Below are 57,671 nucleotides of genomic sequence, written 5' to 3' on the forward strand. Positions count from 1 at the left end.
ACCGCGCCTTCCCCTTCATGTTCTCCGCAAAACTTATATAGATCAGGAACAACAGGATGTTTATAGCCCATATCCAGATGGTGCCGCCATAAACGCCAGTGTATTCATACCACTGTATCCAGCTGTGCGATACGGCAAAACCGTTGCCCAGTGTCATCCAGGGAAAATTCAAATCCCAGTTTTGGTGCAGGTATTCATAGCCTATCCAAAAAATCACCAAACCGATCAATGCTTTACCTCGCGAAATTTTAAGGCGTAGCCGGTAATACATCCAACATGCCAGCGACATAAGCAGCGGTCCTAATGAGTAAGGCACCAGGCTAATGAATATAGCGGCCACCGTACCGGCATCCTTTAATGAATTGTAAACCCAATATATCGATAGGGTGTTCCATATGAAGAAACCCAAAAAGGTTGTCCAATACAGCTTTTTGCCTTTATTAACTGTTGCTGATTGAATGATATTCTCCATAGCCAGCAGCATAGGTACTAAGCCTGCAAATAACAGTAAGGTAGTGTAAGGTGTAGGGGGCCAGGCAATCCAGAGTAACAGGCCTGATAATATGGATAGAAGTATGTTTTTTTTCATTGGGATGCTACGCGTAGGTTAGCTATATTATTGATGTTTCGTTATTGCGAGGTACGAAGAAATCTCTTTAGAATATTTTGTAAGACAAATCGCTAGAGGATTGCTTCGTGCCTCGCAATGCAGTGTATATATGTTCTTATTTCCTTCTTTTCACTTCGAACTATGGCGAGAAATTCGCCCGCATTCATAGCAAAGCGACAGACATCTCCCCTACGTCGTCGATATGACAAAGAATTTCAAGTCTTCCCCATTGGGGAGGATTTAGGAGGGTATTATTCCTTCCCCTTAACACATATTACAAACTCTCCCTTTACCGGGTGCGTTTCAAAATACGTTTTTACTTCCGTTACCGTGCCTCGTACGGTTTCTTCAAACATCTTGGTCAGCTCGCGTGATACGGAGATCAGCCTGTCCTCGCCAAAATGCAGCGCCATCTCGTCAAGCGTTTTTATTAAACGATGCGGCGATTCATACAGTATAATGGTGCGCTCCTCATCCGCTAAAAATTTATAACGGGTTTGGCGGCCTTTTTTTAATGGTAAAAACCCTTCAAAGCAAAACCTGTCTGTAGGGAAGCCTGAGTTTACCAGGGCGGGCACAAAAGCCGTAGCGCCGGGCAGGCATTCAATTTCAATATCATGCTTTAAAGCCTCGCGTACCAGGTAAAACCCGGGATCAGATATAGCAGGTGTACCGGCATCCGATATGAGGGCGATGTTTTTACCCTCCTTTAAAAAACGGATGATCTCGTTTGATGACTGGTGCTCGTTATGCTGATGATGGGCGAAAACCTTTTGATGGATATCAAAATGCTTCAGCATGGGTGCCGAGGTACGGGTATCTTCGGCAAGCAGCAGGTCGGCTTCCTTTAGCACACGTAAAGCCCGGAGTGTAATATCCTCCAGGTTACCTATAGGTGTGGGCACTAAAAAAAGCTTACCTGCCATGTTTAATACGGCTTAGCCGGCTATGTTGTGGTATACGGCCTGTACGTCGTCGTCCTCTTCCAGTTTATCTACTATCTTAAGCGCATCGGCAGCTTGTTCCTCGGTTACATCAACGGTGGTAACCGGTATACGTTCCAGCTTGGCTGATTTTGTTTCGATGCCCAGCTCTTCAAGGGCTTTCTGCATCTTGCCAAAATCCTCAAAAGCAGTGTGTATAACGGCGATGTCTTTACCTTCTTCGTCAGCCTCAACAAATAAATCTTCCAGGCCGGCATCGATCAGTTCAAGCTCCAGTTCTTCGAGGTCGCGGTCGCTTGGCTCAAATGTAAATACCGATTTACGGTTGAACACAAAATCAAGCGAACCGGTTTTACCCAGGGTGCCGCCATGCTTAGTAAAGTAGCTGCGCACGTTGGCAACGGTACGATTGGTGTTATCAGTGGCGGTTTCAACCAGTATAGCGATGCCGTGCGGGGCATAACCCTCATATACCAGCTCATCATAATCCTTTTCATCGCGGCTTGAGGCGCGCTTGATAGCAGCTTCAACCCTGTCTTTAGGCATGTTTACCGCTTTGGCGTTTTGCACGGCGGTACGCAGGCGCGAGTTGGTTTCAACATTAGGGCCGCCCGCCTTAACAGCCATTACAATCTCTTTGCCTAAACGGGTAAATTGCACCGCCATTTTAGCCCAGCGCTTAAATTTTCTCTCTTTACGGAATTCAAATGCTCTTCCCATGGTATGTATAAAAAGCCTGTTGTAATACAGGAGTTTTTTGCGTGCAAATATAGTTATTTATGTGGGTTTGTTATAAACAACAAAGCCCCGGACGTAATGCCGGGGCCATGCCAAAAATTGATCAAATTAGAAACGGTATGAAACCGTAATGCGGTAGTTACGCGGCGCTTCTGTTTGCCAGTAATAGGCATTCAGCCAGCTGTAGTATGAGCCGCTGTATAAATATTTATTAGCAATGTTGTACACGTTACCGCTGATACGCATTTTGCTTCCCTCCCAAAACAGGCCGCCGTCAATTTTAAAGTAATCAGGCAGGCGCACGGTTGACGGGCTCCAGGTATCAGTAGCACGGTCAAGCAAACCAGTGAAACCAGCTGATATACCCGAACCTTTTAACGGCCCGCTTTGCAGTTTGTAATTTAACCAACCGTTGATGGTATGTTTAGAAAAGCCGGGCACAATGTCGCCAACTTTTACGGAGCCGTCTGTAACATCGCCAACGCTGGTTACTTTTGAATCGGTAAAGGCGTAGTTGGCTGTTAAGGTTAAGCCCGAAACAATCTCTCCACGCAAGTCAAACTCAAAGCCTTTGGCACGGCGCTGGCCTAAAAGCATGCTGATTGGGTTACCCGGAGTGCTGTTTGAGGTTGGCGTAGCTTCATTGTTTTTGGTGATCTGATATACGGCAGCTGTAGTATTCCACTGTCCGTCAAACCAGTCACGCTTGATACCGAACTCGATGTTGTTGCCTGTTATAGGTTTTACCGTACCGCCATTTATGAGCCTAGCACCGGCTTGTGGTACAAATGCCTGGTCATACAAACCATACACTGAAGTTTGCTTATCAACTGATACGCTTAAACCTAAACGAGGTGTTACCTTTTTTGCGTTTACGAAAGATCCGCCATAACTTTGTTTAACATAGGTGTAACGACCGGCTACAGTTAAACGAATCATGTTGTCTAAAAATCCTAACTCATCCTGCACATAAAAACCTGCATACTCCTGGGTTTGTGTGCCGCCGGCCTTCACCGCGCGTGCTTCCAGGTTTTGTGTACGGTCCCAAACCGGGAAACCGTTTGAAGGCGTGCCGTAGTTAGGATTCACGTTATCAAAAGGAGCGCTTAGCGTATCAAGCGAGTGCGATTGACCCCAATCAGCAAAATAATTTTTAGTACCCACATCAATACCACCTAAAATACGGTGACGTATAGCACCGGTAGTTATATCGCCGGTTAACGTACCGCGGGCCATGGTCATTTCGCTTTTCGCGTCCCATAAACCTACGTAACGGTAAATCTTGTCACCTTTTACAGAGTCAGGCCACATTGACGCGCCGTTTTGAGTATAGTTAAAGTATGATGCTTCTGCCGCGAAAGTCCAGTTATCACTAAGCTTATGATCTAATTTCAGGAATAAGCTATGATCATTAATATTGGTAAGCGGTAAGCCTGGCTGGTACTGAGTAAAATCAACCGGGTATTTAGCATATTCGGTACCAAACACGTAGTATGAGCCAACGTTGGTCATGCGGGCATTTTGGTAAGTATATTCGGCAGTTAATTTAGTTTTATCATCAAATTGATAAGAAACTACCGGAGCAATAACAATGCGGTTGTTTTCCTCATATGGGCGGTGTGAGCCTCTTTTTTGGGCGGCGAGATTTAAGCGGTACAAAAACTTTCCGTCTTTACTTAACTTGCCATCCAGGTCAAGCGTGCTGCGGTATAAACCAAAGCTGCCGGCGGTTAAAGTGAATTCACCTTTTTGCTGTCCCGTAGGTTTTTTAGTTACCACATTATACAAACCTGCCGGATCGCCGTTTGATACCATGAAACCTGCCGGGCCTTTAACAAATTCAATATGGTCAACAAAGCTCATATCTTCAGTTAACGGGCCCCAGTAAGAGTTTACTACGTTAAAGCCATTACGGAAAGCTTGTATTTGTGATCCACGCATGGTAATGTTGGTATACAGATCGCCCCAGTGCTCCAAACGTACGGCACCGCTCACGTTACGTATCAAACCATCGCTCATGCTGATGATCTGCTGATCGCGAAGCGCGGTATTTGAAACGATTTGTATGTTTTGAGCGGCTTCAAGTACCGGCTCATTAAGGCGTAATGATGACGAAGGATTATCAATTTTAAGCTTGTTGTTCTTTTCCTTGATCTCCACCTCTTGCAGTTGCGCATTATTAATATCAAGCACAAAATTTTCAATAGTGTTTTCACCTGCTTTAATAACAACTTCTTTTTCTTGCTTGCCCAGGTTAATGGCCGAAACTATGATGGTATAGGTGCCCGCTTTTAAGCGGCCGATGCGGTATTGGCCCCTGTCGTTAGTCATGCTGCCGTTCCCGTGGTCTTTAACACCAACGGATACGTAAACGGCCGGGCTCCCGTCGCGGGTGGTTACCGTTCCGCTTACACTGCCAAACTGCTGCTGGCCGTATGCCGTAGCAAATGCAAGTAATATTGTAAAAAGGGTAAAAAGTTTTTTCATTTTATTTGGAATAAGTCTAAATCAGCCGCAAAGAAAGTAAATATCATAGAATTGTCAATGATTATTTAGAAATAATCTAAATAAAACAAAGGGCTGAGCGAATAATATTTTTTAAACCAAATGATAATCAGGTAGTCATAAACGTTATTCTGTTAGCAGATACCTTTATGAAAACAATAACGAGATATGCTGCCGGTATAATTGCCGCTTTATTTATAATGCCTTTGTCGGCATTTTTTAATGTAGGCGGTGCTGGCAGGTACGAGCTGCATTTTCCCGATGCCGCCGCCCACCTTACCAAAAAGGAGGCCGCCGCGCACTTGCTAAGCAGGTTTTCATACGGGGCAACGCCCGGCCAGATTGAGCATGTGGCAAATCAAGGCCTTGAAAACTGGTTTGCTGCACAATTAGACGCTAAACAACCCGACGACTCCTTGTCGAGCTTATTAAACAGCTATGATGCCTTGAAACTGAGCAATGCGGAAGTGTTAAAAGAATACCCAAAAAACGGACAGGTACTCCGTATGGCGGTTAAAGACGGCGCCCTTAATAAAGATTCGGTGAAAACAGACCGTAAAGGTTACCGTGACTCGCTCGCCGCTTATATGGAAAAGAACGGCCTGAAACCTGAGCGGGAACTTTTCAGGCAATTTATCAACCAAAAGGTGCTACGGGCAGCTTATACCAATAACCAGTTGCAGGAGGTAATGACCTCGTTCTGGTTCAATCATTTTAATGTATCTATAACTAAAGGCAATTGCGCACAGTTTGTTCCCGCTTATGAGCGCGATGTGATAAGGCCAAATGCATTGGGCAATTTTGGTGATTTGCTGCTGGAAACAGCCAAGGCCCCGGCCATGCTCTATTACCTGGATAATTTCAGCAGTGTGGGCGAAAAAGCGCCGCGCATGACCAACCAACGCCCAAAGCGTATGAGTACCGACACTGCTATGATGGCTGTCCCCGTCAAGAAAAAAAGCAACCGTGGCCTTAACGAAAACTACGCCCGCGAGGTGATGGAACTGCATACGCTTGGCGTTGATGGTGGCTACACACAGAAGGACGTTACCGAGGCTGCCCGCATACTCACCGGGTGGACTATTTATCCGTTTGGAAAATACGGTGGTCAGGCTAAAAACGCACTTACTAATTTAAGTGAAGAACAGTTACAAAAACGCGGTTTTGTACACGAGGGCGATTTTTTGTTTGCTGCCAATAAACACGATGATGCCGCGAAGGTAGTTTTAGGTAAAAAATTTAATGCCGGTGGTGGTTATGAGGAAGGCGTTGAACTGCTGGATATGCTGGCACATCATCCGTCGACTGCGAAATTTATTTCGCGCAAACTGGCGGTACGTTTTGTAAGCGACAATCCGCCGCAAACGTTGATCGATAAAATGGCCAAAACATTTCAGTCATCCAACGGAAACATAAAACAGGTGCTGATCACCATGGTGAACGCGCCCGAATTTTGGGCGAAGAATGCGGTAAGGGAAAAAACAAAATCGCCTTTTGAACTGGCCATAGGCGCGGTGCGCGGGATTAATGCAACGGTTACCCAGCCTTACCAGTTGTATAACTGGATAAATAAAATGGGCGAAAAGGTATATTACTACCAGGCACCAACCGGTTTTCCGGACAAGGGGCAATTCTGGATAAACACCGGCTCATTATTGAGCCGCATGAATTTCGGGCTGGCTTTAACATCGGGCAGAATACCGGGTGTGAAGGTTAATTTAAAAGCTTTAAATAATAACCATGAGCCGGAAAGCGCTAAAGCTGCACTGGCCACTTATTGTAAATTGATACTGCCGGAGCGCGACCCGGCCGCAACTATCAAACGGCTTACACCGCTGTTAAATGATCCGCAACTGGTAACCAAAGTTAGCAATGCTTCGGCTAAGGTTGCACCAAAAACTACGGACGCTATTACCGGGGCGGATAGTACCATTCGCCGCGAAACAAAAAAACAAAGTCAGGCTGCAATGCAGGCGGGCAATGGCAACAGTGCTATGCTGGCACAGGTTGCAGGCATCATCATAGGTTCGCCGGAATACCAGCGGCGATAGTTAAGGAGAAAAACCATGTTAACACGCAGAGGATTTTTAAAAGCAGGTGGCCTGTCGTTATTCGGCATCGGGCTGATGGGCGGCATACCGGCATTTATAGCAGAAGCTGCCGCCGGCGAAAAACAGTCGCGGTTGTACAAAGGCAAAAAAGTATTGGTATGTATATTTCAGCGAGGCGCGATGGATGGACTAATGGCCGTTACGCCGTTTACTGATACCTACCTGCAAAAAGCAAGGCCAAACCTGTTTATGTCTGCAGCTAAAAGTGGCGGCAACGGTTCTCTTATTGATCTGGACGGACGCTTTGGCCTGCATCCGGCCATGAAGAGTTTTGAACGCGCTTTTGCGGATAAACAGCTGGCTATTGTGCATGGTATAGGCTCGCCTAACACCACCCGCTCGCATTTTGATGCGCAGGATTATATGGAATCGGGCACGCCATTCAGTAAAAGCACCTCAAGCGGTTGGCTTAACCGTGCCGCGGGCCTGCTGGGGCATGATGCCGCCACGCCCTTTACCGCGGTGAGCCTTACCTCTGCTATGCCACGTTCCTTTTATGGGGATAACCCGGCCTTAGCCATCAGCAGCCTGCAAGATTTTGCAATACAGATGCGTGGCAACCCGGCAGGTGCTAACCTGGCAGCAAAAAGCTTTGAGGATCTGTACGATCAAACCGCATCGGGCTTGCTGCAGCAAACCGGGCGCGAAAGTTTTGAGGCGGTTAAAATGCTTCAAAAAACCAATGTAAAGAATTACAAACCGGCAAACGGCGTGGTTTATCCCACCTCGGCATTAGGTAGCTCATTAAAACAAATCGCGCAGCTCATCAAGATGAATGTAGGGTTAGAGATTGCCTTTGCTGAATCAAACGGATGGGATACCCACTTTAACCAGGGCACAGTCAACGGTATTTTCGCCCGTAATGTAACCGACCTGAGCGAAAGCATTATGGCTTTTTGGCATGACCTGGGCGCTTTGCAGGATGATGTAGTGATAATGAGCATGACCGAGTTTGGCCGTACCGTGCATCAGAATGGTACCGGTGGTACCGATCATGGCCGTGCATCATGCAACTTTATTTTAGGCAACGATGTGGCCGGTGGCAAAGTGCACGGCAAGGTAGATACCCTGGCGGTTGAAAACCTGGAAGATGGGCGAGACCTTGCCGTTACTACCGATTTCCGCAACGTGTTCAGCGAGGTTGCTGATAAGCATCTGCTGTTAAAGAATGACAAAATATTATTCCCGGATTGGAAAGGCAGCCGCATTGGGGTGATGAATGCTTAAGCAATTTCATCACCCTGACAGATTTATTTTTTCGCAAAACCCGCCGCTAAGGCATTAAGCTGTGCAGGGCTCAATGTTTTGTTACCATTGCTGATAACCACACGATATTTAAACTTTACCGATTCGCCTTTTTTAAGCGCCAGTTTCTTCTCTGACTTCCCGTTGGTAAACACCTTTTCGCCAAGCGGGTTGGCGGCGAATAAACCATAGCCGCGGGCATGCCAAAAGGTAGGGTAGTTCACGTTTTTAGGGTGATCGATAATTGATACGCTTACTGAATCGGTGCCGATTCGGCCAAACATTTTGCACCATGCTGCCCGGGTGCTCCAGGCGGTATCGCCGGTTTTACCTTCACTGGTAAGGTAGTTGCCACCGGCTATTTTATCCGTGCCACCTTTTACAACAGTTTCAATGCCCTTGTCATCGGTAAACTTTTGGTCTTCGTTGGTTGGCATCTGCAATTCATGCGCTACGCGCAAACCCAGTAAGCCATCCTTAGCATCTCTAAAAGTAGCATTCTGCACGGCTTTTAAGGTGGTGGAACGATCAATTATACGTTGGTTAGCCGTACCGCTAAACTCAAAACGGGTAATTTCTTCCAATATTACTTCTTTAGCCTGACTGGTCCAGTTGGCATGATATTCCAGCACACCGGTTTTGCCGCTTTGTGTTTTGATGATCTTATCGGTACGGATCCACCCGTATTGGTTTTTTCGTGAAGCCGGGATCGCATAGCTATTATTCCAGAAATCAAGCCCGTTCAAATTCTCAAAATTAAACCATAGCCCGATATGATGCGGGTGATCGGTTGGGTCACCCTCGCGCTTATCCAGTGGAAAGCTGCGTGTTACCACCAATCCGTCGGCAGTACGCAGGGGGTAAAGCACCGGTTTCTCCAGCGTATCCGGATATAAAAAGCTGGTGAACAGTTTCCCGTCAATTTTAATATCCACTTTTTTTTGTGATGGCGAGGGCACAACGCTCACCTGCTGCGCAAACGCGCTTGCTGATAAGAGCGCCGTGCAAATGCTCAATCCGGCTATTTTTATCGCTTTCATGCCTGTGGGGTTAGTATTTAAATACTTTGCCATTGGCCATAACCTCCTGCTTATCCTCATCAAAAGTAGCCCTTGAGCCGGTGTGAGCGGCGGCGGTGGTCATGATGTTTGCTATGGAGTGGCTGTAACCCGCCTCAACCGGCGCGTTTGGCTGCTTGCGGCTGCGTACACACTCCATCCAGTTACGGATGTGGTTTGAGGTAAGCACATCGCCTCCGGTATTGGCTGATGCCACCACCTTTTCGCTGCTTTTCAGGTCCATATCGGGCAGCAAATTAGCTTTCATCCCCATAGCCGCGGCCATCTTTTCGGTTAAGCCGCCTTTTGGTGATATTTTGTTGGTGATAAGGTTAAGCTCACCGCCGTTTGAGTAATAAATTTCGGCCGGATTTTCGTCACCATTATGCATACGCGAACCAAAGGTTACCTGGAAACCTTTGCTCATATCATCCAGCGGACCATAGTCAAATGCCGCCATAAGCGTATCCCAATTGCGGCGGCCATCCTTCCATTGGTAAATACCACCGTTGGCTACCACGCTGCGCGGGTGCTTTAAGCCGGTAAACCAGTGCACGGTATCAATCTGGTGGCTCATCCACTGCCCGGGCAAACCTGACGAGTATGGCCAGAACAGGCGATATTCCAGATATTTGCGCGGATCAAAAGCCTCATAAGGGCGATTCATGATAAAGCGCTTCCAATCTGTATCCGATTCCTTTAACTGGCTCAACAGTTCAGGGCGGCGCCAGCGGCCGGGCTGGTTCACATTCCAGGTAAGCTCTACCATGGTGATCGGCCCGAACTTGCCCGAGCGGATAAACTCGTTTGCCGCATGGTAATTGGTGCCGCTGCGGCGCTGAGAGCCTATTTGTACTATCTTGCCTGTTTCCTTAACCGCTTTAAGGGCGGCACGGTTATCCTCCATCGTTTCGGCAAAGGGCTTTTCTACATAAGCATCACACCCGGCTTGTACGGCCTCAATGGTATGGCGGGCGTGCTGAAAATCGGCCGTGCTGATAAATACCGCGTCAACCACTTTGGCATTATACATCTCCTCGTTGTTGCGGTAGGCCTTTACATCGTTCTGCATTTTTTGCTTCCAGATGGCGGCACCTTCATCACGCCGTTTGTTCCAGATGTCTGACACAGCAACTACCTCAAAGTTAAGCTCCTTATAGTGGTTCATGAAAGCCGGAATGTGCGAACTGCGGTGCCTGTCGGCAAAGCCAACCACGCCCACGCGAACACGGTCATTAGCGCCGATAATGCGTTTGTAGCTCTTGGCAGACCATGCCGTGTTACTAAGTAAGATGCCGGTACCGGCCACTGACGCCTGCCTGATAAAGTTACGACGGGATTTTTCCATAGGTTAAGGATCAAGTAAAAGGTAAAATTGGTTTAACGGCTACGAAAGACAGGAGCCGCTCTTTTCAAATATCAGTTAAATTAGTAAAAAAGCCATAACCGCTATAAAAATATTACATGATGGGTTAATTACGTTAAATTGACGCCGATTAGACTTTAGGGTATCTTCGGTTTATTCATCATTAGCCTTGGTAACGGTTTGTATTTCATTACCTGAAATATCTTTAGAAACTTTTATAGTTTTTACCGTTTTGCCATTTTGGGTAACAGTTATAGTTTTATCGCCAAAAATATCTTTAGACGTTTTGACTGAAGTCCCATCACTGTATCTTACAATTTTGTCTCCGAATACATTCACGTCTTTTGAATAAGAATAGGAACGCGTTGTTTGGCCGTCAGGTGTAGTAGTTTTTTTAGTAGTGTTACCAAAGCTATTGGTTAAAATTTCGGTTTCGCTTTTATCGCTATCGGTAAATGTCACTATTTTATCACCAAATATGTTGGTTGATTTTTTAACTGAAGACCCGTCGCTATAGTTAATAACGGTATCGCCAAAAACATTAACATTGGTTGATGTACTACGGATTTGCGCATTAGCGGAACCCAAGCCGCTAATAAAAAGCAACAAAAAAAGGTAAAAACTTTTCATAATCATAGGTTGAATATTATGCCTTATGGACGGGTAAAAAGAAAAAGAGTTTAAACTTAGGGAATAAAAAAACCACTTACTATTTGTAAGTGGCTATGCAAAAAAACGTCGCCCTGCCTGTACAATTTTCGAACCTTTTTCTCTATGATTTGAAGAAATTACTAGCATTAAATTTTTGTTACTCACAGTAATAATTAGCTGCTTTTCCTGTAATAGATAGTGCTGAATTTCTTCAATTCGATAAATATTTTGCAGTATGGTAAGAAAGCATCTTAGGTTTGATAACGAAATTAGCCAATGGAATAGTTAGCACTATTCGGAGAAGCAGGACAAAGCAGGGGTTTGCCAGTTGATTATTTGGAATATTTTCCGTCACTTATTGATACCAGGACCAGCGATTCACTGCTGGAAACTTTTATTCAACAAACTCCCTGGAAACAGCAGGTGAGGATGATGTATGATAAGGAAGTCATTACTCCGAGGCTTACTGCTTGGTATGGTGATCCCGAGGCTTATGATTACAACTCGCTGGGCAAAACAACCCCGAACAAATGGACAGAGGAACTATTAATGATCAAAGCGCTGGTCGAGCCATTAGCAGGGGTTAGGTTTAATAGCGTGTTGCTGAACTACTACCGGGATGGTAATGACTCCGTTGCATGGCATAGTGATAAGGAAGAGATATTGGGCAAACATCCTGTGATTGCTTCTATATAATGTGAATATTGAAATAAAACCGATTATCATCACTTTTATATTATGCGAAGCAAAACAGTTGACTATGTTGTAAAACAGTATTTAACAGCCACCGTACATCCAGTTACTTCGCATAATAATTTTAGCTATGGGCACCATGGGGGGACAATAAAGTTGAACCGTATTAAAGAGATAGCGTATGCAAAGTTTTCACAAAAAAGAAGGAAGGCTTATTTGGTCATTTGATTCCCATTTTCCGGAGTTTTTGCTCAAGTTACCAATACTGGTTAGTGTGGCATCATTCCAAAACAACATGAGCCGTAGTGAAGTGAAAAGCTTAGATTGCTTGTACGAGCTCTTTCAAATTAAATCGTTCTAAAGAACCGTTGTTTGGTACTCTGCAAGAATGAATTTTAACTTACCCCGATTCTTTGTATTATCAAAGGACGATGATATCTGTTCAATATTCAGAATATTTTCAAATTTACCTCACACATTGTGCCCATGAAGATTTTGATCATCGAAGACGAAACAGACCTGGCCCAAAGTATAAGCGCTTATCTTGCTGATGAAAATTATCTCTGCGAGTTTGCAGCTAACTATAATGAAGCGCTGGAGAAAATTGATCTCTACAAATATGATTGTATCCTCCTGGACCTGATGATGCCCGGAGGTAGTGGTCTTAAAATCCTCGGGGAGCTAAGGGCACAAAACAAGCAGGATGGTGTAATCATCATTTCTGCAAAAAATTCAATTGAGGACAAGGTCAAAGGGCTCCAAATAGGTGCCGACGACTATCTTCCTAAACCCTTTCACCTTTCTGAACTGGCTGCACGCATCTATTCAGTTATCAGGAGAAAACAATTCGGGACGGTAAATATTGTAGAGCAGAATGAATTAAAGATAGACTTGTTGGCAAAAGTGGTTACCGTTGAGGAAAAGGAAGTCCCTCTTACTAAAAAGGAATTTGATCTCTTGTTGTATTTTGTGAGCAACAAAAACAAAGTAATTTCAAAAACCGCTATTGCAGAACAGCTATCCGGTGATGTGGCGGATATGTTTGATAATTACGACTTCATTTACGCGCATATTAAAAACCTGAAACGAAAATTGCAGGATGCAGGATATGGTAATTATCTGAAAACCCTTTACGGAACAGGATACAAATGGGTCATATGAGCAAACTACTCAGTCGTTCACTGAAAAAATCGATTATTTATGCTGGTATAGTACTGGCGTGCAGCATACCGGTTTACTTTATCATCATCAACGAGCTTTGGAAGTATGAGATGGCTGAACATAATATCATCCTCACGGAAAAGGCAGCACGTGAGGACAGTTTCCTGATTATCGGCACCATCACCGCACTGACAGTGCTTTTCTTTGTTTTCCTGTTAGCCGGACTAGTTTTGCTAAACCGGCGTATTTCCAGGAAACTATGGCAGCCATTTTATGATAGCCTTGCAAGGATTAAGAATTTCGACTTAAATAGACAGCAATCGGTACAGTTTGACGACACCGACATTGCCGAATTTGCAGAACTCAATGGACATTTGCATAAACTGATCAGCGGTAGCGTATCTGCCTATAACCAGCAAAAAGAATTTGCAGACAATGCTTCGCACGAACTACAAACGCCCTTGGCAATTGTACAATCCAAACTGGATTTGTTGCTTCAAAGTCAATCCCTGACCGATGAACAGTACCATATTATCGAAGATGCACACAAGGCGCTGACCCGCGTAGGGCGCATTAATAAAAACCTGTTGCTGCTCACCAGGATCGATAACAGTCAGTATATGGAAGAAGAGCAGCTGGACCTTTCTTTCTTATTAGAAAAAACCATTACCCTGTTTAACCAATTTGCAGAAGCAAAACAAATTATCATTCATCGTGATATTGATCAGAGTGTTGCCATAAAAGCAAATAAAGAGCTGCTCGAAATATTGATTAATAATTTGCTGAATAACGCCATAAGACATAGTGCAGCGGATAAAATTATTGACGTAAAGCTTTCCAGCTCACAGCTTTCCTTTACCAATGCAGGAGCAGAATCGTTAAACCGGGATCAGTTGTTTAAACGCTTCAGTACCGCGTCTTCCGGTACCCCCGGCACCGGCTTGGGGTTAGCCCTGGTCAAACAAATTGCTGACCGATACGGTTGGAGCATTCGATATGCCTACGAACAAAACAAGCACGTTTTTTTATTAAATTTTTAATTCAGAATTTGTTACACCCGGATATCTTATGCCGTAGAAGTTCCTTTCGGTCATCGTATCAAAACGAATGTACCGACTATGATCAATCCAGCGCCCAGTATTGTTTTCAAATCAACAGACTCTTTTAAAATGACTACAGATAACAATATAGCAATTGCTATGCTTAGCTTGTCGATGGGAACGACCTTTGAAACTGGTCCTGTTTCCAAAGCTTTAAAATAGAATATCCAGGATAAACCTGTAGCAATACCGGAAAACAATAAAAACAGGAGACTATTTTTGGTCAAGGTTTTCAGATCTTTAAATTCTCCGGCAGCCAGAACAATGCTCCAGGAAATGAATAATATTACTGTCGTTCGGATTGCAGTAGCCAGGTTTCCACTTACCCCCTTCATTCCCAATTTTGCCAGAACAGCTGTAGCACCGGCAAATAAAGCAGATAAAATTGCATAGTATTTCCACATTAGTATTCTTATTTAGAAAATCAATTTCTGCATCAGGCTCATTTACATAGGCTGTTACAGTAACACCAAAGGACAATGAGGATTCTGAATTAATTCTGGACAAACCCGGCTTACCCTGGATATTTAACCACATGCAGACAGGGCTTTCTTTTAAACTGCTAATTCAGAATTTCTTCCAAATCGGGTGTTACCTATGCAGTACAAATTTTCTCTTGATGAAGCCTGTTTTAGTTGCCGTGGTGATGTATTTGTTTTGCATCCAGAGCTTGAAAGCACAATCCCCCGACAGTATCCCGCTCCCACAATCGTATAAAACCTTTAGAAAAGGCCTTTATGCCCCAGCTACGCTTATCGTTGCCGGTGTTTTTGCATCCAGTAGTTTCAAAGGTGCCATAAAAAAGGAAGTGGTAGAAGAACGTAACGAGCATTTTGGACATTTCAGTACCAGTATTGACAACTATTTGCAGTATTCACCCATTGCCATCGTATATGCCCTGGATGCAGCCGGGATCAAGGCCAAAACGAATATAGCCGACGGGACTGCAATACTACTCAAAGGTGAGTTAATGATGTTTGGTACTGTTACTTTACTAAAAAACAGCACACATCAGTTACGTCCTGATGGTTCAACCTATAATTCCTTCCCTTCAGGACATACGGCACAGGCCTTTGCTGCTGCTACATTTTTAAGTGAAGAGTACAAGGACAGGTATAAGTGGATGCCTTATGCCGCTTACGGTGTTGCCTCAAGTGTGGGCATCTTACGTATGGCCAATAACCGGCACTATATCAGTGATGTCCTGGTGGGTGCCGGGATCGGTATTTTGTCTATGAAAGTCGCTTACTGGACACACCAATACCATTGGGGAAAGAAGAAAAAAAACACTATGGGTTTTAATCCAGAGCTTCCATGACCTTCTTCCTTTGAAAATAATTCTTATCGTAATTGATCAAATGGATAAACACCGTCTATATCTCCTTGCAGAAGCAGAAAGTGCCGCAACAACAATATTCTCCGAACAGGTAAAACCGCTTTTTGTCTTTCACAATATTGAACATACCCGGCGGGTTGTAAGAGCGGCTGGTGAAATAATGACCGGTTATGAGCTTGAGGAATCAGACAGGTTTACTATTCTGCTCTCTGCATGGTTTCATGATACCGGATTTAATGCCGGGTACATAAAAAATCATGAAACACAAAGCATAAAAATTGCCACTGATTTTCTGACACAATATCAAGAGTCGGATGATGTTATTAGCCCTGTCACTGCCTGCATCGCGGCCACCCGCATGCCACAAAAGCCACTGACCATTCCTGAAATGATCATTTGTGATGCTGATCTCTTTCATTTGGGTACTGACGATTTTCCCGCAATGACCGAATTATTAAGACAGGAGTTCCAGCAGTATTTCGGTAAAATATTCCCTAAAGAAGATTGGGACAATCATAATATAGATTTCCTGACAAAGCACAGATATTTTACAACATATTGCCAGACGAAGCTTGAATCCCGAAAGGTAGAGTGGATAAAGGTGCTAGGCCAACAAAGACCGGGATAAGGTAATAATTTTAAGTAAAAGCACGTGTGCATTCAGGCTTTATTCAGAATCAGGTATAACCTTGCATCTCTATACAGGACAAACATCATGCATAAGTCCACGAACAAACATTAGCCAATTAAGATCAAATGAAAAGAAGCATCAGCGCAATAATCATCCTTTTATTAGTTATTACCTGTAAGGTAGAAGCACAAAATTCCAAAGTAACATTATCAGGCCTGGTAAGAGATACAAAAAACAAATCAGTGTTACCATTCGTAAATATCCGGCTTACAACGAATGACAGCATTTTTGTCGCAGGGACTATTTCCGGCGAAGACGGCCGGTTTGTTTTGCCTGATATTGGTAGTGGTAATTACAGATTGTCCCTGACTTCCGTCGGATACCAGTCAGGCAGTCAGGAGATACTCGTAGGCCAGTTGAGCAGTTTCCTGGACCTGGGAAATCTTGAGCTGGTTCCTGATGAGAAAACACTGGCCGAAGTAACCGTAACTGCAAAGCAGGAAATTGTTTCCAATAGAATGGATAAAAAGACATTCAATGTAGCGGATAACATAAGCCAGGCAGGAGGATCAGTTCTGGAAGCTATGAAAAATCTTCCCGGTATCACCGCAGGACAGGATGGCAAAATACAATTACGCGGAAGTGATAAGGTGATGATCCTGATCGATGGCAAACAGACAGCATTAACTGGTTTTGGCGGGCAAAGCGGGCTGGATAATATTGCAGCCTCGGCTATTGAAAAGATCGAGATCATCAATAATCCTTCTTCAAAGTATGATGCAAATGGCAATGCCGGTATTATCAATATCATTTATAAAAAGGAGAAAAAAGACGGGTTCAACGGGAAGATCGGATTAACCGGCGGCCTGGGGGCATTGTGGATCAAAAAAGAAAACTACCCAACAATAAGGCCACAATACCAGGCTACACCCAAGATCAATCCTTCCCTTTCTTTGAACTACCGGAAAGGCAAGATTAATTTATTCTTCCAGGGGGACGATCTCTATACCAAAACGCTCAATAAAAATGAATTCGTGGATAGGTTTTACGACGATGGCGACGTTGTAAAACAACAAACCAAAAGAAACAGGACTACAAATATAGTAACCGTAAAAACAGGTGCAGACTGGCTCCTGAATAACAACAATACAGTCACTATTTCCGGGCTATTCAGCAGTGAAAAAATTCTTGACCGGGGTGATGAACCTTTCTTTAACGGAAACCTTTCAGAAAGGAGACGGCTTTGGCAATTCCTCGAAGATGAACTTAAAACAACTGCAACTGCGTCTTTAAGTTGGCAACATAAATTTAAGCAACCGGGCCGGGTACTTAGTGCAGGTTTTAACTATACTTATCACAGGGAGAATGAGCAATATTTCTTTACCAATATCCTACCCGCTTATACCGGCCTTGATTCTTTTAAATTACTATCAGACGAGCATGTTGCAGATCTGAATCTGGATTATGTACACCCGCTGAAGTATGGCCGGTTTGAAACCGGAGTGAAATTTCGTAGAAGAACAATACCGGTAAATATGCAATTCAAGCCGGGGCTTAACTCACCACTGGATGCAAGCGCTGGCGGTGACGCGAACTATAAAGAAACAATCCCTGCTATTTACGGCAATTATATTTTTGAGAGCAATAAGTTCGAAGTAGAAGCCGGTTTACGGGTGGAATATGTAAACCTGGATTATTATGTCAATCCCAATCATCCTACTTATAAGAGCAGTGGTTATAATTATACCCAGCCCTTCCCTAATCTCAGGCTGGCTTATAAGCTTAATGATAATAACAAATTGTCCCTGTTCTATAACCGTCGTGTCGACAGACCCAATGAAGTGGATATAAGGATCTTTCCAAAGTACGATGACGCAGAAATCATTAAAGTGGGCAATCCGGGATTGAAACCCCAATTTACGAACACCTTTGAATTCGGCTATAAAACCAACTGGAATGAAGGTTATTTATTTTCTGCGCTATATCATAAGCGAATGGATGCAACCATTACCCGCATAGGTAGTGTTGTGCCCGGAAGCGACATCATATACAATATCTTTCAGAATGCGGGTAAAAGCTATAATAGTGGTGTGGAGTTGATGGTTTCTCAAAAGGTAAGCCCCTGGATGACCCTGAACCTGAATCTCAATGGGTACCAAAACATCATTGATTCCTTTACGGTAGTAAATCAATATCCTGTTGGGAATGTATTTACAGCGTCCAAAGAAGATATATTTTCAGGAAACGTCAAACTTAACGGACTATTTCATTTTGGGAAACTTCTGGATGCCCAGCTTACAGCAATTTACCAGGCACCGGACCTGGTGCCCCAGGGTAAGACATTTTCACGTTTCTCTATCGATATCGGTGTAAAGAAGGGAATTCAGAAAGGAAAAGGGGAATTGTTTTTAAACGCAACGGATATTGCCAACACACTTAATCTGAAGAAGGAGGTTCGCGGTAACGGGTTCCGGTATATAAGTACCGATTACTATGAAACACAGGTTTTCAGGTTGGGCTATAGCTATAAATTTTAAATCCTAAGTGCTGCTTGCTTTCTTTACAGTTGTGTATCAGATACACGCTTGAAAGCCCGCTGACTCCACAATAAAACGTTTTCTTTATGATATGAGAAGCAGGTTTAAATACCGTCTATTAATCAATAATTAACGTAACCGTTTTCATTATTTTATTCGTATAATATTTTGTTTTGTATCGCAGGTCATAAGGCCTGTTTTACACTAACTATATTATTATGCAAAACAATTTTGATTATGATGAAGTCACCTCAAAGGCTTACACTTATCTTCAGAACAATTTTTCTTACAGCGATGTCACTCTTTATCGCTACAGAAGTCGATGGCTTCTCGTCAAAGATTACATGGAGGATCATGGTCTTGAACTCCTAAGCCCTGCGGTTTGTAAAAACTAATTTTTACTGGAGGTAACTGAGAGGTTAGTGAATAAAAATGGCAATTATATAGCAATATCTATAGCAGCACTTTTACAGCCTCGGTCCTTTTCTTTTTAAACCAAGTGAAGTCGTCAGGCCAACACTTCTTTTAAACTGTTCTATTTCTTTTACCGATGCTTTCCGGCTTGTCATCATAGTAAGCACCTCGCTTCTGCGCTGCTCGAAGTGAATCTTCAATTTATCCGGCCAAGCCCGTACCAGTTCTTCTTGATAAACTTTTAATGGGTCTGCAGGATTATGTGCAACAAGGTTTACTCCTTCTACATTATCTATTCCTGAGACTACTACCGACCGACAAAAAATATCAAGGTTATCATATAAACCTGCATTCTGTACGCGCCTGAGTGCAAATGGTATTGACATATAGCGAATATCATGATCATACAACGATACCTTACGGCCAAAGCCTGTTGCGGCAAGCGCTTCCTCATAACGATACTGTATTCCTAAACGGCTCAAGCGCTCATGGACAGCAAGCAGAAAAATATCTACCTGATAACCGTTTTGTTTTGCGTGACTAATAGTAGCATTAAGCTGATCCCCTGACCTGAAAGTGGTTTCAAGAATGTAATTAAGCTTGTGATCAAGGCAATATTTACAAAGTTCATCATTCCATCTTTGCGCATATTCTGCGGTTAGAGAGGCATAGTCATCCGGATGAAATTGCTTAATATCTTTAGAAAACGGGTGAACATCGCGGAAGTTATCTGCATTGCATAAAACGGCATTTTTTGATAATTTTAGTTCTGCGTGTTTCTGTAATTCTGTTTTCCCGGCTCCAGGTTGTGCACCAATGATTATTAATGTTGGAACTTCAGCAGGTGTTACACCCAACGTATGCGCTTTGATAATACCATGAAAAAGTTTTTGAAAAGCTTTATCGGTTAACGCAAACTTTTCTTTTAGCTTATTCAGATAAAAATCATCAATCAAACTCATGCAGCGGCATCTATTTCTCTTAGAATTGGTGCATACTTATTAATGATCTCCTGCATCCTTCCTAAGCTCTTAAAATTCTCAGGTTCTTTATTAATTGCCTGAACTTCGTGCAGGAGCAGGTTTATTTTCTGCAGGTGCAGTTGATCGGGAAAAGGCTTTTGAGATTCTTTAAATTCCTCACGGATTGTATAGGCAATCAGCTCGTTTAAAATCGCATTGGTAGTTTCTGTAAGCCCATACCAGTCAAGGGAATTTTCGGTTGATTCAGATGGTTCCAGTTTTAGTTTCTGTTCGATTTCCAGCCAGTCCTTATAATCCAGTACAACAGAAACAGGTACGCCCGACTGATTTTTGATTATTTGCGCATTCATAATTCTATACTTTAACCCGCTCACACGGTGTATTCAAAAATACCAAAATTCAAGACCAATTCAAAGCCAAATGAAAAAATGTTTTGATATTAATTTTTATAAACAAAACATTTTATTAACTTAGTAATTGATAGCTGGTGCTCTGATAAGCAAAGAATAGTGTGTGCTCGAAAAATGTGGTGATGATGAAAACAATAAATTGTGATGAAGCGAAAGCACTTGATATGGTATTATACCTGTCCTTACTTGGACATGAGCCGCAGCGGGTAAGACACCCGGCTTATTGGTTCTGCTCCCCGTTCCGCCAGGAGAAAACAGCCTCCTTTAAGGTTGACAGAATTAAGAATTTGTGGTACGACCACGGCACCGGTAAGGGTGGCGATCTAATTAATTTTGGTATTACCTATTACAATTGTACTGTCTCGCAATTGCTACAAAAACTTACTACGCAGGTTAATGATTTCTCTTTTCACCAGCACCAAAATAAAGCAATCTTACCGGCAGAAAAAAGCTTCCTTTCAGAAGCTGAAAACAGTACAGATAGCCGTATTCTTATCCTGAAAACACGACCTATCCAGCAACCGGATTTAATTCGGTATGCGGCAGAAAGATACATATCGCTGGCCGTCTGCGGCCGTTATTGCAAGGAGGTGGATTTTCAATTATACGGCAGGAAAAATACCGCTATTGGCTTCCCCAATAACGCGGGTGGATATGAGTTGAGAAATGCTCATTTCAAGGGTAGCAGTTCTCCAAAGGACATCAGTTTTATTGATGAAGGAGCAACATCCCTGACGGTATTTGAAGGATTTTTTAATTACCTCTCTTTGCTTGAAATAAACGCTTCAAAGACGCTTCCACTGACAAATTTTCTGGTGTTAAACAGCCTTGCTTTCTTAGAGAGAGCAAAGCCGTTAATGGATAAACACGCGCAGGTTTTTCTGTACCTGGACAATGATAACAGTGGTATAAAAGCTACACAGCAGTTAGTGGTAAATGACAACAAAAAGTACAAAGATTTAAGCGCAGTCTATGACGGTTTAAAGGATTTGAACGAGTGGCTTAAAAGGCAGCCGCCACGCTTGAAAAAGGGCCTCGGAGTTAGGAGGAGTTTTTAGAGTTCAGGTAGCCAGCTATGTTTTGGTTTAACCAAAACGCTGGCCCTAATCCGCCTTAGGGCGGATTAGGTAGATTTTTTTCATGCTATCGCATTCAAAAAGTAAAGTGAGAAAGATATGGAGCAGCAGGAAACTATTTTTAAGAATAAGGGCGGGCGTCCAAAAAAGGAGGTCAAGCGGAACATTTTTTTAGCGCTTAAATGCTCCGCCGCTGAACGGCAATTGATAGTCGAAAAAGCAAAAAGTGTCGGCCTGTCGATCTCTGAATATCTCCGCGAGATGGCACTAGGAGGAAAGATTGACATACGCAAAAAAGCGTTTCCGCAGGAAATTTTAAACTTCACAGCAACGCTCAATCACCTTGCAGCAAACTTGAATCAGCTTGCAAAAAAACGTAATGGTATTGATGAGCTAAGTGTCATCGAGCGGGCGGAGCTAAAGCTGCAATCAGGTCAGCTTCAGGCGCTGGCAATGGATATTAAAACCTTCCTGCAATGATAGGCCATGTATCAATCGGCGCATCCTTTTATCATCTCATTCGTTACGTACTGGAAGATAAAAAAGAGTTGTCGGAGGAACAGAAAAAGTCGTTGTCTTTACAGGATGGGGTAAAGCATCGGGGCCGCGCGGAAGTACTGGAATATAACCGCTGTTTTGGTGATAAAAATGAGCTCACCAAACAGTTCAATGACGTACAGAAACTCAGCCGCAGGGTGGAAAAACCAGTCTTACATTTATCGCTGCGGTTGGCACCAGGCGAACAATTAAACCGTGCACAACTCGCCGAGATCGGTCAGGCTTGTGCGGCAGAATTCGGTATAGCTGACCACCAGTATATCTGCGTATTACACAAGGACACAAAAGAGCAGCACATTCATATTGCTGCCAACCGGGTGGGCTTTGATGGCAGGGCTGTATCAGACAGCAATAATTACCGGCGCATGGCTGCATTCTGCCGCAGGATGGAAAACCGGTACAGCCTTCAGAAAGTATTAAGCCCCCGGGCATTTTTACCGGCGGAGCAACGCAGCTTACCACGCCACGATAAACGCAAAGAAAAATTGCGCCAAGATATCAGCCATATCCTATCAGGAGTAAACAGCTACGCAGACTTTGAGCAACGGATGAAAGCATGCGGTTATCAGCTCATCAAAGGAAGAGGCATATCATTTATGGACGACAAAAAAGTTAAAGTAAAAGGCAGCGAGGTAGGTTTTTCGTTGGCGAAAATTGAAAAGATCCTTGCGTTGCAGCAAGAACTATCCAAAGTAAAGACGACCCAACAATTGCCTGCAAATGTACCTGTCACTATTTCTGACGGGCGGATATATGCACCTGATAGAAGTACAGGGCAACCCTTGCAGGAAATAAAGTCTGCTTCACAGCACCATCTCGAGCGGTTACTGGAAATACTGCTCAAACCGGAGCAGGATGATGGGAACTACAATTACGACCTGCAACGCGCAATGAAGAAAAAGAAAAAGAGAAAATACCTCGGTCATTAAATCCAAACAGAAAACTATGGAACCAGATCAAACAAAAAGAACAATTAAAAAAGAAGTGCTGGAGATCGTGCTGGAAGACTTTACGCGCGAGCAGCAACAACATAACCAGGTAATCAGTGACCTGGTAACTGTGATAAACGGGCTGACAACCAAGCTTGAAAAATCGGAAAATTCTGCAGGCGTTCAGCAGCCAACTACTGATAATGCAGCAATCATTAAAAGCGTTCAAAGCGCCATTACACAGGCTGTTGCTGGCTTACAAAAGCCAGAGCAGGAAGAACGAAAACAGGAGAGCAAAAAAATACAGATCCTGCTGTTCCCTGAACAGGATGCAAAGCTATTTTACAAAATCGTATTCAGCCGATGGCTGGTATGGCTGACAGTAATGCTTTGTATCAACAACCTTTATAAATGGGCTATACACTCCACTGAAAGGCAGCAAGCCGTCAGGATAGAATTGTTGCGGCAGGAACGTCTCCGCAACGCATGGGGATATTTGTATGATAGCAGCAATAAAGCAGTTAAAAAGTCAATGGAAAAAGCTTATCAGAAAAGCGTACTCCAGGAGCAGAAAGAATATCAGAATACCCGATAAATCATTTTCTTTTCTACTTTTCATCAGGGTAATTTTTTCGCAGGTCTTCGACCCGGTGGTATTTTAGCCAGTTAAGAAAAGCCGTTTCGTCAGCCGGTTCATAGTGAAAAAAAGAGCCGTTGGTCAGCAGCATAGAAACAAGTCCCTTAACTGCAATGTACCTTTTGACTTCTTCCGCTTTGAAGGGAAAACCGTCGAAATGTTCATCAGGTTGCATAGGCCAGGTTTAGCAGGGTATTGCGCGGGTCACCTGTGCTGCAAAAAAAGACGCGGGGCAGCTTATCTGGCAGAGGTCTTAGGAAACCTACAGGAATAAGTGCACCCGCGCGTTAACGCGAGCGTATTTCACTCATGTCCTCCTGTTTTTGAAAGTTCCTAAGTTTCTGCCAGGGACCAAGTAAACCGCTACAGTAATATCTTTATCGGCGGCAAATTAAAGTTTTCGTCTTTATCTCCCTCGGATAGTTTTAGGTTCACCTAATAATCTGAATTTCTGTTGATGTATAGGGTTTATCTTAGATGAAATGAAATTGCACACTCAGAAACCCAACGCCATGTTGTCCTCAAAAAAAATTATTCAAGGATTGAATGCCCTTAAGTATCCTTTTGTTGATCAAAGGCTGACGAATCTGAAAGGCGAAAAATGGGCTGTCATTGAAGGTATGGATGACATTTTTTTCATATCCAATAAAGGAAGGGTCTGGCATAATGACTATGAGCAGCTTTTCAGTGACGGCAGGTTAAGGCACCATCCTGCACGCTGTCTTAGACCAGCATTAAACATTGCGTATAACCATGCAGTCGGTGATTACTACGCGTATCCCGTAATAAACCTGCGCTATAAAGTCAGTTCGCACTGTTTTCTGCTGGCCAGGCTTTTATATCATAGCTTCATAGCACCTATCACAGAAATAGAAAAGCATAAACTGGTCATTTGTAAAAACGGTGATACGCTGGATTTACGTCTATCAAACCTACTGCTTGCCGATCAAAGCTTTGTCCACAAGCGGATGCACCAAAGAGGCCGAAACAATAATTTTCTTGCCAGTAGTCATGCCGAGGAAACAATTAAAAAAAGAAATGAGGCCACAGCCAAAAGAACAAAGAAAATAAGTTGTTATGACACGCAAGGCAGACTGTTAAAAACATATCGTTCAGCCGGTGAAGCTGCTATTGATAAAGGAATCAGCGAATCGCGTATCCGGCAAATTGCAGCCGGTTATGAACTGACCGCTGGCGGGTTCGCGTGGCGGTACGGTGCAGAAAAGAATATTGACTTTGCAAAAAAACTACAGCATAAAAGGGAACGGTACAAGCTGCTGATGGGTAAACCAGTGACACAGTACAACATGAATGGCAAAAGGCTTGCTATATTTCCTACCTTAAAAGATGCCAGCGCCGCAACGGGTGTAAACAGATCCGATCTTACCAACTGTATCAAGGGTAAAAGAGCAAGCGCCTTGGGCTACCTGTGGCGCGAAGGACATGGAGGTGCAAGGATAGATACTTCAGGAGTTCTTACAGGGGAATCATTACGAAGCATCCGGAAGAAAAAAGCAGTTGCACAATACACAAAGGATGGCAGGTTTATAAGAAATTTTGAAAGCGTAAAAGCTGCTGCCGTTTCAATCGGAGTTAATAATGCAACACTATCCGGAGCCTTACACGGTGCCTCGCGATATTGCGGCGGATTCAACTGGAAATTTGTAAAAGTCGAAGAATAAACGGTTCACAATACCGGTCAGCAACGACTAATATACAGAGTTAAAACAGGTCACTTTTATATTTTGGATATTGACTAATTCAGCCTGAAAGACAAGTTTTTACCGGAACATTTCTTTAAATCATGTATAATATTGTCAAGGCTTATAAATGAACCCTTCTTCTACCCAGAAGTGTGTAAAACAAATATTTTTTATAAGTATGTTTCAAGGATTGTATTTTTTAATATAGGTGATAATTTAATGATATTGAGCACAGTGTATGATATTTTATAAAAAACTATCCATTGGAATACAACTGATTTTAAACAACAGAAAAAATTTAATTTGTTGGTGAAACAAACCATTCTACTTTCGCTGAACAACACTTTACAACCAAAACAGGTGTTGACCAAACCGAATTGCGACCTTTCCTTTTTCTAACACTGCTTTTGTTAGCACAATGCTTACAAGCACAAGACCCGGCCGATACCGCACTTTCTACAAAGGACATTGATGGCTTTGTGCATAGTGTGCAGTCAAGACTTGCGGGCCTGGACAAGTCAACGGGCAAGGGACTCGCAAAATGGCTGAAAGGGATCAGGAAGCAGGAGCAGAAATTACAGAAAGAAGTCAGCAAGAAAGACACAACCGCTGCAAAACAACTCTTTAATAACAGCACCGCTACTTACGATAAATGGGAGCAGCAGCTCAAAGGCAATGATACCACACAGCAACTGAAAGAATACATTCCTGCATTAGATACGCTCAGGACCACGCTGCGCTACCTGGAAGGCAAGGCCGACCCCAAGCAACTGGCAGAAGCCAGGCAACTGCTGCAGCAATACGAAAGCAAACTTCAGATCAGTAATACCATTAAGCAACAACTTAACGAGCGGAAACAGCAACTCACCGGCAAGTTGAAAGAGCTGGGTATGGTGAAACAATTAGAAGGCTATAACAAACAAGTCTATTACTACAACCAGCAGCTGAACGAATACAAAGCATTGCTCAAAGACCGCAAGAAGCTGGAGGCAAAGGCAATGGCTATGCTGCGGAACAGCAAGCTGTACAAGAACTTTATTAAAAAGAACAGTGTGCTGGCAAAGCTGTTTGGTGTACCGGAGAACTATGGAACGCCAGCGAGCCTGGCAGGATTGCAGACAAGGGCATCGGTGACCCAGCAATTGCAGCAGCGCTTGGGAAGTATGCCCAATACAGGATCGGGGAACGGTAACCAGGGATTGGGGAATATGATGAACCCGCAACAGTATTTAAACCAGCAGATGCAGGCCGCACAAGCCCAACTGAATACCTTAAAAGACAAAGCCAGTAAACTGGGCATCTCTAACTCAGCCGATGCGGCAGACATGCCCGACTTTAAGCCGAACCCCGAGAAAACCAAAAGCTTCTGGAAAAGGCTGGAATACGGCGTTAACCTGCAGAGCCAGAAAAGTAACCGATGGCTGCCCAGTATTACAGATATAGGACTAAACATAGGTTATAAAATATCCGGTGCTTCTGTTGTTGGAATCGGAGTTGCGTACCGCTTGGGCTGGGGCCAGCCGTTGAGCCACATTAAGCTTACCCATGAGGGCATCGGATTCCGGACTTACCTCGATATGAAGCTGAAGGGTAGCATCTGGATGAGCGGAGGGTATGAGCTGAACTACAACCAGCGGATGAGTGACCTGCAGGCCACACTAAAGAACCTCGATGCCTGGCAGAAAAGCGGGCTGATTGGTATCACGAAAAAGACGAAGATTAAAGGGAAGAAGGAGCTAAAGACCTCTTTCTTCTATGACTTATTACACAACAGCCAGACACTACCGGGGCCTGCATTCAGGTTCAGGGTGGGATGGGGATTGTAAAGTCAAAAGGCAAAAATGTCAAAAGGCAAAAATGTGAAAAGTGAAATGTGAAAAACGAACATGAATAAACGGACACCGATAAGGCAATCATTCAACTAAAAATAAACTAACAATTAAGATAAACCAGGACAGGTATGAAGAAAACAACTGTACTACTGCTGAAAGTCTTGCTGGCTTTGTTGCTGTTGCCATGTGTGCAGCTGCTGCATGCGCAGCCTTACGGACCAAACCTGAATACAGAGATCCCTAAGATCATCCCGCCAACACCGGAGGCTGCAGCCATTGAAAAATTTGGTGTGGTGCCGGTGAACTATTCTACCGGTGTGCCCAATATTTCTTATCCCTTCTGGTCATGGAAGCGGGGTAAGCTGGAGTTTAGCCTGGGTTTAAGCTACCATGCAGGTGGTAACAAAGTGGAAGACATGGCTCCCAGCACAGGACTGGGCTGGGCTTTGACTGGCTTGGGTAGAGTATCACGCACTATCCGCGGGCTACCGGATGATGATCCTGCACATGGGTTTATGTATATGCCGGTATTGCCGCAGATTGCTCTTACGGGATATACCGGAGGGTATCATTTTACCAGTTCTCAAGTGTTGGACCAGCAAAGCTTTTCGCCGCTGGTTGCTATTACACAATATAATGTACCTTATTCTGATACAGTAAAACAACTCGTAGAAGGGTGGCTGGACGGTGAACAGGATATTTTTAGCTTTAGTTGCAGTGGTGGTTCAGGCCGGTTTATCTTTGATAAGCAGAAGAATATTATTCCGCTGGAACTGACGAATGTAAAGATCCAGCCATTATATGCTGCCTATTCAGGAGGACAGCCGTCGGGTAGTCTCAGTGCATTTATCATTACAGACGACAAAGGACTGGTGTACACTTTTGATTTTAGAGAGGAGCAGGCATCCCAATCATTTTCTGAAACACCTGCATTATCCGGTTCGGGCGCCAATACACAGGGAACCTGCGGCTGGCTACTGACCAAAATCCTGGATCCCAATACGAAAGATTCTATAACAATACAATACACAAATAGCCAGCTAAGTACTAATCCTGTCAAGTATGAAGGCGGCTTTAGTGAAAGCCAAGTTTACCAGATTACAGAAGCAGCCAAGTCGATTCAGCAGGTAATTCCTCATAGAAAGCGGGAAAGTTATATATACAGCCACCAAGTTATCAGCAGTCTGAATCCCGTTCCTGTAAGTGTTTCTTTTCCTGATGGAAGTACTGTTCAATTTGAGCATAATTTTAGCCGCGATGACTATACAGGTACAAAAGCATTATCGGGCATAACAGTGAAAGATTATAATAATGCGACAGTAAAAAAATTTAGTCTTAATTATTCTTATTTCATTGCATCAGGTAACGTACCAAATTTTCCTTTAGCTTATGGATCCGGTAATGATTACAGTAAAAGGCTCCGACTGGATAATGTAACCGAGTTATCGAAGGACGGCCTATTATCAAAACCAACAACTTTCACCTATAACTCCCTGCCACTGAATCCCCGTTATTCCAACAATCTTGATCTTTGGGGATACAATGTTGACCCGGCGAGAAACAACGCATGGAAAGTCCCGGAGTTTCAACTGGAAGATGAAGAATATTTTATTGATACAACTTATGGCAGATGGGTAGAAGGGGGTAACCGCGCTCCAGACTCTATATATGTAAAAGCAGGAGTGCTGGAGAAAATTACCTACCCTACCGGCGGCTTTACCAGCTTTGAATATGAGTGTAACCGTGCCTTTTCTTCATTGAATTATTACGTGGATAAAAAGACCAGTAACTCACTTGCATGGCAGTCGTACGAATTTGGCAATTCTTATAATATTTCTCTGCCGGGAAGAGTTGCCAGCAAAATCGATTTCTTATTTAAAGCGCAGGAATACGGTCCCAGACCTGTGCCTGATCCCAATGCACCACAGCCCTGTTTTGAGAACCAGCAGGATGTACAAAATGCCAGTATAGATGTGTATAGCACAGACTTGTCGGTAAATATAACCGTAAGTGTGCCTTATGGCGAGATGCTCAATGGCGCTAAAAGAGAGTTGGATCTGCCTCTTGGTAAAACATACAAGGTCAGGTTTAATTACGACACAACCATTCTTTGCGGTTATTCCTATCCTTTCCAGGCAACAGCCATCGCCACCTATCATATTCCTTTACAGGATAAGTTGGCAGGCGGCCTCCGGGTAAAGAAGATCACAGCCAACGATGGTGGCGGCAGAACGGTCGCCAAACAATACAGCTATAATTTAGCTAATGGGAATTCATCTGCAACACTTACAAGAGTAAATAACTATCAATACCATCGGACTGGTCTTGATGAAACAGATCTTACTTATGCAGACGCGGTTTTTTATCATACAAAGCATATCAATAATACCAGCAATCCAACACAAACAATGACCTTTTTGGATGGTTCGCCCTTGGTTTATACACACGTTACAGAGCAGGAAATAGACGGTGCTGTAACGGAAAGAGATTTTGATCCGGTAGTTATGGCTGCAGGTGGCAATGGAAACTATCCTTATGCACCGGTGCAGGACATACCGAACTTCAGCGGACTACTTACTAAACAGGTAGTGAAAGATAAATATGGTGCCATAAAATCTGAGCAAACAATTACCTATAGTAAAACAGATAACAGCCTGATCAGCCAGGTGGATAACCGGAACCTGAAAGCAGGCACTATTTCCAGTGCCATTTATTATAACTGTACCTATTATGTGGCAGAGCAGTATTTTATGCATGTGACTTATGCAGAGGAGGCATCTAATACCCTAAAGACTTTTGAGAACGGCATACAGAAAACGGTAACAACAGCAAAAGAATATAACGGACAGCATTACCTGCGTACTGTAAGTACCACTACCAGCACAGGAGAAGACCGTAAATACACGACCTATTACGCTTCGGATGTGACCAACCCGCTGTACAGTGATATGTTCCCGAAAAATATGCTAAACTACCCCGTGGAAAGCAAATCAGCCGTACCGCCGGAGCAGACCAACGGTACGCTGCTGCGCACACTTACGAACTACGGGTTGTACAACAGCAATACACTGATTGCACCCGCCACCCTGCAACGCTCTATACAGGGCAGCACTCCTGAAACGGAACTCACTTTTGATGCCTATGATGATAAAGGCAACCTATTACAGTACACTGCGAAAGACGGTGTGCCGGTGGCCTTTATTTATGGTTACCACAAGACCTACCCGGTAGCCAAAATAGCCGGCAGCACCTATGCCAATGCCATCAGCACGAGCGGTATTGACCTGAATGTGCTGGATAACCCGGCCGGTGACAATGCCCTGCGTACCGAGCTGAACAAGCTGCGCACTTACCTTACCGGCAGTACACTGGTAAGCACTTACACTTATGCACCTCAGGTGGGCACTACCAGCGAGACAGACCCCACCGGTAAGACCATGTATTATGAATATGACAGTTATAACCGGCTGAAGCTGGTGCGCGATAAGGACAACAATATTCTGAAGAAGCTTTGCTATAACTACCTGGGGCAGCAGACGGACTGCACGGAGACCATTGTTACCAACGGCCCTGCGCCCGATATGTGCAGCCCTGCCAGTTGCTGGGGTCCCAATCAAAAGTGCATCAATGGCGTGTGCGAGACCGGTGTAAAATACTACACGGCTTCTGTGCAGACCGGTCCTAATGCATGGGAATGCACTTATTCTTACCACTTCAGCGATAATACACTCGTGGGCAGCTATACTGAGATGAATGCGATGCCCTGTTTAATATTCGAAGACTAATCAACAACAAACTGATATGAACTATTTACTGAGTATTTTGATCACAACGATCATCAGCATATACAGCTTCAGCGTGCAGACGCTGAACGGCAATACGGTCTCCCTCAGCAGCTACAGCGGTAAAAAGATGCTGCTGGTAAACATTGCTACCGGCAGCCCATACAAGCAACAGATTGCCGAGCTGCAGCAACTGTATAACCAATATCATGACAGCTTACAGATCATTGCTTTCCCTTCCAACAGTTTTGGCCATGAGCCAAAAGACAGTGCGCAGCTGGTGCAGTATTTTACCGATAGCGTGCAGGTGAGCTTCCCGGTGGCTACACTTACGTATGTGAGCGGAAACAACCTTTATCCTGTCTATAGCTGGCTCGCTAACACTGCAGCCAACGGTGTATCTGATGTAAAGATCACCAAAGACTATCAGAAGATATTGATAGATGAGACAGGGAAGATCACCGGCCTGTTCAACAGCCGGGTATCGCCGCTGGACTCTGTCATACAGAATGCTATCCACCGCCACATCAACCAGTAAACCAACTCAACTATTTAACCGCTCAACAAAACAGCTATGCGTAATTATTTATTGACTGCCTTGACTATACTTGGTGCTGTATCAGCAAAATCGCAGATCAAGCCTAACAATGCAGCTACTGCACCATCACCCACAGTAACGGTCGCTCCCACGCCGGGTGCATACATGACCGGAATGCCGGTGAACTATACCCGCAGTTGGGAGCCAGCTATCCCATTACAGAACGAGGCGGATGTGATCTCCACCTCGCGCACGGTGCGGGAGGTAAAGCAGGCTACGGGATATTTTGATGGTTTGGGCAGGCCGGTGCAGACGGTAGTAAAGGGTATGGCGCCGGGCGGCTACGATATGGTGACCATGAGTCTGTATGATGAGTTTGGGAGGGAAGGTTATAAATACCTGCCTTATGTGGCTACCGCAGGCACCGGAACGTTTAAACCGGATCCGTTTGCTGACCAGCAGGCTTTTTACAGCAATACCAACACGAACAATCCTTTATACGGCCAGGGTGAGCAGGTATTCTACGGGCAAACGGTGTTTGAGCCTTCGCCCATGAACCGGCCTACTAAAACTTTAGCCCCCGGCAACAGCTGGGCGGGCAGCAATAAAGGGACTAGTTTAAACTATGAACTTAACACCTATCCTGAGGTCATCATTTGGACCATCGGCATGGGTGCAGGTACCCAGCCGGTGAGCCTTGACTATTATGGTGCAGGCCAGTTGGACAGGCTGATAACTGTGGATGAAAATGGAAAAAGAGTGGTAGAATATAAGGATAAATCTGGACTTGTAGTATTAAAGAAAATAGAAGTCAGCCAAAATAGTGCTGCAGTCTTAACTAGTCACACCGGCTGGCTTTGCACATATTACTTGTATGACGCCCTCAACCGCCTACGTTTTGTATTCCCGCCAAAGGCTACTGAATGGCTGGTAACCAACAACTGGCCCGTGCTCAGTACCACTGCAGCGCTGACTATGATGAGTGAGCTCTGTTTCCGTTATGATTATGACTACCGCAGTCGCATGAGTGTAAAGAAGGTACCGGGTGCGGGTGAAGTGTATATGGTGTATGACCAGCGCGACCGGCTGGTGATGATGCAGGATGCCAACCTGCGTTTACAAAGCAAATGGATGGTGACGCTTTACGATGTATTGAACCGTCCTCTGGCTACAGGCCTCGTGAACAACAGCACAGTGAACAGCTACAGTTTTGCACAACATGCAACGGCTGCCAATACCTCGTCGGCTTACCCTTTTACTGTCAGTACCCAACCCGGCAGCGGCTGGGAGTTGCTGACACAGACTTATTATGATGATTATAGCTGGGTGCCATCGGGCATTAGCGGTATCAGTGCTACGCTCAACACAGCCTATACGGGCAGCGCAGACTATATCAGCAGCTTTAACACGGCACCCGACTATGCACAGGCGGTGGTACAGAGCAGTGCCGTAAAAGGTATGGTAACCGGCAGTAAGGTAAAAGTACTGGAGACCAGTATCTGGCTTTATACTGTAACATTCTATGATGACAAGGGAAGACCCATACAAAAAAAAGCTACCAACATCGACGGTGGCTATGATTACATGACCACACAGTATGACTTTAGCGGCAAGGTGCTCAGGACCCACCAGTACCAGTGGCACCCTGCGGCTGGCATTAAGCAACTGCTCACCAAGCACAGCTATGACGATGCAGGTAGGTTGACAGGCATCAAAAAGAAGATCAACGGTGGAACAGAGAAGACAATCTCGCAGCTGAGCTATGATGCGCTGGGTCAATTAAAGCAAAAGCAGCTGGGTACAAAGCCCAATACTACCAGTACACCGCTGGCTACAGCAGACTACAACTACAATATCCGCGGCTGGCTCACGGGCATCAACAAGGACTATGCAGGGGCTACAGGCAGCCAGGGGGACCGTTATTTCGGGATGGAGCTGAGCTATGACCGGGGTTTTACCCAAAGCCAGCTGAACGGCAATATCGCGGGGATTAAATGGCGTAGCGAGGGAGATAAGGAGCAAAGAGCCTATGGCTTTGCGTATGATGCTGCCAACAGGCTGATGAAGGGGGACTTTATACAGTACAACGGTACGAACTGGGCTACGAGCACAAAAGTGAACTTCAGCATGCAGATGGGGGATGGAATTGACCCCACTACGGCTTATGATGGCAATGGTAACATTAAGCGGATGCAACAGTATGGGATGAAGGGAGGCGTAAGTAATGTTATAGACGATCTTTACTATACCTACCAGTCTAACAGTAACAAGCTGCAGAATGTGATAGACAAACAGAACGACCCCAATACCACTCTGGGCGACTTCCGCACAGCCAGCAGCCATCCGCAGCTTACAGCTAAGAACAGCTATGTACCGGGGACAACTATACCCACTAATCCGGCCGGTATCACTGATTACACTTACGATGGTAACGGCAATATGGTAACGGATGAGAACAAGGGTATCACCGGCATTACCTATAACCACCTCAACCTGCCATCGTTCATCACTACGCTCAAAGGGAATATTGCTTATGTATACGATGCTACTGGTAACAAACTAAAGAAAGTGGTAGTAGAGGTGCTTAACCAAGGTAGTGATATGAAGCTGACGCATACCTACTACATGGCGGGTATGGTCTATGAGATCATCGAGTTCCATGACGGTATTACCAGCACGGTGACCTATAGCCCTATCAAGCTGCTGCACATCAGTCATGAAGAGGGCAGGATAAGAGAGATGCTGGATGAGAACGGCCTGGTAATGAATTATGCGTTCGATTACATGCTCAAAGATCACCTGGGCAATATCCGAAGCCTCATTACTGAAGAGCAGCGGCAGGATATTTACCCGGCAGCTACGCTGGAAGGAGATATCAATACCAATACTGATGCTGCTTATGTGGAAAAGGGTTACTATACCATCGATCCTGATAATATCCTTGATCAGTCGGATGCTACGGGGATACCCATCTACGATAATAACAATGGCATCAGTAATCCCAACCCCAACAGTGCTACCACCAGCCAGAGCGATAAGTTGTACAGGCTGAAGGGTGATAACCCTACTACTGCTACGGGACTGGGTATTACGCTGAAGGTAATGGCAGGCGATAAGATAGACATCCACGGCAAGTCGTATTATTTTGATGCGCACGATCCCAACAACAATACGCCCATCCCTGCATCAGACATCATCTATGGCCTGTTTGGTACAGCGGTGGTGGGCAGCGGCTACAGCAACCCGCACGGTGCAGCCGATGACCTGATGAGTGGCAATGGCAGTCCTGTATCGTTACTAGGCAGCGGCCTGCTGACCGGCCAGGACAATGATTACACGGGCGATGACAGCAAGCCCAAAGCGTACATCAACTGGATACTGTTCAATGACCAGCTGCAGTATGTGGATGGCGGTTTCAGCCGTGTGGGGGATCAGAATGATATTAAGGATCACTACAGCGATCTGCAGAACATAGCGATGGCGAAGAATGGGTATCTTTATATCTACTGCAGTAATGAGAGCAATGAGGAAGTGTTCTTTGATAACCTACAGGTGGTGCATACGAGAGGGTCGCTCTTAGAAGAGAATCATTATTATCCGTTCGGGCTCACGATGGCGGGCATAAGTAGCAGAGGAGCGGGAAGTCAGAACAAGATTAAACTTTTTAGTAAAGAAATTCAAAGTAACGAGTTTACTGATGGTAGTGGATTGGAATGGTATGACTATGGTATGCGAGAATATGACCAACAAGTTGGTAGATTTTTCCGGATCGATCCAATTGCTGAAAAGTTTTTAGAGTTAACACCCTATCAATACTGTTCAAACGATCCGATTAAAAACGTAGATTTAGACGGTGCTGAAGGAATAGATTTTCGATTGTTAGGCAAACTAGCGGGAAAAACTGCAGCACATATAATTAAAAATCCTAATGGCGCTACCGCTAAGGTAATGGGAGCCGCAACTGGTATAACAGGCGCTGTAGTAAATGTTGTAGAAGGCGGTGTAAACTTAGCCCGCGATCCTTCACAGGTAATACAAGGTATTAAACATATAATGTCCCAATCGCCAATAGAATTTTCTGTTAATTATGCGATGAGTCTTTATTCAAAGTATGGAAATTCTGGAAGTGCATCATTTACCGAATATGCTATGGCATTTCATGTTTTTACGGATATTGCAATGGCGTTATCACCAATGAAAAATGCAGTAGCTGGAAAAACGGCTTCCGTTTGGGAATTAGCCCCTTCCAAAAGAGGGTTTGCCATCGAGGAAATGTTAGGTGGTAACCTCCCAAAATCTTTTCCAATTATTGATAAACTGGTTAATGGCGTTGCTACAAGTATTAAGAGCATTGATCTGACGGCCTCGAGCTACTTACAAGGGAAAAATTTATTTAATACTTTGAAAGGCTACATAAATAAATTAGATAATTTTGAAGGTGCCTCTTGGGGAAATAAGACCATAACTGAAGGGGTTGATTTCACAAGTAAAGCATTACAGGTCGCAATACAGCCGGGTAAAGCTACTCTTCAACAATGGGAGCAAATAGGAGAAGCGATGAAATATGCTAATGATCATAACATTCAGTTGAATCTTCAATTCGTAAAATAGAATGAAACGAGCTTCTGTATACGTTTTCAAGACTTATTATTTAGTACATAGTCAGTCTACAACAACTACAGGCTTTGGCGTTGCTTCTGAACCATACATTAAAATGGACAAAGATGTCGCGATGGAAGAGCTAGCAAATAAAGTGATTATAGCAATGAATTGCAGTAAAGTAAACGTAGCTGAATCAACCGATCATTCAATGGAAAGTTTCCTCAAAGCCATAGATCTAAAACGACATGAAGATTTATATTTGCAATCTATCCACTGCATGATTTACGAGAAAGACAATAAATTTATTTTCATTCCTTCAATAAATGGTGGAATTAAAGGTGGTTTTCGTTACCTTCCAAAGCAAAAGATAGAAATTTCGTCAGGTGCAACGATAGATGTCATTTCTGACGCACTAGAAAAAACCTTAAGTCTTTGTGAATAATAAATCAACAGCATGGCGACATTGCAAAAGGATATTAAAAGTTCTTCGGAATGGTTAATAAGAGCTTTAAACGAACTTAAAAAAAAATTAGATTATTCAGTTGACAGTATAAAATTGATAGATACGTTGATTGACGAGCAATTCATTGAAGGCATTCCGAAAAAAAATGGATTGTTTTCCAATAACCTAGGCGGTAAGATTTTTGCACTAGGTAGTTATGTTGGCGAAACTATTATAAAAAACACTCCTTCTACCACATGGATAACTGACGACTCTGATGAAAAGGGTGAAGTCAGTATTGGGTTATTATCTGATAATGGTTTAATAAGTTGGCCGGTCGTAAAAGTGATAAAAAGAATTAAGAACGGCCAAGAAGATAATCTATATTCCTATGTGCACATAATTGTAAATGAAACTGCAAGTAAATAAAACATAATAACTCATTTGAGTTGGGAGGATAAAAAGTATCTTATTCTCAACTTACCAATTAAACTCCAATATCATTATTGTAGAAAACTGCTCAATGAGCTATAATAGTGTTGAGTAAAGTGCTTTAATAAGCGCCGAGCTACAGAAAGCTTTGAACATACTATACCAGTATAAATATAAATTAGTTACTCCTGTATTGTCAGGAACTCAATATAGGCCGTGCGTATTAATCAAATTAACTGTAACAGATTTACGTTTTGCTGGTGAAGAAAGAAGTACTACACGAATCACCCATTTTCTCTTTGTGCAAGTTGATTAATTAAGCGTTTAACACCATCATAAATAATGCCCTTGTGTTCATCTTTGTGATAAGCATCCAGGTAGCTGTCAAAAGTTGTCTTTGTTTCTTCTTTTTCCCACTCCATGACGGAGAGGCAGGTAAGCTTTGATTTTCGCTGTTTAGCAAAACCGTACAGATGTAAATATGGAGGCGCATAGTAACGTGAGTTTTCTAAAAACTTATCGTAAAGTTTTTTATCGAACGCTCTTTTAATATCTCTTAATAAATCAGTTACCCTGTTGTATTTAACTCCCAGATACAAAGTACTGCCCAGCGATGGCATCCCTTCATCTTGAAAAAATATGGCGATGTATTCAGTAAATCCCGCCTCGCTAATATCCAACAGATCAGTGCTATAAAAATTATATTCTTTTTTGAAAACATCCAGTGAAAAATCATTTTCATGTTTCTTCACAAGAGCTCCGATAAGCTCCATTTCTTTATCAGCTATATCTTTTACTGAAGGCCCCTTTTTAATATTAGCAGCTGTTACAAGATAACGAGCTCTTGAGAAAAGCTCAAAATAATAGCTTTTAAAAAAAATGGATTTACGTTCAAACGTTACCTGGATGTACAAAGGATAAGTATAAACCCCATGAAAATGCACTTCCTTTAAACGATCATTAAAGTAAGTTTTGTAACTGATCTTATATTTTTTCTTGTCTTCAACCATCTTCACCTGATGTAACAAATTTATTAATGTTTGGTTAGGTCATTTTTTAAAGCCGATGAAATATTCAAATTTAAAAAAAATGTTTTGATATTTATCTAAATCATTAAAACATTTTGTATATTAGCTTTTGTGATCCCCGTGAGAGGGATATAGTGAGAAAGATAAGTGGAGGGTTCATTATGGAAAAGCTAAAGCCTGAACAGGCTATGGAACTGCTGCGCAAAAGCGGCATAGAGGTTACTGTCGATCAAGCAGCTTTAATACTTGAATTTATGCGTTTACTGGCCGGCATATTAGTGGTAAATTATTTAAAAAAGCCCTTTCCTCCCAACGGCTTTTGAAAGTATTTCTTTAAATTTCTAAATATGAAAATAGCAGACTTATATATCCGTGTTTCAACCGATGAACAGGCAGACAAGGGATATTCGCAACGCGGGCAGGAAGAGCTGCTACGCCGGTATTGTGAAATTAACAAAATCACCATCCGGATGATAATATTTGAAGATCACTCAGCAAAAACCTTTAACCGCCCTGAATGGAAAAAATACCTTCTGGAGCTTAAAAAACATAAAGGCAAAACTGATCTGGTATTATTTCTTAAGTGGGACAGGTTCAGTCGCAATGCGGGCGATGCCTACCAGATGATTAATACATTAAGGAAACTCGGGGTTGAGCCACAGGCTATCGAACAGCCGCTGGATTTGTCGATTCCTGAAAATAAAATGATGCTTGCCTTTTATTTGGCGGCACCAGAGGTGGAAAATGACCGGCGTGCACTTAATGTAATTACCGGTATGCGCAGGGCGCGAAAAGAAGGAAGGTACATGGGACTTGCACCCGTCGGCTATAAAAACAGAACAGATGATAATGGCAGGAAGTATATAGCGCCGTATGAGCCACAGGCAGGCATTATGCGCTGGGCATTTGATGAGATTGCAAAGGGTCTGTATAACACGGAGCAGGTGTACAAATTAGCCCGGCAAAAAGGGTTTAAAGGCACAAAAAGCCTTTTCTGGTTTGCTATCCGCAACCCTGTCTATTGCGGAAAGATATTTCTTCCTAAATATCGCGATGAAGAAAGCCGTTTGCTAAAAGCCTCACATGAACCACTTATAACAGAGGATTTATATTATCAGGTACAGGATGTTCTGGACGGCCGCAAAAGAAGCCCTTATAAACTAAAAGTAGCATCAGTGACTAGTTTACCGCTACGCGGCTTCTTAGTCTGCCCAGAATGCGGCAAAATCCTTACAGGAAGCATATCCAGGGGGCGCAGCAATACCTACGCATATTATCACTGCTTTATGGGTTGCCGCTTCCGTCATCGGGCAGAAGGAGTTAATGATCAGTTTTTACAGGAACTACGCAAGTACATCCCACGCTCTGAAATGACTACCCTTTATAAAATAATTATTCAGGAAGCATGGCAAAGCCAGACAGCGCACCTGCAGGACGACCGCAAACAATTGCTTATACAGATTAAAGATATTGAAAGCAAATTAGCCTATATCCGAGACCTGCTGGCCTCACGTCAGATTGAACCGGAAGACTTCCGGATAATGAAAAGTGATTACACAGCAGCTTTGGAAAAATTAGAAGTAAAATTAAACGCACAGAAAGACGATCAAATCAATATTGCCGACTTGTTAAATCAGGGGATAGATAAGTTATTAAAAATTGATTGTGCATACGAAACAGGCACTATTGAAGAAAAGCGCCAAATCATTGGTTCGATGTTCCCCGAAAAATTCAATTTTGAAAAAAATTCACTTCGAACCGGCAGAGTGAACGAAGCGGCAAGACTTATTTACCAAATAAACAACGAGTTAAGCGGAAATAAAAAAGGACAAAATGGAAATAAATCCATTTTGTCCTGTCAAGTCGGGATGAGAGGATTCGAACCTCCGACCTCCAGCACCCCATGCTGGCGCGATACCGGGCTACGCTACATCCCGAAGGGAGTGCAAATATATAGGTTGGAATGAAATTTTAAAATAAAGAGACATTCAGGCGACCCGTCAAAATAAAAGCTTAAATTCAATGCTTATAAGTAGAGCCGGAACATTAAAACAATTACAATGGTTACTATATCAATTGTGCTGACCGTGTTTGTAGCAATAGAGCATTGTTATATTTTATGGATGGAAATGTTTGCCTGGGAAACCGCGGGTAAAAGGGTATTTTCAACATCGTTGCCGCAGGAATTATTTAAACCCACCAAGGGGCTGGCGGCTAACCAAGGCCTTTACAATGGCTTCCTGGTTGCAGGGTTAGTGTGGTCGTTTTTTATTGATGATGCGGAATGGGCCATTAACATTCGCTTGTTTTTTTTAGGATGTGTAGCGGTTGCAGGAATTTTTGGTGCGCTTACCGCATCAAAAAAGATATTTTTTATGCAGGCGATGCCGGCATTGCTGGCGATGTTGTTTGTTTGGCTAACTAAATAAAGACATCTACCACACCACCCCAAATAAGCGGGTGCTATTTAATAGAAGCCCCGCTTACAATGTGTAACTATTTAGAAAGATGACGGTACCGGGCTACTTTATATTCAGAAGAGGGGCATATAATAATAGAGTTAACATTAATTATGCATTTACCCTTTTTATAGATTTAAAACGAATCGGTATTAATCATTGTTAGTCTTGGTTGATAAGTAATTTATAAATGCACTACATGTTACCAACATAAATTTTGCGTCTTCTTGTCTAAGTTCCGATTCGTCCATCAACGCATGTCTGATGCCCTGTGCATCTGATGTATATCCGTACAATGCGTTGAATGCGGACTTAAGTGATGCGTGTAATTCGTGCTTTTTTTCAATTACGGCTAAAGCTTTTCCTAAGGTGGCTTTACTATCTTCTGTTATTGTTTTGCAGAAGGATTCAATTGCAGAAATTGATTCTTTAATGGAGTTTCTGTAATCAGGATTAGAACGATCTGAAAAAAGTTCAAGTGCTCTTCGGAGATGTAATACAGGAGGAAGAAATTTTATATTATTTACAGCGTGTTCAATAACATCAATTTCTTCGCTTGACGTAATTTCAGTTAATAGTCCATTTACGAACCTATAAGCAGAAAGATGTCTTTCTAATATTTTATTTGCCCAAGCATAAAATTTTTTGTTTATAGCACTTTCGTCACTTTTTTCATTTTCCTCGTTATAGTTATCAGGGATAAATTCTAAAATGTCAAAAAGATCATGCCACATCTTCCTTAGCATTTCATTTTTTATACGTTCTGTTATTTCATAAACGTAGTTAGGCAATTCATCGAAAGCTTGTTTAAAGTAATATATCCAAATTTTCTGTAACAAGATACTTTTAGAAGAACTCAAATTCATTATAAGTTTACTAGTTTGGTTATGGAAATATGTAATATATATGGCATTCCAAAGCTCGTTTCTTAATTCAGAATCAGCTCGTTCTCTTTGAATTTCTACTTTAATAGGTTTAAGCCCTAATCTTTGAGAAAATAATGGCATGTGGTTTTTTTTAATAAAGATACGTTTGTAGTTCTAAAATAGCTATTTGTAAAATTTTTGATTAGTTTACCATAATTCCATCCCCCCCCTCTTTTCACCGCCAAAAAAACCACGCTTACCGACTACCTTAATCTGTTAACCTATTTTACATTGGCTGATGTGGGTCGGCAACGTACCTTTATATCAACAAATTAATCAATCACTTAAAACTGAAAGCCATGTACGCTCCTAACAATCCATACTATACATTCTCAGGCATCACCCCTGAAGAGGTTCTGTTTTTACAGCAGGCCACTGCCGAGCTTGACGAGCAACAGAAGAACCGCTTTTACGGTATCTACTCAACCAAGCGTAAAAATCCGCAGGATATATTGCTGGTAAGCTTGTTGGGTTTTGTTGGGTTTGCGGGCATACAGCGTTTTATGCTGGGCCAGATAGGCATGGGCCTTCTATATTTCTTTACCGCAGGGTTGTGCTTTATAGGCACCATTGTTGACCTTGTCAATCATAAAAACCTCACCAACGAGTACAATAAGCAAATGGCTTACGAGAGTTTCCAGATTGCTAAAATGTACCAATAAATATACTTGCAGCCATGCCGCTTAATAGCGGTATAGGTAAATACTTAATAATAGCCGGCCTGCTTATTATGCTTGCCGGCTTTGCTGTTTTTATATTGTCAAATGCGTTGGCTTAGTTAGCCGGGCTGTAGTCGCCTGATTCTGCAACCTGTTTTATAACCTCATTTCGCTTAATGAGCAGGTTGGTAAGGTAGCGTTTCAATATCCACCGGCCAAGCAACCATCCGGGCCAGCCAAGCGGGGCTTCAAAGTAAAATATATCTTTCATGGTGGTTTGTCCGTTGGTTTGCGTAAACCAATGCTCATGCCTGAAGCTTTTAAAAGCGCCACGAACCATTTCGTCAGTAAAATGCCAGGGGCGGTTAAAAGCTGTGATTTTTGAGGTAAGTGTTTGCCTGATGCCGAAGTGCCTGGCCCGCCAGGTAACGGTTTCGCCCATGCCGATCAATCCGCTGGTACGGCCTGCAATGGCTTCTTCATCAGTATGTTTGGTTGATTGTATATGCAGATCAATGCTCCGCGACAAATCAAACACCCGCTCAACCGGTGCATTTATTGTTGTGTGGAGAATAATGGTGATCTGCCTGTGCATTACAGCGCTACGTTTAGTCCGGCATTATAATTTCGTAGCGGTGCCGGGTTATAGTAACGGTTACCTACCGCATTCAAGTCGTTGCCCAGGCTATATTTTTCGTTCAGCAGGTTATCAGCAGCGGCGAATATCTCCAGTTTGGTTTTGCCTATGCGATGTTGCCAGCTTACCCGCGCCTGTAACAGGTGATATTCGGGCGCGAAAACGGTATTGCCATCGTTAAGCGGAATGCGGTCGGTAAAGTTATGCTGCACAAACAAGGATATCGACTGCGGTAACAGCACCTGCACATTGCTCACCACCACGTTACGCGGTATGCCGGTAAGCCTGTTTCCCGAAAAATCAGCATCTGCCGTGCTGTAACTCCTGAAACTGTATTTGCTGAAGGTATAAGCCGTATTAAATTGCAAGCCTCTTACAACTCCGTTGCCTTTACGCAGCAGCCAACTGCTAAAGTATAGCTCGGCGCCCGGTTGGTTGGTACCACCCGCGTTAACATAGTATTCGGTTTCATTGGCTAAACGACGGGGCACAATGGTATTTTGCATCCTGAAATAAAATGCCGATACGTCCAGATAAGTACTCTCATCATTATTTCGTAAACGGAAACCACTTTCATAGTTCCAGCCGGTTTGGGCGTTCAGTGTAGTATTTACAATATTATTGCTCGGGCGTACCTCCAGGTTGGTAGGCGATGAGTAACCACGGCTTACTGATGCCCGCCAGCTAAAGTTGTTTGTAATGAGGTATGACAAGGCCAGCCGCGGCATTAGCTGCGCATCAAAATCGCGCTCACTAAAATCAGCCTCATTGGCAGGCGCAATATTTTTAAAGCGGTATTTAAAGTAGTTAAGGCTTACCGCGGCCTCTATATTAAAACGATCAAACAAGGTGGCCGCATAGCGGGTAAAAACAAAATGCTGGTTGCTGTTCAGCCGGTCGGTAGCCTGTACATCGCCGCGGGTGCCGCCGTTGTTATCATAATTGGCGATGGTTGAGTTGGTTTGCTGCCACTCTACGCCCAGGTCGAGTTTCCAGTTAAAATTAGTTTTTTTCAAGGAGTTGAGTTCAAAATAAGTGCGCAGGCCATAGGTGTCTTCATTCCTGAACTCATAATTGGTGATGAACGGGTTAGCAAAATCGACATGATTGCCGAATACTGACGCCACATTTTTCAGCCGGTCATTAATCTGCCAGTTATTTACCAGTCCGCCAAAATACATTTTTTGCCTGATGCCGATTTTTTGCTGTAATGCCCCGGGCAGTGTAGCCGTTGGCAGGCGTGCCGAACGGGGATTGGCTTCCATCTGTGCCAGGTTAAGGCCGCCCGGCGTTTGATAGTTTAAATCGGAATAAAAAGCTATCGCCTTCACCTCGTTATCCGTTCCGTATTTAAGCCGGTTGGTTGTATTAACAAAATGCCGGTACATATAGCTGTTTTGCCGGTAACCTCCATAGCTTTGGTATGCCTGGTTAACCGATAGCCCATAATTGCCCCATTGCTGTTGCAGGCCCGCGTTTTGATGGAATAATCCGTATGATCCGGCATTTACTCCGGCAGAAATGGCATTATCACTTGATGCGGACGTGTTCAACAACACCACGCCGCCGGTATTAGCGCCAAACAGGCTGCCATCAGGCCCTTTTAATATTTCGATATTGCGGATGCTGTTAAAATCGAGCGCGTTTAAGTAAGTATTGCCGCCTGCATCGGTAAGCGGTATTTCATCATAATAAACCTTGATGTTACGTACGCCGAACGGTGATCTCAGCAAACTCCCCCGAACAGACAGGCGGTAACTTCCCGGTGAGCGCTCCTCGGCCCTGATGCCGGGTACGGTATTTAAAGCCGGTACAAACGAGGCCGACGGTTGCAGCAGCAATTGCGCCGCGGTTACTACGCCAACAGATGCTGACGTGCTCAACACCGGCTGCTCACTCAAATATCCCTTTACGGTTACCTGGTTTAATGTTTTTGTAGTGTCAATGGTTTGAGCGCGGACAATGCCCAGAGTGCTGCCCAGGCCAAGTATGGCGATGAAAAGTTTTTTCACGGGTATAATAGTATAAAAACAAAAATAGCCCTTTAACTGAATAGAGGGCTATTTATTAAATTAATAAATAAAGCTATTTGGCTGATACGCGCCATATTTTGTTAGCCGAGTCATCACTTACCAGTATTGATCCGTCTTTCAAAACCGCCACATCAACCGGCCGGCCATAAACTTCACCCTTTTCAAGGTCGGCAACAAACCCGGTTAAAAAGTCCTGCAACTCGCCGGTTGGTTTACCATTCGCAAAAGGCGCGTATAAAACCTTGTAACCTACCAGTTTTGAGCTGTTCCATGAGCCGTGCTGCGCGATGAATGCGCCGCCCCGGTATTGCTGCGGAAATTTGTTGCCGGTATAAAACGCCAAACCTAACGATGCAGTATGCGATCCCAGAGCCAGGTCAGGTACCAATGTTTTTTTCACCATTTCCGGATTTTTTTGCTTTACCGATGGGTCTTCATGCTGACCGAAGTAAGCATAAGGCCAACCGTAAAAACCACCCTCCTGTACGCCGGTAAGATAATCTGGTACCAGGCCGTCGCCAAGTTTGTCGCGCTCGTTAACCACGGTAAATAGTTTGCCTGTTTTGGGTTCCCAATCGGTGCCTACCGGGTTACGCAAGCCCGAAGCATAAATGCGCTCACCCGATCCATCAGGGTTTATCTCCAGTATGTTTGCCCGGCGTATTTCATTGTTCAAGCCGTGCTCAGCAACATTACTGCCCGATCCTACGGAGATAAGAATCTTTTTGCCATCCTTGCCGGCAATCAGGTTGCGTGTCCAGTGATTGTTATATCCTCCCGCAGGCAGATCGAGTATCTTAGTGCCTTTAGCCGTAATTTCGGTTTGGCCGGTTTTGTATGGATAACGCCATAGCCCGTCGGTATTGGCTACGTAAAACCAATCGCCCAGTACCAATATACCATATGGCTGGTTCAGTTTGCCTAAAAATATAGTGCGCAGATCATATTTGCCGTCGCCATTGGTATCGCGAAAGAGTATCACGTCATTAGCGCTCTTACCCAGGTTTTGTGATTTATCGCGACCGCTTACCAGGTCTTCAGCTTTCTTTTTCGGCCCTTTTGATTCCGTATTGGCTTCTGATACAAAATGTCGCCGTTAGGTGCCACATAAATATTACGCGGATTGCGCAGGCTATCGGCAAAAAGACTTACCTCAAAACCTTCGGGCACTGTGGGCATCTTATCTTTCGGCCAGCCCAATACCTTGGCAAATTTTGTGGTTGATTCCGTTTCGTAAGGCGCGGGTAGTTTAACCTGCTGATTGCCTTTATTGGTTACGGTATCGGCATCATTATGGTTGGCTTTTTTATCGCCTCCGCAGCCCGCCGCCGTTATGGCCAGGGCTAAAAGGTATGTTGAGTATCTGTTTTTCATGGTAGTATGTGTTTCAAATCAATTATTTAACTACCGTGAAAATTATTTGTTTGAGGTGCGCATAAATCGTTACTTGGCATATTAAGCTTAATATGCTACCTTAATCGCAATTATAACCAAATACACCCTTACTGTTAATGCGGCTCTTTTTTCACAGGTTTATATTTGTGTTGTTTATTGTTTTTTTATCAAACAATGCAATGGCACAGGTTTGTGACGGTAGCCTGGGCGATCCGGTAGTGTCAGAAAGCTTTAACCAGGGCGGAGCATTACCAAATGGACAAGCGCAGATTATACAATTCACTACTAATACATGCCCGCAGGATGGGCAATATACCATTGTTCGGAGTTACGCCCCGCCGCCCTGTAATGCGGGTACCTGGCATTCTGTTCCGTCAGATAATACGGGTAACGGCGGTTATATGATGGTGGTAAATGCATCATACGCCAAAAGTCAGTTTTTTGAAAAAAAGGTAACCGGCCTGTGCGGCAATACTGTTTACGAACTCTCAATTTATGTACTTGACCTAATGCGGCTGGACATTGAATCGTCTGATGTACGGCATCCTGCACTCCGTTTTTTAATTGTGGACGATAAAGACAGCACCATACGTGATACTACCATTACCATAACCCCTACCGCAGGTCCCGAATTTATAAAACGTGGTGTCACCTTTCGCACTACACCTAATACCGATAGCGTTACATTGAAAATTTTTAACGATGCTGAAGGGGGTTACGGTAACGATTTTATATTGGACGATTTCGCTTTTCGCGCATGCGGCCCGGAATTAAGCAGTTCCATTGATGGTGCCGCGCAGGATTTTACAGCCTGCACAAGCAGCGGCAGCCGAAACTTTACATTAAGGGCAGCATCGCATCCGGGCTATGTTTTTCAATGGCAGGAGTTTATAAATAACGAGTGGAAAGATTTAGCCGGACAAAACAGTACGCAATACATTGCCAATATTAATCTTTCTGTTGCAGCGGTACACCAATACAGGGTAGCCGCCGCAAGGGCCGGCAATTTAGGATCGGAGAACTGCCGTATTTATTCTTTACCGCAAAGCATCACCATTTACGCCCGACCTGTTTTGGCCCCTATGAATAACGTTACCATTTGCCGCGGCGAAGATGTAACCATCAATTTTTCCGGCGGCGTACGTTACCGGCTGCTTGGTCCCGACGGGTTCAGTGCGGAGACAACAAACTCACAATACACTTTTAAAAGTCCTGATCCGCCCGGCGGGTGGTCATACACGGCCTATGCCATATCTGCCGAGGGATGTATAAGCGATCCGCAGACTTTTCAAATCAATGTAAAACCGCAGTTTGTAGCCAATGCCGGTGCAGATAAAGCAAATATATGTCGTAGCGAGTCGGCGCAACTTAATGTAGCCACTGATATAGCCGATAATTATACATATAACTGGTTGCCAGCAGCGGGGCTTAGTCAAGCAAATATCGCAAACCCGGTGGTCAGTCCAACGCAAACAACAACCTATACGGTAATGGTAAGCAACGGCGCGTGCAGCTATACCGATACGGTTACCGTTAGCGTTATTGAATCACCTGAAGTAAGCTTAAGTGCAAGGCGCGACATGCTGGAAGGTGCTACTATCAAACTGGATCCGGTATATGCCGGTGCCATCACAACTTACAAATGGTGGCCGGAAGATGGGTTAGATAACCCAACTGATCCGAATCCGAGTGTAGCCGCCACCGAGGATGTGCGCTACACCGTAACCGTTACCGGCCCCTGCGGTATAGATACCGCCAGTGTTTTTGTACGCGTTTATCAAAAAATACAGGTACCAAATACCTTTACGCCAAACGGCGATGGCATTAATGATGTTTGGAACATCGCAGCGCTATCCACCTACCCGGCAAGTGAAACATTAATATATAGCCGAAACGGACAGCAGGTGTTCCGCAGCGTTGGGTATACCACGCCTTGGGATGGTACCTTTAATAGTACGCGTTTGCCTGCCGGTACCTATTACTATATTATTAATTTGAAAAACAATACGCCAAAGGTTGCGGGCTATGTTACGCTTTTGCGGTAATGCGCTTTTTTTACCTTTGTACTTATATGGAAACAATATCCTGGAATGATTTTGAAAAGGTAGAACTGCGCGCGGGCACTGTACTCGAAGCGCTTGATTATCCGGAAGCTCATAAGCCTGCATATAAGGTACGTGTTGATTTTGGGGAGTTTGGCATCAAGTGGTCGAGCGCGCAAATTACCAAACACTATTCAAAGGAAGAGTTAGTTGGCCGGCAGATCGTCGGTGTGATCAATTTCTCCAAAAAGCAGATCGGCAAATTCATGTCGGAGTTTCTGGTTACCGGCTTTGCCGATGAAAACGGCGATATTGTTTTGACCGCAATTGAGCGCCCGGTTCCAAATGGCCATAAATTAATTTGATATGGATTTGCTTAGCTGGATAATTGGCCCGCAGCTGATCGGTATAATCTTTACTCTCGCGGGATATATTCAAAAGCGCTTTCCACCCAAAAAAATTAACGCCCTTTACGGTTACCGCATGCCCAGCTCTATGAAAAACCAGGAAACCTGGGATGAAGCTAACCATTACGCCGCCCGGTTTATGATGCGTTCGGGATTTATGTTATTGCTTGTCGGCATCGTCACAACGGCTGTTTTATGCGCGGTTAATTTAGAACACGAAACTTTTATGTTTGTGAATTCCATATTGCTTATACCATCAGCCATAGGCTTTTGTGTAGCGCTGATCGTATCAACCGAAAAACATTTATCACGTAAATTTGATAATAAACCATAATGCGATACATCAACTTTGAGGGTGAACCCACTATATCACCCGATGATTTTTTTATGAACGAGGCGCTCAATGAGGCTAAGCAGGCGCTGGCCGAAGATGAGATACCCATTGGCGCTATTGTAGTTTGCAAGGCCAAGATCATTGGCAGGGGGCATAACCTTACCGAGCGGCTCAATGATGTATCGGCACATGCCGAAATGCAGGCCTTAACCGCCGCCGCCAACTATATGGGCGGCAAGTATTTGCAAGACTGCACGCTATACGTTACGCTGGAACCTTGCGTAATGTGTGCCGGTGCCTCATACTGGTTCCAGGTGGCGCGCATAGTGTTCGGCGCTTACGATCAGCGCATGGGTTTCGGGCGGTTAAACCAAAAGATCACTCACCCCAAAACAGAAATAACAGGCGGCATACGCGAGAATGAATGTGCCGAACTGGTGCGGAATTTTTTTAAGAGTAAGCGGAAGTCTTGAACCGGAATTTACGGAATTTGAGAATTTTTCAGAACTGAGTATGGTATTCTGTTCATCCTGAATCCTGTAAATCCTGCTTCCGACAATATTCTGCTCATTCATTAATTCTGAAAATTCTGGTTCAAAACAATACAGACCAACAAATGACATTTATTTAGAACAATATGCCGCTTACGGACTTATATTTGCTGGTACAACTACAATAGTAAACTTTTAAACACAAATATCATGGCTTTTACACTACCTGCGTTACCATACGCACCAGAGGCATTAGAACCGCACATTGATAAAGCTACCATGGAAATTCACCATGGCAAGCATCACCAGGCTTATGTTACCAACCTGAACAAAGCATTGGAAGGCAAGCCTGAGGCTGATGCCAGTATTGAGGAGATCGTAACCAATATATCAAAATACCCTGTAGCAGTACGCAACAACGGCGGTGGCCACTACAATCACTCCCTGTTCTGGACTTTGCTTGCACCAAATGCCGGCGGCGCGCCAACAGGTGCATTAGCCGAGGCTATCAACAGCACATTTGGTTCATTTGATGAATTGAAAACAAAACTTTCTGAAGCCGGTGCAACCCGTTTCGGTTCGGGCTGGGCCTGGTTAATTGTTACAGCCGATAAAAAACTGGCAGTAACTTCAACCCCGAACCAGGATAACCCTTTAATGGATATCGCCGAAGTAAAAGGTACGCCAATTTTAGGTATCGACGTGTGGGAGCACGCTTATTACCTGAAATATCAAAATCGTCGCCCGGATTACCTGGCAGCTATCTGGAACGTAGTTAACTGGGAAAAAGTAGCCGAGCTTTATACTAAAGCAACTGCTTAATCTTACCAATATCGTATTTACAAAAGCGGCAGGGTGTAAACATTCTGCCGCTTTTTTGTTTTAAAATTAGCGCCTTAAGCGCATTGTATGTATGAAAGCTATTGTACTGGAAGGGCTGAACCAGCCACTAACTATAAAAGATATTGATAAACCAGTACCTCAGCCGGGCGAGGTACTGGTGCAGTTAAAAGCGGCATCATTGAACCGCCGCGACTGGTGGATAACGCAGGGCAAATACGCGGGGATATCCTATCCCTCTGTAATCGGATCTGACGGTGCGGGCATGGTTGTGGAAGCGGGTAGCGATGCCGGTAGCGGCTGGATAGGCAAAGAGGTGGTCATCTATCCGGCGCATGGCTGGGGAGAAAGCACCGAGCACCAATCAAAGGATTTTAATATCATCGGCTTACCGCCCAACCAAGGCACATTTGCTGAATATATTTCCGTTCCGGTGACTGATTTGCAGCCTAAGCCACTTCATCTTAGCTTTGAGCAAACCGCAACATTGCCTGTAGCGGGTTTAACTATTTTTAGGGCGTTGTTTACCAAAGGGCAGGTAAAAAAGGGGAATAAGGTATTGATAACCGGAGTTGGCGGCGGTACTGGGGCTTTTGCCTTGCAATACGCCGTAGCTGCGGGCTGCCAGGTATTTGTTACCTCCGGCTCGGCTAAAAAAATAGAACGTGCACGGCAGTTGGGTGCTTTGGCAGGCGTAAATTACAAAGCACAGGATTGGGCCGAACAATTGCAGCAGCTATCGGGCGGTGGGTTTGATGTGATTATTGATAGTGCCCTGGGCAAAGGCTTTGAAAAGCTGATAGATATTTGCAAACCGGGTGGCCGCATCGTGTTTTTTGGCGGTACTGCAGGCAGCATACCCGAATTAGCCGGCCGTAAAATATTCTGGAACCACATCAGCATATTGGGTACCACGCTGGGCTCACCTGCTGAATTTGAGCAGATGCTGCAATTCATCAGCGACCATAAAATTGAGCCGGTTATTGATGAAGTCTTTCCTTTGGCTGAGGCTGAAAAAGCAATCAGGAAGATGGATGACTCAAGCCAGTTTGGTAAGTTGGTTTTAAAAATAAGTTAATGCTGCAGTTAAGGGTTGAGAAGATAGAGCGAGAGACAGCTGATACATCCACGTTTTACCTGAGCAATGTAACCGGCGAAAAAGTAAGGTATAAAGCTGGTCAATTTATTACGCTGGTGTTTGATCATCATCATGAGGAGATTCGCCGTTCGTATTCGTTAAGTTCATCACCTGATGAAGACTTGCTGGCTGTCACCATAAAACGCATCCCAAACGGCGAAATTTCGCGCTTCATGTCTACTAAAATCGAGGTTGGTGATATATTGAATGCGGTTGAACCCGCAGGCCGTTTCTTGATAACTCATTCCGAAGAGAAGAAAGATATAATCATATTCGCCGCAGGTAGTGGTATTACTCAGGTTTTTTCTCAGCTTAAATATATATTAAAGCAACCCGGGCAAAGCAATATAGTTATTATCTATAGCAACCTCAGCGAGTCATCAATTATATTTAAGAAGCAACTTGGCGAGATGGCAAATACCCATGCTGATAGATTAAAAGTTATACACCTGCTTAGCAGCGAAGCCAATCGGTTGAATAACTTTATGGCCGAAAAGTTGGCAAAGCAGCATGCGTCTAATGGTTTGGCTAACGCCGATTTTTACTTGTGCGGGCCTTTCGCTTACATGCGTATGCTTAGGCTTACTTTGCTGTATATGGGTGTTGAGCCTCAACGCATCCGTAAGGAAAATTTTGTGATTGATACTGTAGGAGTAACGCCGCCTGCGCTTAATTATCCGCCGCAAAAAGTTGGCATTGCCTATAAGGGTGAGCATTACAATATCATAGCAGGCGAAAATCAATCTATTTTACAGGCTGCCTTGCAAAATGGCATCAGATTATCATACAGTTGCCGGGCGGGTGTATGCTCCGCTTGTGCAGTGATGTGCACCAGCGGCAAAGTTGAAATGGCTCGAAACGATGTACTAACCCCCGATGACTTAGCCGCGGGGTGGATACTCACCTGCACCGGCCATCCGGTAACGGAGGTGGAGATAGTTGTTGATTAGTGGTTAGTAGTCAGTGATTGGAGATTAGGTTTAAACAAGTTGCCTATTATATTTCTGATCACTGATTACTAATCTCCAACCACGAATCACTATATGTCTACTATTTCTTTCTTCTTCTTCGTTTTTAACCTTTTGGGGATAAATTCGAGTATCTCGTTCTTCAGCGCTTCAATCATGCGGCGTTTTAAAAAGTTGCGGGGTATGACGATGCTTACTTCTCTGGCTGGTTCCGGCGATTTAAAGTAGCGCACCCTGTCCAATTGTTTTTCGGTTAGGTCGGCAAGGGCGAGTTCAGGTAATATGGTAGCGCCGTTATTCTGGTCAACCATGCGTTTAAGTGTTTCAACGCTGCCCGTATTGTATTCAAAATGCTGAAAGCCGCGTGTGCTTTTACGGCGCTGGCAAATGTTCAGTACCTGCTCGCGCATGCAATGGCCTTCGTTAAGTACCCATATTTCTTCCACATCAATATCATCAGGCTGTATGCTTTTCTTTTTAAACAGGTTGCTGTCGCGCGATACGTAGGCCACAAAATTTTCGTAAAACACCGGTACTTCCGTTAATGATGCCTCATGCAGCGGCGTGGACAGGATGCCGCAGTCAATCGTGCCCATTTTCAGTTGCTGGATGATCTGTTCGGTAGTTTGCTCCCACACCACCAATTTTACCTGCGGGTATTTTTCTATAAAGCTGGTGATAATTTTAGGAAGTATGTACGGCGCTATGGTCGGGATAATGCCAACTTTCAGCTCGCCGGATAATTCCTTTTGCCTGTCGCTTATAATTTCTTTTATCTTCTCACTTTCGGCTAAAAGCACGCGGGCCTGGCTTACTACTTCAATACCTATCTCGGTTGGAATAACCGGCTGTTTGGTACGGTCAAAAAGTTTAACGCCTAAGTTGTCCTCTAGTTTTTGTATCTGCATGCTCAGGGTGGGTTGCGTAACAAAGCATTTCTCGGCGGCAGTAACAAAACTGCGGTAGGTGTCAACGGCTACTATATATTCCAGTTGTGTAATAGTCATAATATAGAATAAATTGATGCAAATTTATAATTATCATCAATTTATTCTATTGCTTTCGTTGTGTTTTTATCCACAACAAAAATGGCCCCCTGCATTGTAAGGAGCCATTCGATATTTATCCCGAATAAATTACTCTACCGTTACTGATTTTGCCAGGTTACGTGGCTGATCCACATTGCAGCCACGCATTACGGCGATGTGGTACGATAGCAATTGCAGGGGTATGGTTGCCACCAGCGGTACAAAGGCTTCACCGGTTTGCGGTATCTCAATTACGTAGTCGGCCATATCTTTAACGGTCGTGTCTCCCTCGCTTACAATGGCGATCACCCTGCCGCCGCGTGCTTTTACTTCCTGTATGTTGCTGATCACTTTCTCGTACGATGAATGCTTGGTGGCGATAAATACCACCGGCATTTCAGCATCTATGAGCGCGATTGGTCCGTGCTTCATTTCGGCCGCCGGATAACCCTCGGCATGGATGTAGGATATCTCCTTAAGTTTCAAGGCGCCCTCAAGCGCTACGGGGAATGAGCTGCCTCTGCCCAGGAAAAGACAGTTGCGGCTATCCTTAAATTTAGCGGCTATCTCCTTAATCTTGTCATTAGTTTTTAAAGCCTTTTCTATCAGCGTAGGTATAGCATCCAGTTCTGTCAGGTATTCTATCAGTTTGCTTTGGGTAATAGCGCCGCGCTGCTGCGCCATATAAAAGGCCATCAGCGTTAAAACTGTTACCTGTGAGGTAAACGCCTTGGTTGAGGCAACGCCGATTTCGGGACCGGCATGGGTATAAACACCTGCATGCGTAACACGCGGAATGGATGCGCCCACCACATTACATACGCCAAAAATTGTCGCACCTTTCTCTTTGGCCAGCTCAATAGCTGCCATAGTATCAGCCGTTTCGCCGGATTGCGATATGGCTATCACCAAGTCTTTTTCGGTGATAATAGGGTTGCGGTACCTGAATTCAGAAGCGTATTCCACCTCAACGGATATGCGCGCATACTCTTCAATTAAATACTCGCCAACTAAGCCGGCATGCCATGATGTACCGCAGGCGACTATAATAATACGGTCGAGGTTGCGGAGCTTATCGGCATACTCCTTAATGCCGCCCAGCTGAACATTGCCCTGCTGCGGATAAATACGGCCACGCAAACAATCGCGGATTGATCGTGGCTGTTCGTAAATTTCCTTCAGCATAAAATGATCGTAGCCGCCTTTTTCCAGCATTTCCAGCTTCAGGTCAAGCTCCTGTATATAGGGCGTTTGTACCGTATTGTCGATGTTTTTAATCAGCAGCTCTTCGCGGGTGATGTAAGCGATCTCGTTATCGTTCAGGTAAATTACATTTTTGGTGTACTCCACAATCGGCGTAGCATCCGAAGCGATAAAGTATTCGCCCTCGCCCACACCTATAACCATCGGGCTGCCCTTGCGCGCCGCAATGAGCAGGTTAGGGTCGTCCTCGCTCATAATAACAATAGCGTAAGCGCCTATCACTTTATTTAGTGCAATACGCACGGCTTCTTTCAGGTCTATTCCCGTAGCCGTGGCAATGTCTTCAACTAAATGAATTAATACTTCAGTATCTGTATCACTTTTAAACACATGGCCTTTGGCCAGTAGTGTTTCCTTAATGGTCGCATAATTCTCAATTATGCCATTGTGGATAATGGTCAGCTTGCGGTTGTTTGAGGCATGCGGATGCGAGTTACGGTCACTTGGCGCACCGTGCGTAGCCCAGCGGGTGTGGCCCATGCCTATGGTGCCCGCTACCGGAAGGTCTTTGGCAAATTCTTCGAGCGCGCTTACCTTGCCTGCTTTTTTGTATACCTTAATGCCATTATTATATATCGATATGCCCGCGCTGTCGTACCCGCGGTATTCCAGCCGGTGCAGCCCTTTTATTATTATTGAATAAGCCTCACGGTGACCGATGTATCCAACTATTCCGCACATTGTTTCAGGTTTTTTGTTTGTAGATTGATTGCTGCAAATGTAACGAGGTTTAGCGCAAACAAGTGTAAGGCTGCCAAATTAATTGTGCACTTTTGCGCAATCTATTTTTTAATAAAAAGGCATGATATTAATAACAGGTGCAACGGGTTTTTTGGGGGCTGAAGTAGCCATGCAATTGGTTAAGCAGGGTGAACGTGTGCGCTGCACAAAACGTAGATCATCCATAGTGCCCGAAATATTGAAGCCTTTTTCTGAAAATATTGAATGGGTTAACGCAGACATCCTGGATGTTTTCGCTTTGGAGGATGCTTTTGCAGGCGTGACTCAGGTATATCATGCCGCAGCCTGGGTATCGTTAAAACAAAAAGATAAAAACCCCATGATTGCCGCCAATGTTGCGGGTACAGCCAATATAGTGAACTTATGCCTTGATAATAATTGCAAGCTGGTGCACGTAAGCTCCATCGCGGCATTGGGTTTGGCAAAACCCGGCGAGGTTATTACGGAAGACACGCATTTAGATGTAAGCACCGAAACAGATGGCTACGCCATATCAAAGCTGGAAAGTGAGATGGAAGTTTGGCGGGGCATAGCCGAAGGTTTGGATGCTGTGATTGTAAATCCCTCGCTGATAATAGGTGTAAATGCAGGTGATGAAGGCACCGGGCAAATTTTTAATACTGTACGCAAAGGCCTGAAGTTTTATACCCGTGGCACCGCCGGGCTGGTTGATGTGCAGGATGTAGCCAAATGTATGGTCGCCCTGATGAACAGCAATATCACCGCCGAGCGCTTCATCATCAACGCTGAAAACCGTGCTTATAAACAACTGGTTGAGGAAATAGCTCAGAGTTACGGCATACCCGCCCCGGCCAAAGAAGCCAAGCCCTGGATGATGAACCTGGCCTGGCGCGGGGCAGCGTTAGTAGCGGCTATAACGGGTAAAGATCCTTTTCTGGATAAAATTGCCGCACAATCGGCGGTTACCACTAAGTATTTTGACAACTCCAAGATCAAAAAAGCGATCGGCATTGAGTTTAAGCCGGTGAGCGAGAGTATTAAGGAGATATGCTCGGTTGCTTACAAATAGTTTGTCATACGGGCTACCTGTATAGCGCAGGCGATAAACGCTGCACTGGCCGGTATATAAAATAGCAAGTCCTTCCGGTAAAGCAAGCTATGCAGTATTAAAGTTATCCCGCTACCTATTCCTACAGCGGAAGTTAAGAGGTCGCCATAAATTAATCCTTCACCCCACGCTATTTTTTCACCCCACTCCATATTGCTTAACCTGCTTATATATTCACGATGTGAATTGACTTGGTTAATGCAGTAAGCAAGATAACTTAACAGAAGTATGATGATTAATTTGTGTTTTAAAATGTACCGAGTAAATAAACCCACGTTGTAGTTTATATTTAATACCCGACTATCACTTAAAGTAACCCCGTCAGCATCGTTTTTTTGACAGACTATTTCTTTAGTCTAAAATATTTTCTATCAGGCATTTGCTAATAAAAAAAATTGACATACCTTTGCAGTCCTTAAAATAGGAATAAAACTGTAAAGAAACAAAGCAAGAAATGCCTACTATTCAGCAATTAGTTAGAAAAGGTAGAGTAGCTCTGGAAGACAAGAGTAAGTCGCCAGCGTTGGACAGCTGTCCACAGCGAAGAGGCGTGTGCACCCGTGTGTACACCACTACCCCTAAAAAACCAAACTCAGCAATGCGTAAAGTTGCCCGTGTGCGCCTTACTAACGGTAAAGAGGTTAACGCCTACATCCCGGGTGAAGGACACAACTTACAGGAGCACTCTATCGTGTTAATCCGTGGCGGTCGTGTTAAGGATTTACCTGGTGTACGTTACCACATCATCCGTGGTGCGTTAGATACTTCAGGTGTTGCCGGCCGTAACCAGCGCCGTTCAAAATATGGTACCAAGCGTCCTAAACCAGGTCAGGCAGCTGCCGCACCTGCAAAAGGTAAAAAGAAATAATAAGGAGGATAATAGAAAATGAGAAAGTCGAAACCAAAAAAGAGAATTATCCTTCCTGATCCAAGGTTCAATGATACCATGGTAACCAGATTTGTAAACAACATGATGTATGATGGTAAAAAATCTACCGCGTACTCAATTTTTTACAACGCTGTTGATATCGTTGAGAAAAAAACCAGCGAAAATGGTTTAGATACCTGGAAAAAAGCTTTAAATAATGTAATGCCAGCTGTTGAAGTTAAATCACGCCGTGTAGGTGGTGCTAACTTCCAGGTTCCTACTGAGGTTCGTCCGGAGCGTAAAATCGCTTTGGGTATGAAA

The 57,671-nt window shown here is 44.0% G+C and carries 52 protein-coding genes, 1 tRNA gene and 1 pseudogene (2 of these 54 only partly in view); 33 read left to right on the top strand and 21 right to left on the bottom strand.

Annotation, left to right across the window (positions count from 1 at the left end):
* The 4 genes from lnt to ABD960_RS19830 all read right to left on the bottom strand — a co-directional run.
* Positions 1–589, bottom strand: partial view of an apolipoprotein N-acyltransferase gene (lnt, locus tag ABD960_RS19815; RefSeq protein ID WP_345334052.1) — the 5' portion only. The gene continues 1,055 nt to the left of window position 1, outside the view; the window shows 589 of its 1,644 coding nt (coding positions 1–589); it begins with the start codon at positions 587–589; the stop codon falls past the left edge of the window.
* A 272-nt stretch (positions 590–861) separates the two neighbouring features.
* The gene (rsmI, locus tag ABD960_RS19820) at positions 862–1,536 is read right to left on the bottom strand and encodes a 16S rRNA (cytidine(1402)-2'-O)-methyltransferase (protein ID WP_345334054.1); all 675 of its coding nucleotides are present in this window, start codon (positions 1,534–1,536) and stop codon (positions 862–864) included.
* A 12-nt stretch (positions 1,537–1,548) separates the two neighbouring features.
* Positions 1,549–2,274: a YebC/PmpR family DNA-binding transcriptional regulator gene (locus ABD960_RS19825; RefSeq protein WP_345334056.1), complete on the bottom strand. Its 726-nt coding sequence runs from the start codon at positions 2,272–2,274 to the stop codon at positions 1,549–1,551.
* A 126-nt stretch (positions 2,275–2,400) separates the two neighbouring features.
* Positions 2,401–4,779: a TonB-dependent siderophore receptor gene (locus tag ABD960_RS19830; protein WP_345334058.1), complete on the bottom strand. Its 2,379-nt coding sequence runs from the start codon at positions 4,777–4,779 to the stop codon at positions 2,401–2,403.
* 167 nt (positions 4,780–4,946) lie between these two features.
* Between ABD960_RS19830 and ABD960_RS19835 the strand changes: the two genes are divergently transcribed.
* On the top strand, positions 4,947–6,848 hold the full coding sequence (locus tag ABD960_RS19835; protein ID WP_345334060.1) for a DUF1800 domain-containing protein: 1,902 nt from the start codon (positions 4,947–4,949) through the stop codon (positions 6,846–6,848).
* Between the two features lie 15 nt (positions 6,849–6,863).
* The gene (locus ABD960_RS19840) at positions 6,864–8,135 is read left to right on the top strand and encodes a DUF1501 domain-containing protein (protein WP_345334062.1); all 1,272 of its coding nucleotides are present in this window, start codon (positions 6,864–6,866) and stop codon (positions 8,133–8,135) included.
* Between the two features lie 23 nt (positions 8,136–8,158).
* Here the strand turns inward: ABD960_RS19840 and ABD960_RS19845 are convergent, their stop codons facing one another.
* The 3 genes from ABD960_RS19845 to ABD960_RS19855 all read right to left on the bottom strand — a co-directional run bounded on the left by ABD960_RS19845 (position 8,159) and on the right by ABD960_RS19855 (position 11,207).
* Entirely contained in the window at positions 8,159–9,226 is a 1,068-nt protein-coding gene (locus ABD960_RS19845) for a DUF6807 domain-containing protein (RefSeq protein ID WP_345334064.1), read from the bottom strand.
* Entirely contained in the window at positions 9,204–10,559 is a 1,356-nt protein-coding gene (locus ABD960_RS19850; RefSeq protein ID WP_345334066.1) for a Gfo/Idh/MocA family protein, read from the bottom strand. The genes ABD960_RS19845 and ABD960_RS19850 overlap by 23 nt, the downstream gene beginning before the upstream one ends.
* Before the next feature lie 171 nt (positions 10,560–10,730).
* Positions 10,731–11,207: a hypothetical protein gene (locus ABD960_RS19855; protein WP_345334068.1), complete on the bottom strand. Its 477-nt coding sequence runs from the start codon at positions 11,205–11,207 to the stop codon at positions 10,731–10,733.
* A gap of 342 nt (positions 11,208–11,549) precedes the next feature.
* On the opposite strand from ABD960_RS19855, the gene ABD960_RS19860 reads away from it, so the two are divergent.
* The 3 genes from ABD960_RS19860 (at position 11,550) to ABD960_RS19870 (ending at position 14,122) form a co-directional block, all read left to right on the top strand.
* Positions 11,550–11,924: an alpha-ketoglutarate-dependent dioxygenase AlkB family protein gene (locus ABD960_RS19860; protein WP_345334070.1), complete on the top strand. Its 375-nt coding sequence runs from the start codon at positions 11,550–11,552 to the stop codon at positions 11,922–11,924.
* A 483-nt stretch (positions 11,925–12,407) separates the two neighbouring features.
* A complete protein-coding gene (locus ABD960_RS19865; RefSeq protein ID WP_345334072.1) occupies positions 12,408–13,082 on the top strand; it encodes a response regulator transcription factor in 675 nt (224 codons plus the stop codon).
* Entirely contained in the window at positions 13,079–14,122 is a 1,044-nt protein-coding gene (locus tag ABD960_RS19870; RefSeq protein ID WP_345334074.1) for a sensor histidine kinase, read from the top strand. The genes ABD960_RS19865 and ABD960_RS19870 overlap by 4 nt, the downstream gene beginning before the upstream one ends.
* Positions 14,123–14,172: 50 nt before the next feature.
* On the opposite strand, the gene ABD960_RS19875 is transcribed toward ABD960_RS19870, so the two are convergent.
* Positions 14,173–14,586, bottom strand: coding sequence for an EamA family transporter (locus ABD960_RS19875; RefSeq protein WP_345334076.1), 414 nt, complete (start codon positions 14,584–14,586; stop codon positions 14,173–14,175).
* Positions 14,587–14,852: 266 nt separating this feature from the next.
* Between ABD960_RS19875 and ABD960_RS19880 the strand changes: the two genes are divergently transcribed.
* From ABD960_RS19880 to ABD960_RS19890, 3 genes are all read left to right on the top strand, one after another.
* Complete coding sequence (locus tag ABD960_RS19880) at positions 14,853–15,500, top strand: phosphatase PAP2 family protein (RefSeq protein WP_345334078.1); 648 nt, start codon at positions 14,853–14,855, stop codon at positions 15,498–15,500.
* A 40-nt stretch (positions 15,501–15,540) separates the two neighbouring features.
* Complete coding sequence (locus tag ABD960_RS19885; protein ID WP_345334080.1) at positions 15,541–16,146, top strand: HD domain-containing protein; 606 nt, start codon at positions 15,541–15,543, stop codon at positions 16,144–16,146.
* 128 nt (positions 16,147–16,274) lie between these two features.
* Entirely contained in the window at positions 16,275–18,686 is a 2,412-nt protein-coding gene (locus ABD960_RS19890; protein WP_345334082.1) for a TonB-dependent receptor, read from the top strand.
* 467 nt (positions 18,687–19,153) lie between these two features.
* Here the strand turns inward: ABD960_RS19890 and ABD960_RS19895 are convergent, their stop codons facing one another.
* Both ABD960_RS19895 and ABD960_RS19900 read right to left on the bottom strand, forming a co-directional pair.
* Positions 19,154–20,062, bottom strand: a complete 909-nt coding sequence (locus ABD960_RS19895; RefSeq protein ID WP_345334084.1) for a zeta toxin family protein — start codon at positions 20,060–20,062, stop codon at positions 19,154–19,156.
* The gene (locus tag ABD960_RS19900) at positions 20,059–20,433 is read right to left on the bottom strand and encodes a hypothetical protein (protein WP_345334086.1); all 375 of its coding nucleotides are present in this window, start codon (positions 20,431–20,433) and stop codon (positions 20,059–20,061) included. Before ABD960_RS19900 ends, ABD960_RS19895 begins: the two co-directional genes overlap by 4 nt.
* Before the next feature lie 182 nt (positions 20,434–20,615).
* Here ABD960_RS19900 and ABD960_RS19905 point away from each other — a divergent pair, with 182 nt between their 5' ends.
* The 4 genes from ABD960_RS19905 (at position 20,616) to ABD960_RS19920 (ending at position 23,651) form a co-directional block, all read left to right on the top strand.
* Positions 20,616–21,551 carry a toprim domain-containing protein gene (locus ABD960_RS19905; protein WP_345334088.1) on the top strand — a complete coding sequence of 312 codons (936 nt, stop codon included), beginning with the start codon at positions 20,616–20,618 and terminating at the stop codon, positions 21,549–21,551.
* 117 nt (positions 21,552–21,668) lie between these two features.
* The gene (locus ABD960_RS19910; RefSeq protein WP_345334090.1) at positions 21,669–22,049 is read left to right on the top strand and encodes a plasmid mobilization protein; all 381 of its coding nucleotides are present in this window, start codon (positions 21,669–21,671) and stop codon (positions 22,047–22,049) included.
* Positions 22,046–23,056, top strand: a complete 1,011-nt coding sequence (locus ABD960_RS19915) for a relaxase/mobilization nuclease domain-containing protein (protein WP_345334092.1) — start codon at positions 22,046–22,048, stop codon at positions 23,054–23,056. Before ABD960_RS19910 ends, ABD960_RS19915 begins: the two co-directional genes overlap by 4 nt.
* Positions 23,057–23,072: 16 nt before the next feature.
* Positions 23,073–23,651 (top strand): hypothetical protein, encoded by a 579-nt coding sequence (locus ABD960_RS19920; protein WP_345334094.1) that lies wholly within the window; start codon positions 23,073–23,075, stop codon positions 23,649–23,651.
* A 13-nt stretch (positions 23,652–23,664) separates the two neighbouring features.
* Here the strand turns inward: ABD960_RS19920 and ABD960_RS19925 are convergent, their stop codons facing one another.
* Positions 23,665–23,868 carry a hypothetical protein gene (locus ABD960_RS19925; protein ID WP_345334096.1) on the bottom strand — a complete coding sequence of 68 codons (204 nt, stop codon included), beginning with the start codon at positions 23,866–23,868 and terminating at the stop codon, positions 23,665–23,667.
* 307 nt (positions 23,869–24,175) lie between these two features.
* Between ABD960_RS19925 and ABD960_RS19930 the strand changes: the two genes are divergently transcribed.
* The 7 genes from ABD960_RS19930 (at position 24,176) to ABD960_RS19960 (ending at position 37,021) form a co-directional block, all read left to right on the top strand.
* Positions 24,176–25,375 (top strand): NUMOD1 domain-containing DNA-binding protein, encoded by a 1,200-nt coding sequence (locus tag ABD960_RS19930; protein ID WP_345334098.1) that lies wholly within the window; start codon positions 24,176–24,178, stop codon positions 25,373–25,375.
* 428 nt (positions 25,376–25,803) lie between these two features.
* Complete coding sequence (locus ABD960_RS19935) at positions 25,804–27,222, top strand: AAA family ATPase (protein ID WP_345334100.1); 1,419 nt, start codon at positions 25,804–25,806, stop codon at positions 27,220–27,222.
* Between the two features lie 134 nt (positions 27,223–27,356).
* Positions 27,357–31,013: an RHS repeat domain-containing protein gene (locus ABD960_RS19940; protein ID WP_345334102.1), complete on the top strand. Its 3,657-nt coding sequence runs from the start codon at positions 27,357–27,359 to the stop codon at positions 31,011–31,013.
* 16 nt (positions 31,014–31,029) lie between these two features.
* Positions 31,030–31,548: a hypothetical protein gene (locus ABD960_RS19945; protein ID WP_345334104.1), complete on the top strand. Its 519-nt coding sequence runs from the start codon at positions 31,030–31,032 to the stop codon at positions 31,546–31,548.
* Positions 31,549–31,584: 36 nt separating this feature from the next.
* Positions 31,585–36,159, top strand: a complete 4,575-nt coding sequence (locus tag ABD960_RS19950) for a DUF6443 domain-containing protein (protein ID WP_345334106.1) — start codon at positions 31,585–31,587, stop codon at positions 36,157–36,159.
* A 1-nt stretch (position 36,160) separates the two neighbouring features.
* Complete coding sequence (locus tag ABD960_RS19955) at positions 36,161–36,592, top strand: hypothetical protein (RefSeq protein WP_345334108.1); 432 nt, start codon at positions 36,161–36,163, stop codon at positions 36,590–36,592.
* A 12-nt stretch (positions 36,593–36,604) separates the two neighbouring features.
* Entirely contained in the window at positions 36,605–37,021 is a 417-nt protein-coding gene (locus ABD960_RS19960) for a hypothetical protein (RefSeq protein WP_345334109.1), read from the top strand.
* A gap of 287 nt (positions 37,022–37,308) precedes the next feature.
* Here ABD960_RS19960 and ABD960_RS19965 read toward each other — a convergent pair whose 3' ends face one another.
* On the bottom strand, positions 37,309–38,034 hold the full coding sequence (locus ABD960_RS19965) for a hypothetical protein (protein ID WP_345334111.1): 726 nt from the start codon (positions 38,032–38,034) through the stop codon (positions 37,309–37,311).
* Between the two features lie 179 nt (positions 38,035–38,213).
* Between ABD960_RS19965 and ABD960_RS19970 the strand changes: the two genes are divergently transcribed.
* Both ABD960_RS19970 and ABD960_RS19975 read left to right on the top strand, forming a co-directional pair.
* Positions 38,214–38,375: a hypothetical protein gene (locus tag ABD960_RS19970; protein ID WP_345334113.1), complete on the top strand. Its 162-nt coding sequence runs from the start codon at positions 38,214–38,216 to the stop codon at positions 38,373–38,375.
* Between the two features lie 24 nt (positions 38,376–38,399).
* Positions 38,400–39,182 (top strand): annotated as a pseudogene (locus ABD960_RS19975) (recombinase family protein); the annotation flags it as partial.
* A 733-nt stretch (positions 39,183–39,915) separates the two neighbouring features.
* On the opposite strand, the gene ABD960_RS19980 reads toward ABD960_RS19975, so the two are convergent.
* A tRNA-Pro gene (locus tag ABD960_RS19980) sits at positions 39,916–39,989 on the bottom strand.
* Between the two features lie 123 nt (positions 39,990–40,112).
* Here ABD960_RS19980 and ABD960_RS19985 point away from each other — a divergent pair.
* Positions 40,113–40,481, top strand: coding sequence for a DUF1304 domain-containing protein (locus ABD960_RS19985; protein WP_345334115.1), 369 nt, complete (start codon positions 40,113–40,115; stop codon positions 40,479–40,481).
* A 182-nt stretch (positions 40,482–40,663) separates the two neighbouring features.
* Here ABD960_RS19985 and ABD960_RS19990 read toward each other — a convergent pair whose 3' ends face one another.
* Complete coding sequence (locus ABD960_RS19990) at positions 40,664–41,518, bottom strand: AbiJ-NTD4 domain-containing protein (RefSeq protein WP_345334117.1); 855 nt, start codon at positions 41,516–41,518, stop codon at positions 40,664–40,666.
* A 218-nt stretch (positions 41,519–41,736) separates the two neighbouring features.
* On the opposite strand from ABD960_RS19990, the gene ABD960_RS19995 reads away from it, so the two are divergent.
* The gene (locus ABD960_RS19995; protein WP_232177725.1) at positions 41,737–42,099 is read left to right on the top strand and encodes a TM2 domain-containing protein; all 363 of its coding nucleotides are present in this window, start codon (positions 41,737–41,739) and stop codon (positions 42,097–42,099) included.
* A 112-nt stretch (positions 42,100–42,211) separates the two neighbouring features.
* On the opposite strand, the gene ABD960_RS20000 is transcribed toward ABD960_RS19995, so the two are convergent.
* The 4 genes from ABD960_RS20000 to ABD960_RS20015 form a co-directional block, all read right to left on the bottom strand.
* Entirely contained in the window at positions 42,212–42,691 is a 480-nt protein-coding gene (locus tag ABD960_RS20000; protein WP_345334120.1) for an SRPBCC family protein, read from the bottom strand.
* Entirely contained in the window at positions 42,691–44,745 is a 2,055-nt protein-coding gene (locus ABD960_RS20005) for a TonB-dependent receptor (RefSeq protein ID WP_345334122.1), read from the bottom strand. Before ABD960_RS20005 ends, ABD960_RS20000 begins: the two co-directional genes overlap by 1 nt.
* Positions 44,746–44,818: 73 nt before the next feature.
* The gene (locus tag ABD960_RS20010; RefSeq protein ID WP_345334124.1) at positions 44,819–45,748 is read right to left on the bottom strand and encodes a PQQ-dependent sugar dehydrogenase; all 930 of its coding nucleotides are present in this window, start codon (positions 45,746–45,748) and stop codon (positions 44,819–44,821) included.
* Between the two features lie 44 nt (positions 45,749–45,792).
* On the bottom strand, positions 45,793–46,140 hold the full coding sequence (locus tag ABD960_RS20015; RefSeq protein WP_345334126.1) for a hypothetical protein: 348 nt from the start codon (positions 46,138–46,140) through the stop codon (positions 45,793–45,795).
* Positions 46,141–46,340: 200 nt separating this feature from the next.
* Between ABD960_RS20015 and ABD960_RS20020 the strand changes: the two genes are divergently transcribed.
* The 7 genes from ABD960_RS20020 (at position 46,341) to ABD960_RS20050 (ending at position 52,363) form a co-directional block, all read left to right on the top strand.
* A complete protein-coding gene (locus ABD960_RS20020) occupies positions 46,341–48,206 on the top strand; it encodes a T9SS type B sorting domain-containing protein (protein WP_345334128.1) in 1,866 nt (621 codons plus the stop codon).
* Between the two features lie 26 nt (positions 48,207–48,232).
* On the top strand, positions 48,233–48,568 hold the full coding sequence (locus ABD960_RS20025; protein ID WP_345334130.1) for a tRNA-binding protein: 336 nt from the start codon (positions 48,233–48,235) through the stop codon (positions 48,566–48,568).
* A gap of 1 nt (position 48,569) precedes the next feature.
* Positions 48,570–48,944 carry an SdpI family protein gene (locus ABD960_RS20030; RefSeq protein WP_345334132.1) on the top strand — a complete coding sequence of 125 codons (375 nt, stop codon included), beginning with the start codon at positions 48,570–48,572 and terminating at the stop codon, positions 48,942–48,944.
* Positions 48,944–49,417: a nucleoside deaminase gene (locus tag ABD960_RS20035; protein WP_345334134.1), complete on the top strand. Its 474-nt coding sequence runs from the start codon at positions 48,944–48,946 to the stop codon at positions 49,415–49,417. The genes ABD960_RS20030 and ABD960_RS20035 overlap by 1 nt, the downstream gene beginning before the upstream one ends.
* A 228-nt stretch (positions 49,418–49,645) precedes the next feature.
* Entirely contained in the window at positions 49,646–50,257 is a 612-nt protein-coding gene (locus tag ABD960_RS20040; protein ID WP_345334136.1) for a superoxide dismutase, read from the top strand.
* 91 nt (positions 50,258–50,348) lie between these two features.
* A complete protein-coding gene (locus ABD960_RS20045; protein WP_345334138.1) occupies positions 50,349–51,353 on the top strand; it encodes a quinone oxidoreductase family protein in 1,005 nt (334 codons plus the stop codon).
* Positions 51,353–52,363 carry a 2Fe-2S iron-sulfur cluster-binding protein gene (locus tag ABD960_RS20050; RefSeq protein ID WP_345334140.1) on the top strand — a complete coding sequence of 337 codons (1,011 nt, stop codon included), beginning with the start codon at positions 51,353–51,355 and terminating at the stop codon, positions 52,361–52,363. Before ABD960_RS20045 ends, ABD960_RS20050 begins: the two co-directional genes overlap by 1 nt.
* Before the next feature lie 89 nt (positions 52,364–52,452).
* On the opposite strand, the gene ABD960_RS20055 is transcribed toward ABD960_RS20050, so the two are convergent.
* Both ABD960_RS20055 and glmS read right to left on the bottom strand, forming a co-directional pair.
* Positions 52,453–53,388: a hydrogen peroxide-inducible genes activator gene (locus ABD960_RS20055; RefSeq protein WP_345334142.1), complete on the bottom strand. Its 936-nt coding sequence runs from the start codon at positions 53,386–53,388 to the stop codon at positions 52,453–52,455.
* Between the two features lie 129 nt (positions 53,389–53,517).
* Positions 53,518–55,353 (bottom strand): glutamine--fructose-6-phosphate transaminase (isomerizing), encoded by a 1,836-nt coding sequence (gene glmS, locus ABD960_RS20060; protein WP_345334144.1) that lies wholly within the window; start codon positions 55,351–55,353, stop codon positions 53,518–53,520.
* A 121-nt stretch (positions 55,354–55,474) separates the two neighbouring features.
* On the opposite strand from glmS, the gene ABD960_RS20065 reads away from it, so the two are divergent.
* Complete coding sequence (locus ABD960_RS20065; RefSeq protein WP_345334146.1) at positions 55,475–56,443, top strand: NAD-dependent epimerase/dehydratase family protein; 969 nt, start codon at positions 55,475–55,477, stop codon at positions 56,441–56,443.
* Here the strand turns inward: ABD960_RS20065 and ABD960_RS20070 are convergent.
* On the bottom strand, positions 56,434–56,634 hold the full coding sequence (locus tag ABD960_RS20070; protein WP_345334148.1) for a hypothetical protein: 201 nt from the start codon (positions 56,632–56,634) through the stop codon (positions 56,434–56,436). The two genes, ABD960_RS20065 and ABD960_RS20070, sit on opposite strands and share 10 nt — an antisense overlap.
* Positions 56,635–56,936: 302 nt before the next feature.
* On the opposite strand from ABD960_RS20070, the gene rpsL reads away from it, so the two are divergent.
* Both rpsL and rpsG read left to right on the top strand, forming a co-directional pair.
* Positions 56,937–57,350 carry a 30S ribosomal protein S12 gene (gene rpsL, locus ABD960_RS20075; protein ID WP_079717716.1) on the top strand — a complete coding sequence of 138 codons (414 nt, stop codon included), beginning with the start codon at positions 56,937–56,939 and terminating at the stop codon, positions 57,348–57,350.
* A gap of 18 nt (positions 57,351–57,368) precedes the next feature.
* Positions 57,369–57,671 carry the 5' portion of a 30S ribosomal protein S7 gene (gene rpsG / locus ABD960_RS20080; protein WP_232177707.1) on the top strand. The gene runs 165 nt beyond the window's last position, so only the first 303 of its 468 coding nucleotides appear in the window; the start codon lies at positions 57,369–57,371; the stop codon falls past the right edge of the window.

Origin of the sequence: Mucilaginibacter defluvii (assembly GCF_039543225.1) — a bacterium.
Classification (GTDB): domain Bacteria; phylum Bacteroidota; class Bacteroidia; order Sphingobacteriales; family Sphingobacteriaceae; genus Mucilaginibacter; species Mucilaginibacter defluvii.

Excerpts from the sequence above, each read along its gene's own strand:
- rsmI (WP_345334054.1), bottom strand. The coding sequence starts at position 1,536 with ATGGCAGGTAAGCTTTTTTTAGTGCCCACACCTATAGGTAACCTGGAG.
- ABD960_RS19825 (WP_345334056.1), bottom strand. The coding sequence starts at position 2,274 with ATGGGAAGAGCATTTGAATTCCGTAAAGAGAGAAAATTTAAGCGCTGG.
- ABD960_RS19830 (WP_345334058.1), bottom strand. The coding sequence starts at position 4,779 with ATGAAAAAACTTTTTACCCTTTTTACAATATTACTTGCATTTGCTACG.
- ABD960_RS19835 (WP_345334060.1), top strand. The coding sequence starts at position 4,947 with ATGAAAACAATAACGAGATATGCTGCCGGTATAATTGCCGCTTTATTT.
- ABD960_RS19840 (WP_345334062.1), top strand. The coding sequence starts at position 6,864 with ATGTTAACACGCAGAGGATTTTTAAAAGCAGGTGGCCTGTCGTTATTC.
- ABD960_RS19845 (WP_345334064.1), bottom strand. The coding sequence starts at position 9,226 with ATGGCAAAGTATTTAAATACTAACCCCACAGGCATGAAAGCGATAAAA.
- ABD960_RS19850 (WP_345334066.1), bottom strand. The coding sequence starts at position 10,559 with ATGGAAAAATCCCGTCGTAACTTTATCAGGCAGGCGTCAGTGGCCGGT.
- ABD960_RS19855 (WP_345334068.1), bottom strand. The coding sequence starts at position 11,207 with ATGAAAAGTTTTTACCTTTTTTTGTTGCTTTTTATTAGCGGCTTGGGT.
- ABD960_RS19865 (WP_345334072.1), top strand. The coding sequence starts at position 12,408 with ATGAAGATTTTGATCATCGAAGACGAAACAGACCTGGCCCAAAGTATA.
- ABD960_RS19870 (WP_345334074.1), top strand. The coding sequence starts at position 13,079 with ATGAGCAAACTACTCAGTCGTTCACTGAAAAAATCGATTATTTATGCT.
- ABD960_RS19875 (WP_345334076.1), bottom strand. The coding sequence starts at position 14,586 with ATGTGGAAATACTATGCAATTTTATCTGCTTTATTTGCCGGTGCTACA.
- ABD960_RS19885 (WP_345334080.1), top strand. The coding sequence starts at position 15,541 with ATGGATAAACACCGTCTATATCTCCTTGCAGAAGCAGAAAGTGCCGCA.
- ABD960_RS19890 (WP_345334082.1), top strand. The coding sequence starts at position 16,275 with ATGAAAAGAAGCATCAGCGCAATAATCATCCTTTTATTAGTTATTACC.
- ABD960_RS19895 (WP_345334084.1), bottom strand. The coding sequence starts at position 20,062 with ATGAGTTTGATTGATGATTTTTATCTGAATAAGCTAAAAGAAAAGTTT.
- ABD960_RS19900 (WP_345334086.1), bottom strand. The coding sequence starts at position 20,433 with ATGAATGCGCAAATAATCAAAAATCAGTCGGGCGTACCTGTTTCTGTT.
- ABD960_RS19905 (WP_345334088.1), top strand. The coding sequence starts at position 20,616 with ATGATGAAAACAATAAATTGTGATGAAGCGAAAGCACTTGATATGGTA.
- ABD960_RS19910 (WP_345334090.1), top strand. The coding sequence starts at position 21,669 with ATGGAGCAGCAGGAAACTATTTTTAAGAATAAGGGCGGGCGTCCAAAA.
- ABD960_RS19915 (WP_345334092.1), top strand. The coding sequence starts at position 22,046 with ATGATAGGCCATGTATCAATCGGCGCATCCTTTTATCATCTCATTCGT.
- ABD960_RS19920 (WP_345334094.1), top strand. The coding sequence starts at position 23,073 with ATGGAACCAGATCAAACAAAAAGAACAATTAAAAAAGAAGTGCTGGAG.
- ABD960_RS19925 (WP_345334096.1), bottom strand. The coding sequence starts at position 23,868 with ATGCAACCTGATGAACATTTCGACGGTTTTCCCTTCAAAGCGGAAGAA.
- ABD960_RS19930 (WP_345334098.1), top strand. The coding sequence starts at position 24,176 with ATGAAATTGCACACTCAGAAACCCAACGCCATGTTGTCCTCAAAAAAA.
- ABD960_RS19940 (WP_345334102.1), top strand. The coding sequence starts at position 27,357 with ATGAAGAAAACAACTGTACTACTGCTGAAAGTCTTGCTGGCTTTGTTG.
- ABD960_RS19945 (WP_345334104.1), top strand. The coding sequence starts at position 31,030 with ATGAACTATTTACTGAGTATTTTGATCACAACGATCATCAGCATATAC.
- ABD960_RS19950 (WP_345334106.1), top strand. The coding sequence starts at position 31,585 with ATGCGTAATTATTTATTGACTGCCTTGACTATACTTGGTGCTGTATCA.
- ABD960_RS19955 (WP_345334108.1), top strand. The coding sequence starts at position 36,161 with ATGAAACGAGCTTCTGTATACGTTTTCAAGACTTATTATTTAGTACAT.
- ABD960_RS19960 (WP_345334109.1), top strand. The coding sequence starts at position 36,605 with ATGGCGACATTGCAAAAGGATATTAAAAGTTCTTCGGAATGGTTAATA.
- ABD960_RS19965 (WP_345334111.1), bottom strand. The coding sequence starts at position 38,034 with ATGGTTGAAGACAAGAAAAAATATAAGATCAGTTACAAAACTTACTTT.
- ABD960_RS19970 (WP_345334113.1), top strand. The coding sequence starts at position 38,214 with ATGGAAAAGCTAAAGCCTGAACAGGCTATGGAACTGCTGCGCAAAAGC.
- ABD960_RS19985 (WP_345334115.1), top strand. The coding sequence starts at position 40,113 with ATGGTTACTATATCAATTGTGCTGACCGTGTTTGTAGCAATAGAGCAT.
- ABD960_RS19990 (WP_345334117.1), bottom strand. The coding sequence starts at position 41,518 with ATGCCATTATTTTCTCAAAGATTAGGGCTTAAACCTATTAAAGTAGAA.
- ABD960_RS19995 (WP_232177725.1), top strand. The coding sequence starts at position 41,737 with ATGTACGCTCCTAACAATCCATACTATACATTCTCAGGCATCACCCCT.
- ABD960_RS20000 (WP_345334120.1), bottom strand. The coding sequence starts at position 42,691 with ATGCACAGGCAGATCACCATTATTCTCCACACAACAATAAATGCACCG.
- ABD960_RS20015 (WP_345334126.1), bottom strand. The coding sequence starts at position 46,140 with ATGAAAAACAGATACTCAACATACCTTTTAGCCCTGGCCATAACGGCG.
- ABD960_RS20020 (WP_345334128.1), top strand. The coding sequence starts at position 46,341 with ATGGCACAGGTTTGTGACGGTAGCCTGGGCGATCCGGTAGTGTCAGAA.
- ABD960_RS20025 (WP_345334130.1), top strand. The coding sequence starts at position 48,233 with ATGGAAACAATATCCTGGAATGATTTTGAAAAGGTAGAACTGCGCGCG.
- ABD960_RS20030 (WP_345334132.1), top strand. The coding sequence starts at position 48,570 with ATGGATTTGCTTAGCTGGATAATTGGCCCGCAGCTGATCGGTATAATC.
- ABD960_RS20035 (WP_345334134.1), top strand. The coding sequence starts at position 48,944 with ATGCGATACATCAACTTTGAGGGTGAACCCACTATATCACCCGATGAT.
- ABD960_RS20040 (WP_345334136.1), top strand. The coding sequence starts at position 49,646 with ATGGCTTTTACACTACCTGCGTTACCATACGCACCAGAGGCATTAGAA.
- ABD960_RS20045 (WP_345334138.1), top strand. The coding sequence starts at position 50,349 with ATGAAAGCTATTGTACTGGAAGGGCTGAACCAGCCACTAACTATAAAA.
- ABD960_RS20050 (WP_345334140.1), top strand. The coding sequence starts at position 51,353 with ATGCTGCAGTTAAGGGTTGAGAAGATAGAGCGAGAGACAGCTGATACA.
- ABD960_RS20055 (WP_345334142.1), bottom strand. The coding sequence starts at position 53,388 with ATGACTATTACACAACTGGAATATATAGTAGCCGTTGACACCTACCGC.
- glmS (WP_345334144.1), bottom strand. The coding sequence starts at position 55,353 with ATGTGCGGAATAGTTGGATACATCGGTCACCGTGAGGCTTATTCAATA.
- ABD960_RS20065 (WP_345334146.1), top strand. The coding sequence starts at position 55,475 with ATGATATTAATAACAGGTGCAACGGGTTTTTTGGGGGCTGAAGTAGCC.
- ABD960_RS20070 (WP_345334148.1), bottom strand. The coding sequence starts at position 56,634 with ATGGAGTGGGGTGAAAAAATAGCGTGGGGTGAAGGATTAATTTATGGC.
- rpsL (WP_079717716.1), top strand. The coding sequence starts at position 56,937 with ATGCCTACTATTCAGCAATTAGTTAGAAAAGGTAGAGTAGCTCTGGAA.